General features: G+C 41.4%; 47 protein-coding genes and 2 pseudogenes (2 of these 49 cut by a window edge). 29 read left to right on the forward strand and 20 right to left on the reverse strand.

Going from position 1 to position 57671, the window contains the following annotated elements:
- The 13 genes from NBH14_RS17735 to NBH14_RS17795 all read left to right on the forward strand — a co-directional run.
- Positions 1-438, forward strand: the 3' portion of a protein-coding gene (locus tag NBH14_RS17735; protein ID WP_128134377.1) for an amidophosphoribosyltransferase. The gene continues 966 nt to the left of window position 1, outside the view; 438 of the gene's 1404 nt are visible here — the last part of the coding sequence; the start codon falls outside the window, past its left edge; the stop codon is at positions 436-438.
- Positions 439-596: 158 nt separating this feature from the next.
- Positions 597-1817 (forward strand): peptidase T, encoded by a 1221-nt coding sequence (gene pepT / locus NBH14_RS17740; RefSeq protein ID WP_186960583.1) that lies wholly within the window; start codon positions 597-599, stop codon positions 1815-1817.
- Between the two features lie 13 nt (positions 1818-1830).
- On the forward strand, positions 1831-2916 hold the full coding sequence (gene gcvT / locus NBH14_RS17745) for a glycine cleavage system aminomethyltransferase GcvT (RefSeq protein ID WP_186960582.1): 1086 nt from the start codon (positions 1831-1833) through the stop codon (positions 2914-2916).
- A 299-nt stretch (positions 2917-3215) separates the two neighbouring features.
- Positions 3216-6281 carry an ATP-binding protein gene (locus tag NBH14_RS17750; protein WP_250817690.1) on the forward strand — a complete coding sequence of 1022 codons (3066 nt, stop codon included), beginning with the start codon at positions 3216-3218 and terminating at the stop codon, positions 6279-6281.
- Positions 6282-6323: 42 nt separating this feature from the next.
- Complete coding sequence (locus NBH14_RS17755; protein WP_186960580.1) at positions 6324-7277, forward strand: bile acid:sodium symporter family protein; 954 nt, start codon at positions 6324-6326, stop codon at positions 7275-7277.
- A 178-nt stretch (positions 7278-7455) separates the two neighbouring features.
- A complete protein-coding gene (locus tag NBH14_RS17760) occupies positions 7456-8649 on the forward strand; it encodes a site-specific integrase (protein WP_049129820.1) in 1194 nt (397 codons plus the stop codon).
- 111 nt (positions 8650-8760) lie between these two features.
- Positions 8761-9684, forward strand: a complete 924-nt coding sequence (locus NBH14_RS17765; protein ID WP_004315366.1) for a hypothetical protein — start codon at positions 8761-8763, stop codon at positions 9682-9684.
- 131 nt (positions 9685-9815) lie between these two features.
- Positions 9816-10103 (forward strand): helix-turn-helix domain-containing protein, encoded by a 288-nt coding sequence (locus tag NBH14_RS17770; RefSeq protein ID WP_005802192.1) that lies wholly within the window; start codon positions 9816-9818, stop codon positions 10101-10103.
- 5 nt (positions 10104-10108) lie between these two features.
- Complete coding sequence (locus NBH14_RS17775; RefSeq protein WP_004315364.1) at positions 10109-11182, forward strand: AAA family ATPase; 1074 nt, start codon at positions 10109-10111, stop codon at positions 11180-11182.
- A 162-nt stretch (positions 11183-11344) separates the two neighbouring features.
- Positions 11345-12310 carry a DUF8464 domain-containing protein gene (locus NBH14_RS17780; RefSeq protein WP_004315363.1) on the forward strand — a complete coding sequence of 322 codons (966 nt, stop codon included), beginning with the start codon at positions 11345-11347 and terminating at the stop codon, positions 12308-12310.
- Positions 12311-12455: 145 nt separating this feature from the next.
- Positions 12456-12839, forward strand: coding sequence for a MobC family plasmid mobilization relaxosome protein (locus NBH14_RS17785; RefSeq protein ID WP_004315361.1), 384 nt, complete (start codon positions 12456-12458; stop codon positions 12837-12839).
- Complete coding sequence (locus NBH14_RS17790; RefSeq protein WP_004315360.1) at positions 12805-13725, forward strand: relaxase/mobilization nuclease domain-containing protein; 921 nt, start codon at positions 12805-12807, stop codon at positions 13723-13725. The genes NBH14_RS17785 and NBH14_RS17790 overlap by 35 nt, the downstream gene beginning before the upstream one ends.
- Positions 13726-13729: 4 nt before the next feature.
- Positions 13730-14449, forward strand: coding sequence for a hypothetical protein (locus NBH14_RS17795; protein ID WP_103877822.1), 720 nt, complete (start codon positions 13730-13732; stop codon positions 14447-14449).
- Between the two features lie 52 nt (positions 14450-14501).
- Here the strand turns inward: NBH14_RS17795 and NBH14_RS17800 are convergent, their stop codons facing one another.
- The 6 genes from NBH14_RS17800 to NBH14_RS28835 all read right to left on the reverse strand — a co-directional run bounded on the left by NBH14_RS17800 (position 14502) and on the right by NBH14_RS28835 (position 17484).
- Positions 14502-14834, reverse strand: a complete 333-nt coding sequence (locus NBH14_RS17800) for a helix-turn-helix domain-containing protein (protein ID WP_008997282.1) — start codon at positions 14832-14834, stop codon at positions 14502-14504.
- Between the two features lie 130 nt (positions 14835-14964).
- Entirely contained in the window at positions 14965-15384 is a 420-nt protein-coding gene (locus NBH14_RS17805) for an RteC domain-containing protein (protein WP_008770715.1), read from the reverse strand.
- The gene (locus NBH14_RS17810) at positions 15338-15577 is read right to left on the reverse strand and encodes a hypothetical protein (protein WP_004315356.1); all 240 of its coding nucleotides are present in this window, start codon (positions 15575-15577) and stop codon (positions 15338-15340) included. The genes NBH14_RS17805 and NBH14_RS17810 overlap by 47 nt, the downstream gene beginning before the upstream one ends.
- Positions 15578-15608: 31 nt before the next feature.
- Positions 15609-16541, reverse strand: coding sequence for a helix-turn-helix transcriptional regulator (locus NBH14_RS17815; protein ID WP_004315355.1), 933 nt, complete (start codon positions 16539-16541; stop codon positions 15609-15611).
- Entirely contained in the window at positions 16538-17164 is a 627-nt protein-coding gene (locus NBH14_RS17820) for a Type 1 glutamine amidotransferase-like domain-containing protein (protein ID WP_004315354.1), read from the reverse strand. The genes NBH14_RS17815 and NBH14_RS17820 overlap by 4 nt, the downstream gene beginning before the upstream one ends.
- Positions 17165-17289: 125 nt before the next feature.
- Entirely contained in the window at positions 17290-17484 is a 195-nt protein-coding gene (locus NBH14_RS28835) for a DUF6597 domain-containing transcriptional factor (RefSeq protein ID WP_049129949.1), read from the reverse strand.
- Between the two features lie 564 nt (positions 17485-18048).
- Between NBH14_RS28835 and NBH14_RS17825 the strand changes: the two genes are divergently transcribed.
- Positions 18049-19152: a PDDEXK nuclease domain-containing protein gene (locus NBH14_RS17825; RefSeq protein WP_186960579.1), complete on the forward strand. Its 1104-nt coding sequence runs from the start codon at positions 18049-18051 to the stop codon at positions 19150-19152.
- A 71-nt stretch (positions 19153-19223) separates the two neighbouring features.
- Here NBH14_RS17825 and NBH14_RS17830 read toward each other — a convergent pair whose 3' ends face one another.
- On the reverse strand, positions 19224-20393 hold the full coding sequence (locus NBH14_RS17830; RefSeq protein ID WP_186960578.1) for an acyltransferase: 1170 nt from the start codon (positions 20391-20393) through the stop codon (positions 19224-19226).
- Between the two features lie 157 nt (positions 20394-20550).
- Between NBH14_RS17830 and NBH14_RS17835 the strand changes: the two genes are divergently transcribed.
- Complete coding sequence (locus tag NBH14_RS17835) at positions 20551-20988, forward strand: DUF695 domain-containing protein (RefSeq protein WP_186960577.1); 438 nt, start codon at positions 20551-20553, stop codon at positions 20986-20988.
- Positions 20989-20991: 3 nt separating this feature from the next.
- On the opposite strand, the gene NBH14_RS17840 is transcribed toward NBH14_RS17835, so the two are convergent.
- A complete protein-coding gene (locus tag NBH14_RS17840; protein WP_186960576.1) occupies positions 20992-22302 on the reverse strand; it encodes a DUF4934 domain-containing protein in 1311 nt (436 codons plus the stop codon).
- A 416-nt stretch (positions 22303-22718) separates the two neighbouring features.
- Here NBH14_RS17840 and NBH14_RS17845 point away from each other — a divergent pair, with 416 nt between their 5' ends.
- The 11 genes and pseudogenes from NBH14_RS17845 to NBH14_RS17890 all read left to right on the forward strand — a co-directional run bounded on the left by NBH14_RS17845 (position 22719) and on the right by NBH14_RS17890 (position 40228).
- Positions 22719-24494: an L-fucose isomerase gene (locus NBH14_RS17845; protein ID WP_186960575.1), complete on the forward strand. Its 1776-nt coding sequence runs from the start codon at positions 22719-22721 to the stop codon at positions 24492-24494.
- Positions 24495-24500: 6 nt separating this feature from the next.
- On the forward strand, positions 24501-25412 hold the full coding sequence (locus NBH14_RS17850; protein WP_186960574.1) for a dihydrodipicolinate synthase family protein: 912 nt from the start codon (positions 24501-24503) through the stop codon (positions 25410-25412).
- A 22-nt stretch (positions 25413-25434) separates the two neighbouring features.
- A complete protein-coding gene (locus NBH14_RS17855) occupies positions 25435-28497 on the forward strand; it encodes a SusC/RagA family TonB-linked outer membrane protein (RefSeq protein ID WP_186960573.1) in 3063 nt (1020 codons plus the stop codon).
- Between the two features lie 11 nt (positions 28498-28508).
- Positions 28509-30083, forward strand: a complete 1575-nt coding sequence (locus tag NBH14_RS17860; protein ID WP_186960572.1) for a RagB/SusD family nutrient uptake outer membrane protein — start codon at positions 28509-28511, stop codon at positions 30081-30083.
- A gap of 71 nt (positions 30084-30154) precedes the next feature.
- A pseudogene (locus tag NBH14_RS17865) lies at positions 30155-32143 on the forward strand (SUMF1/EgtB/PvdO family nonheme iron enzyme); the annotation flags it as partial.
- Positions 32144-32188: 45 nt separating this feature from the next.
- Positions 32189-33739: pseudogene (locus NBH14_RS17870) on the forward strand (glycoside hydrolase family 127 protein); the annotation flags it as partial.
- 9 nt (positions 33740-33748) lie between these two features.
- Positions 33749-34027: a hypothetical protein gene (locus tag NBH14_RS28840; RefSeq protein WP_350464048.1), complete on the forward strand. Its 279-nt coding sequence runs from the start codon at positions 33749-33751 to the stop codon at positions 34025-34027.
- Positions 34028-34057: 30 nt separating this feature from the next.
- Positions 34058-35725 carry a ribulokinase gene (locus NBH14_RS17875; RefSeq protein ID WP_186960570.1) on the forward strand — a complete coding sequence of 556 codons (1668 nt, stop codon included), beginning with the start codon at positions 34058-34060 and terminating at the stop codon, positions 35723-35725.
- 36 nt (positions 35726-35761) lie between these two features.
- A complete protein-coding gene (locus NBH14_RS17880; protein WP_250817691.1) occupies positions 35762-37711 on the forward strand; it encodes a glycoside hydrolase family 127 protein in 1950 nt (649 codons plus the stop codon).
- A gap of 30 nt (positions 37712-37741) precedes the next feature.
- Positions 37742-39184 (forward strand): sodium:solute symporter family protein, encoded by a 1443-nt coding sequence (locus tag NBH14_RS17885; RefSeq protein WP_186960568.1) that lies wholly within the window; start codon positions 37742-37744, stop codon positions 39182-39184.
- Between the two features lie 42 nt (positions 39185-39226).
- A complete protein-coding gene (locus NBH14_RS17890; RefSeq protein ID WP_186960567.1) occupies positions 39227-40228 on the forward strand; it encodes a LacI family DNA-binding transcriptional regulator in 1002 nt (333 codons plus the stop codon).
- Between the two features lie 30 nt (positions 40229-40258).
- On the opposite strand, the gene NBH14_RS17895 is transcribed toward NBH14_RS17890, so the two are convergent.
- Together NBH14_RS17895 and NBH14_RS17900 are read right to left on the reverse strand one after the other, a co-directional pair.
- Positions 40259-41584 (reverse strand): MutS-related protein, encoded by a 1326-nt coding sequence (locus NBH14_RS17895; protein ID WP_186960566.1) that lies wholly within the window; start codon positions 41582-41584, stop codon positions 40259-40261.
- Positions 41585-41719: 135 nt separating this feature from the next.
- Entirely contained in the window at positions 41720-42133 is a 414-nt protein-coding gene (locus NBH14_RS17900; RefSeq protein ID WP_186960565.1) for a DUF5856 family protein, read from the reverse strand.
- A 143-nt stretch (positions 42134-42276) separates the two neighbouring features.
- On the opposite strand from NBH14_RS17900, the gene NBH14_RS17905 reads away from it, so the two are divergent.
- Positions 42277-42645 carry a DUF488 domain-containing protein gene (locus NBH14_RS17905; RefSeq protein WP_186960564.1) on the forward strand — a complete coding sequence of 123 codons (369 nt, stop codon included), beginning with the start codon at positions 42277-42279 and terminating at the stop codon, positions 42643-42645.
- Positions 42646-42857: 212 nt separating this feature from the next.
- On the opposite strand, the gene thrC is transcribed toward NBH14_RS17905, so the two are convergent.
- The 10 genes from thrC to NBH14_RS17955 form a co-directional block, all read right to left on the reverse strand.
- Entirely contained in the window at positions 42858-44171 is a 1314-nt protein-coding gene (gene thrC, locus NBH14_RS17910) for a threonine synthase (RefSeq protein ID WP_186960563.1), read from the reverse strand.
- Positions 44168-45370 carry a cofactor-independent phosphoglycerate mutase gene (locus NBH14_RS17915; protein WP_186960562.1) on the reverse strand — a complete coding sequence of 401 codons (1203 nt, stop codon included), beginning with the start codon at positions 45368-45370 and terminating at the stop codon, positions 44168-44170. The genes thrC and NBH14_RS17915 overlap by 4 nt, the downstream gene beginning before the upstream one ends.
- A 28-nt stretch (positions 45371-45398) precedes the next feature.
- Positions 45399-47840: a bifunctional aspartate kinase/homoserine dehydrogenase I gene (gene thrA / locus NBH14_RS17920; protein WP_128135622.1), complete on the reverse strand. Its 2442-nt coding sequence runs from the start codon at positions 47838-47840 to the stop codon at positions 45399-45401.
- A gap of 373 nt (positions 47841-48213) precedes the next feature.
- On the reverse strand, positions 48214-48615 hold the full coding sequence (locus NBH14_RS17925; RefSeq protein ID WP_250817692.1) for a HepT-like ribonuclease domain-containing protein: 402 nt from the start codon (positions 48613-48615) through the stop codon (positions 48214-48216).
- A complete protein-coding gene (locus NBH14_RS17930) occupies positions 48608-48901 on the reverse strand; it encodes a nucleotidyltransferase family protein (protein ID WP_186960559.1) in 294 nt (97 codons plus the stop codon). The genes NBH14_RS17925 and NBH14_RS17930 overlap by 8 nt, the downstream gene beginning before the upstream one ends.
- A gap of 65 nt (positions 48902-48966) precedes the next feature.
- Positions 48967-50517: a DHA2 family efflux MFS transporter permease subunit gene (locus NBH14_RS17935; RefSeq protein ID WP_186960558.1), complete on the reverse strand. Its 1551-nt coding sequence runs from the start codon at positions 50515-50517 to the stop codon at positions 48967-48969.
- Positions 50517-51494: an HlyD family secretion protein gene (locus NBH14_RS17940; RefSeq protein ID WP_250817693.1), complete on the reverse strand. Its 978-nt coding sequence runs from the start codon at positions 51492-51494 to the stop codon at positions 50517-50519. The genes NBH14_RS17935 and NBH14_RS17940 overlap by 1 nt, the downstream gene beginning before the upstream one ends.
- A 133-nt stretch (positions 51495-51627) precedes the next feature.
- Positions 51628-52551 (reverse strand): DMT family transporter, encoded by a 924-nt coding sequence (locus NBH14_RS17945; RefSeq protein WP_186960622.1) that lies wholly within the window; start codon positions 52549-52551, stop codon positions 51628-51630.
- A 105-nt stretch (positions 52552-52656) separates the two neighbouring features.
- Positions 52657-53538, reverse strand: a complete 882-nt coding sequence (locus NBH14_RS17950) for a HEPN domain-containing protein (protein WP_186960556.1) — start codon at positions 53536-53538, stop codon at positions 52657-52659.
- A 50-nt stretch (positions 53539-53588) separates the two neighbouring features.
- Complete coding sequence (locus NBH14_RS17955) at positions 53589-54470, reverse strand: HEPN domain-containing protein (protein WP_186960555.1); 882 nt, start codon at positions 54468-54470, stop codon at positions 53589-53591.
- A gap of 198 nt (positions 54471-54668) precedes the next feature.
- On the opposite strand from NBH14_RS17955, the gene NBH14_RS17960 reads away from it, so the two are divergent.
- The gene (locus NBH14_RS17960; protein ID WP_186960621.1) at positions 54669-55406 is read left to right on the forward strand and encodes a copper homeostasis protein CutC; all 738 of its coding nucleotides are present in this window, start codon (positions 54669-54671) and stop codon (positions 55404-55406) included.
- A gap of 8 nt (positions 55407-55414) precedes the next feature.
- Positions 55415-57671 carry the 5' portion of a DUF5916 domain-containing protein gene (locus NBH14_RS17965; protein WP_186960554.1) on the forward strand. The gene runs 401 nt beyond the window's last position, so only the first 2257 of its 2658 coding nucleotides appear in the window; the start codon lies at positions 55415-55417; the stop codon falls past the right edge of the window.

Genomic DNA, 57671 nt, shown 5'->3' on the forward strand with positions numbered 1-57671 from the left:
AAAATGAAACTGATCCCGAACCGTGCCCTTCTGAAAGGGAAACGGGTGATTTTCTGTGACGACTCGATTGTTCGCGGAACGCAGCTTCGCGATAATGTAAATATATTATATGGATATGGAGCGAAAGAGGTGCATATGAGAATCGGATGTCCTCCCATCCTGCATGCTTGTCCGTTTGTCGGTTTCTCTGCTTCCAAGTCCCACCTGGAACTGATTGCCCGCCGGATTGTCAAGGAACTGGAAGGGGATGATGCGAAAGATCTGGATAAATATGCTACAACAGGTACCGAGCAATATAATATGTTGGTGGAACGTATTCGTGAACAGCTGAATATCACTACACTTAAATTCAATACAGTAGAAGACCTGATCGCTTCGATCGGCCTGCCGAAGGAATGTGTTTGTACACATTGCTATAATGGCAATGGCTGTTTTTAAGAGGGGAGCCAGGTACAACCGGTCAATAATCGGATAGTTCAATTTTGATAAAAAGAGAAATAATTACAAAACAATCGTTGGGTAATTATTTCTCTTTATTATTTTGTTATTCGTCGCTCTTTACCTACTTTTATGCTTTAAATATAAAAGTATACCTTATGACAGTATTAGATAGATTTTTAAAGTATGTAACGTTTGAAACACAATCGAGTGAAGAGACCGGGACGACACCAAGTACTCCGGGACAGCGGGTGTTTGCAGAAGAATTGGTAAAGGAACTGGAAGAAATTGGTCTGGAAGACATCACGCTGGATGAAAACAGCTATCTGATGGCAACACTTCCGGCAAATACCGGAAAGAAGATTCCGGCTATCGGCTTTATCGCCCATCTGGATACCAGTCCGGATATGTCGGGAAAAGATGTGACTCCACGGATTGTAAATTATAAAGGCGGAGATATCGTCTTGTGCGCCGAAGAGAATGTAGTTCTTTCTCCCCAGATGTTTCCGGAACTGAATGACTATAAAGACCAGGATATTATCGTAACCAACGGCAAGACCTTGCTGGGAGCCGACGATAAAGGCGGTGTGGCAGCCATCATGGCTGCTATGAAATATCTGAAGGATCACCCGGAAATCGAACATGGCAAGATACGTATCGGTTTTACTCCGGACGAGGAGATCGGGGAAGGGGCCAACCATTTTGACGTGGAGAAATTCGGTTGTGAATGGGCTTATACGATCGACGGCGGACAGATCGGCGAACTGGAATATGAAAACTTCAATGCGGCAGTAGCCAAAATAACTTTTAAAGGCCTGAACGTTCATCCGGGTTATGCGAAGAACAAGATGCTGAATGCTTCGTTGCTGGCTATCGAGTTCGCTTCGTGGCTGCCGGCTTCACAACGTCCGGAACATACGCAGGGGTACGAAGGTTTCTATCATCTGACCAATATGTCGGGTACGGTAGAGGAAGCCTCTTTGTCCTATATCATCCGCGACCATGTGCGCACTTTGTTCGAAGAAAAGAAAGCACAGTTGAAGATGTGGGTAAAACGTATGAACGAAATCCATCCGGGCAGTACGACGCTGGAACTTCGTGACCAATATTATAATATGCGTGAAGTGGTTGAACCGAAAAAGTATATCGTAGACCTGGCCTTTGAAGCCATGGAAGCTGCCGGTGTTAAACCGCTGGTTAAACCGATTCGCGGCGGAACGGACGGCGCCCGTTTGTCATTTATGGGATTGCCCTGCCCGAATATATTTGCCGGCGGGTTGAACTTCCACGGACGTTATGAGTTCCTTCCGGTCCACTCATTGGAAAAGAGTATGCAAACAATTATAAAAATAACCGAGCTTCTGGCTCAAAAATCTTAAACGTAATAATAACATGAAAACGACTCCGTTTACCGATGTACATATCGCATTGGGAGCAAAAATGCATGAATTTGCAGGTTATAATATGCCGATCGAATATACCGGCATAATCGATGAACACATGACCGTTGTGAATGGTGTAGGTGTATTCGATGTATCTCACATGGGAGAGTTTTGGGTAAAAGGCCCGAATGCGCTGGCTTTTATCCAGGGTATCACTTCCAATGATGCATCTGTTTTGCCTTTGGGTAAGGCGCAATATACTTGCTTCCCGAATGATAAAGGTGGTATTGTGGATGACCTGCTGGTTTATCACTATGAACCGGAAAAATATCTGTTGGTAGTAAATGCAGGAAATATTGCAAAAGACTGGGATTGGTGTGTCAGCCACAACACAGTGGGAGCAGAGCTTGAAAACTCTTCCGACCGTACTGCCCAGCTGGCTATCCAGGGACCGAAAGCAACTGAAGTGCTGCAACGCCTGACTCCGGTCGATCTTTCGTCTATTCCTTATTATTCTTTTGTGACCGGAGAGTTTGCCGGTTGTAAGAATGTAATCATTTCCAATACGGGTTATACCGGTGCGGGTGGTTTTGAATTGTATTTCTATCTGGATGATGCGATGACTATCTGGAATGCAATCTTTGAAGCCGGCAAGCCGGAAGGCATCAAACCGGTTGGTTTAGGTGCCCGCGATACACTTCGCCTGGAAATGGGATTCTGCCTGTATGGCAATGATCTGGATGATACGACTTCTCCGATCGAAGCCGGATTGGGTTGGATCACTAAGTTCGCGGACGGGAAAGAATTTACAAACCGTGCAGAACTGGAACGCCAGAAGAAAGAAGGCGTTACCCGTAAGTTGTGTGCGTTTGAATTGATAGACAAAGGTATTCCCCGTCATGGTTATGAAATTGTGGATGCAGAGGATCAGGTTATCGGGGTTGTAACATCCGGAACGATGTCGCCGGTGTTGAAGAAAGGTATCGGTATGGGATATGTGAAGCCCGAATATGCAAAAGCCGGGTCAGAATTCTTTGTGAAAGTACGTAACCGTAATCTGAAAGCACAGGTGGTAAAAGCGCCATTTAGAAAATAAGATTTCCTATCATAAGGATTAATAAAAGAGAGCTTCGTTCGTAATAGGATGAGGCTCTTTTTTATGTTGAATAGTATAAAATCAGAGACCTTGATATTTATGGATTGTGCAAATAGAGATATTCGAAGGACATAATTCTTAAAAAAATACACTTGGTATATTATTTTTCTTACCTTTGAGGAAATTTTGAGAAATACCTGTTGATTCTCAATGTGTTTTTGAAGTAGGGGCTAAATAATACAAGCATGAAATACAGATATTACCCGAAAAATTATTTCTTGATAATAATTTTTCTAATAATGACATCTTTTCATTCTATCACATCCCAGAATGAAAAGGAAAACGAGTATGTACTCATTATTAATTCTTACACTGAGTCTACTCCCTGGAGCCGTCTTTTTACAGCGCCGGTATATGAACAAATGGCTACTGATAATGAAAAGTGGACAGCCTATACCGAAAACATGGATGTAATGTTGATGAAGACGGAGGCTGATGTCGAAAATTTTATAACTTATTTATCTCAGAAATATACAGAAGCTCCTCCATCTCTGGTTATTTTATTAGGTAATAGTTCTTATGTGTTACTGCGGGATGAGTTAAAGCATCGCTGGGGCAATGATATTCCGTTCCTGGTTTGTGTAGAGAAAGATTTTATAGCTCCCCGCGAATATTATTTGTCTAAAGAAGCTTGTCCGGAAGATTTGCAGGTTAAATTTTCGGAGATGGTAAAGACATTCCATAATCTGACCATTCTGCATGTTCCTGGATATATTTCTGAAACCATTGCGCTGATGAAGAAACTGAAGCCCGATATGAACCGGCTCATATTCCTGGCCGATAAACGTTATGTCAGTGCGCAGAATAAGAGTTTCGTCCAACAGGTCATGGAAAGTGATTTCCCGGATGTCAAACTGGAACTGATTACTGCCGGAGAAACCAGTACGGATAAACTTATAACGATATTGGGAAATGCGGATAAGCAGACGTGTGTTTTATATTATTCATGGATTCTTTTGAACCAGCAGGGAAATCGTACGATTATCAGCTCCGATACTTACCGGATGCTTAGTTCTTACACGGATGTTCCGATCTTTACCTTGAATGACATGGATATTGTAGAAAATGGAATGGTTGGAGGTTTTTTCTATCCGGCAGCTAATATCTCCGGCATGTTGGTTACGGCAGTCACTAATATACTGAAAGGGGAAAGAATGCATGCCATTATTACTCCCGGGCGGCCATGCCCTGTGTTGAATTATCCCATTCTGGAACAAAAGCATATTCCGGATTCTGATTTATCTTCCGGTACCCTTCTTTATATGAAGCCTCCGACATTCTGGGAGCAATATCATACTCATGTTTTTGCAGGCAGTGGGGGCCTTTTTGTCTTTATTGCGTTTCTATGTTTCCGGATTAAATCCTTGAACAGGCAACGGACATTCCAGGCAAAAGAAATCGCTTTTATGAAAAATTATAGCCGGTTGATTAACAGTATGCCTATTTCTTATATGAAACAGCGTATATTATATAAAGAGGGTAAAGCTGCCGATTATATGATTATCGAAGTTAATCCTGAATTTGAACATCTATTCGATAAGAAAGAAGTTTTCATCAACAAGAAAGGCTCGGAATTGTCTCATTCCCGTCTGACACAGTATATGCAGACCTGCTCTTTTGTTTTAATGCAGAACAAGAAGATTAGTGTTCAATATTACCATGAACCGTCCGACCGTTATTTGAATGTCCTGATAATTTCATCCTGCACGTCGGATTGTATCGATATCTTTATGTCAGACGTAACGGAGGTGGTTAAGACACAGCAGGTATTGCGCACTGTAAATAAAAAGTTATCCATGTCCCTGAATGTGGCAAATGTTATTCCCTGGAAATGGGATTTGGTCCGGCAGACTATCCTTTGCGATGTGAATACGGCAGTGAGTGCGAGTTTCTCCGGGTTGTTCGATGAAAATCAGCTGACAGTTCCGGCTGACCAATATTTTGCGAAGATATACAAGGAGGACCGGGGAAAAGTGGAAAAGGCCTATGAAGCACTTATACAGGGACACGTCGATAAAGTAAAAGAAGAATATCGCATTTATCATCCGGAAAAGGGAGTGCATGAACTGGAATGGGTTGAGACTTATGCCACAATAGAAAAAAGAGATGACGATGGAAAGCCGATAGCTCTGATAGGTTCCCTGATGACTATTACCGATCGTAAGAAAGCAGAATCAGAATTGATGGAAGCCAAGAATAAAGCGGAAGAATCCAACAGGCTGAAATCTGCATTCTTAGCCAATATGAGTCATGAAATACGTACTCCGTTGAATGCAATTGTCGGCTTTTCCAATATCCTTGCTATGGCGGATGATGTGGACGAGAAGGAAGAATATGTTCAGATTATTGAAAACAATAATACCTTGTTGTTGCAACTTATTAATGATATTCTGGATTTATCGAAGATAGAGGCCGGTACGTTGGATTTTGTTTATTCGGATGCCAACATAAATGCCATACTTCGCGAATTGGAAATGTCGATGCAGAGCCGTATAACGAATAATGTAAAATTGATTTTCGAACAAAAACAAGGGGACTGTTTCGTTTCTATAGTGAAGAACCGGTTTATGCAAGTTATTATAAACCTAATAACTAACGCCATCAAGTTTACGGAAGAAGGTAGCATCCGTTTCGGATACTTCATTCAAAGTAACAATATGTTGAGCATTTATGTGGCTGATACGGGATGTGGTATCCCGCCGGAGAAACAAAAAAGCATATTCGAACGTTTTGTCAAATTGAATGCTTTTGCCCAGGGAACAGGGCTGGGACTTTCTATTTGTCGGATGATTGTTGAACATTTGGGGGGTGAAATGTGGCTTGAATCGGAGGAAGGAAAGGGAACAACGTTTTGGTTTACTTTTCCTTATGAACCTGCCGTTATGCAAGAACGGGAAGAAGGTAACTTCGAGAAGAAACGGATAGAAAAAGAAAACCTGAAGGTACTTATAGCCGAAGACAATGCCGGGAATTTCAAACTGTTCGAATCTATCCTGAAACAGGATTATACGATTGTTCATGCCTGGAACGGTAAAGAGGCCATTGAACTGTTCAGAAAACATCGGCCTCATATTATTCTTATGGACATCAATATGCCGGAAATGAACGGGTACGAAGCCACTGAAGAAATTCGTAAAATCTCTCCTGAAGTTCCAATTATTGCCGTGACGGCTTATGCTTTTGCTTCAGATGAAGACCGGATCATGAACAGTGGTTTCGATGCTTATGCTTCCAAGCCATTAAATGCACAGGTGTTAAAACGTCAGATGGGGGATTTGTTGAAAAAAAGAGTACTTCTGATATGATATAATGTATATCTTTGCACCGAAAATATAAAGATAGGTCTCATGTTGAACTTTCTGAAGAACTGGACATTGCCTGTTGCAATGCTGACCGGTGTATTAGGTTATTTGATGTTTGCCAACTTCACCTTTCTGGAGCCGACAAAACCGTTTATGAATACGCTTGTTGCGTATCTTACTCCTTTCTTGATTTTTGGTCAGTTATTACTTACTTTTTGTAAAGTGGATTGGCGGGAGTTGATGCCGTCTCCGTGGCACGGATGGTTGTTGCTGTTTCAGATTGTTTCTTCATGTGCCCTGGCTGCCCTGTTGATTTTTGTTCCTATGGGAGGTTCCTACCGGGAGGTTTTTGAGGCAGCGATGGTTTGCCTGATCTGTCCGACGGCGACAGCGGCGGCAGTTATTACGGGTAAGTTGGGCGGGAGTGCCTCCAGTCTGACTACTTATACCCTGTTATCGAATATTCTGGCGGCGGTAGCTGTGCCATTGATCTTTCCTTTGGTCGAGCCTCATACGGACGTTACTTTCTTCACCGCTTTTCTGAAGATTTTGAGTAAAGTGTTTCCGTTGTTGCTTTTCCCGTTTTTTCTGGCATTGTTTTTCCGGTATTGCCTTCCGAAGATACATCATTTTTTGTTAGGTTTCCATGACCTGGCTTTTTATATGTGGGGGATGGCGCTGGCCATCGTAACGGCTCAGACCCTGAAATCGCTTGCCCACAGTACGATTCCGGTAGAGGTCGAGATATTGATCGCATTGGCTGGTTTTATTACTTGCGCTCTGCAATTCTTTCTCGGAAAACGGATCGGAACTATTTATAAAGACCGTATCAGTGCCGGTCAGGCTCTGGGACAAAAGAACACGGTGCTCGCCATCTGGATGTCTTATACTTATCTCGACCCGGTTTCTTCGGTCGGTCCGGGTTCTTATGTGTTGTGGCAGAACATCATCAACAGCTGTCAGTTGTGGAAAAAGAGAAAAAATGAGATAAAATATTGAACATAAGATATTGATATTTAGTATTTTATATTTGTTGAATGTAATTTCCTTTATTTTCCTTATTTTCTTGTTTAGTCTAATAAATGCCTTTATTTTGTTACTATTTTGTTACCTGTATTCATTGAAGTAACAAAACAAATCGCTATATTTGTATCGGTAACAAAATAAGAACATAATTATGGCGAAGAAAAAACAAGAAGTTAAATTGAAAGAACCTGTAAGGATTAGATTCAAGCAGCTTGCCAATGGCAACCAGTCTATTTATTTGGACTACTATACAGGTGATGTTATTAGAAAAGAAAATTATGTTGGCGGTAAACGGCAATATGAATTTTTGAAATTATACCTTATACCCGAAAAGACAAGAGAGGATAAGGCAAAGAACGAAGCTACGTTGGCTCTTGCAAAAGCTATTCAAAGCAAGCGGATAGTAGAGTTGCAAAATGATGCACACGGCTTTCAGAACACCAACAAGTCAAAAGCGAATGTGATTGATTATTTAATGAACATGAGAAGCCAATCTAAAGAACGTGGCAGCTTGAACTATGAAAAGACCGTTGGTAATACCATTCGTGAACTAAAATTGTTCAGAGGGGATTATATCGCTTTTCGTGATATAGATAAGGACTTCTTGAATAGCTTTGTGGATTTCTTGAAACAAGCGAAGAAAGCAAGCAAGTTTGGTTTGTTAAAGGCTGGGGGTGTATTAAGTAATAATTCCGTTATTGCTTACTATGGGGTGCTGCGTACCGCTATAAATAGAGCCTATAAAGAGGGGATTATTACGGTCAATCCAACGAAAGAGTTTGATTTTGCCAGTAAGGTAAAAGCGGAAGTCAGCCGCAGGGAGTATTTGACAATAGAGGAATTGAAGCGGCTTATCGGGACAGAGTGCAAGTATGGGATAATGAAACAAGCCTTTCTTTTCAGTTGTTTGTGTGGGCTGCGTGTAAGCGATATAAGAAAATTGAAGTGGAACGATTTGCAGAAAAGCGGTGAAAGAATAAGAATTGAAATAAAGATGCAGAAAACAAAAGAACCGCTTTATCTGCCTATATCCGATGAAGCGTTAAAGTGGTTGCCGCAACAAAATGAAGCAAAAGGCGATGATTTGATTTTTCCTTTGACGCATGAGGGAACTATAAATAAAATACTTCAAAAATGGGCGAAAGACGCAGGGATTATTAAGCATATCTCGTTTCATGTTGCCCGGCATACCCATGCTACCATGATGCTTACATTGGGGGCTGACTTGTACACAGTTAGCAAATTGTTAGGACATAAAAATATTGCCACAACTCAAATTTATGCGAAGATTGTCGATAAGAAAAAAGAAGAAGCTATAAGTTTGATACCGAATTTGACGGACTGATTTAAAAAGAAAGTATGGTTATATCACAGTTACCGTACTTTCTTTCTTTTTTTGTCTTTGTTTAGCCGGAAAAATATATCTTTGTTTCTACTAACTGAAACATAGATTATTATGACAGAAGAAGAACTGAAAATAAAATTCGACCATATACAAGGTATATTCAATCGCTGTATCAATCATGCCAGCCAAGTTATGATAGATAATATTGCCTCTAAGTCCTTATATTTCGACGAAGAACAGGCAGATAAACTGGAACAGCAAGAATATGTTCGTACCGCTGATGAGTTGGTGCAGTTATATATTCGTTATTCTGTGTTGAATGATATTCAATATTTTTATTCTGTATCTGATTTCTTTTGGGAAAGCGGTTTTTATGAATCCTTGAAATCCGATGAGAAAAGAAAATACATGTCGTTTAATCCTCTTTCATTTGATTATTCCCGGTATGAGCAAGATAATACGGTTTATGATGAAGAACTGCCTTATTTTTCCGTAATAGTTAAAACTGTTGTATTGGAAAAATATTCTGCGTACTTGCGAAAAAAGAAAGAAAGTAAGGTGCAAGCGGAAATGCAGCCACAACAGAAAGAGCCGCAACCAATTCAAGATAAATGCCAAGAGCCTAAAATTATCTCCCATATTGCTGAAACAGAAAATCCGTTTAAGTCTATTTTAAACGACAGACAAATAGCATTGTTGGTGGATTGTATCAATGAAGTGGAAATTTTCAATGCTCCTATGACTTTTGAAGATTTGAAAGCAATACTTTCCTGTAAGCCAAAAGTTATATTTAGGTCTAATAACAACAGGCAGGTAGCTTTTCTTTTTTCGGAATTAAGCAATCGTGGTTTGATAACACCTAACTGGCAATCTGTTATAGCAAAGAATAAGTTGTTTGTTACGAAGAATATAAAGAAAGATAAATATCTGAATCAAGGTGATTTAGCCACAGCCGCCAATTATGTAAAAGGGGTGGAACATGAAAAAGATTATGTAACCATCAGCAATTATATCAAACAACTGAAAAAACTTTAAGAATAGGTTAATACCTCAAACATAGCTTAATCCACTATCAAGCTATTCCTCAATACTTTTGCCCCCGTAATCGATTACAAGAAACTGGAGGGCATGCACTCCATATTGTCTAACGCAAATACTTTTGTTATATGGAAACAAGTATTGAGAAGCGAGTTGCAGAACTCGAAAATTTAGTGTTCCTTTCAAAGAATGTGCTTAGTTTTGATGAAGCGAGCAAGTTCTTGAACCTTTCAAAAAGTTACCTGTACAAGCTGACTTCGGGTAACTTGATACCCCATTACAAGCCGCAGGGCAAAATGCTTTATTTTGAGAAAGCGGAATTAGAAGCGTGGTTGCGTCAGAACCCGGTGAAGACGCAGGCGCAGATAGAGCAGGAAGCGCAGAAATATATCCTTAACCGTCCCTTAAAGAAATAGCGGCTATGGAAAATAGAAAAGCGACAGAAGCCGGGCAGGATGTCACCATGCAGAAAGAGGATTTTGCAGCCCTTTGGAAAACCATCCATCTAAAGGTGACGGACACTTACGAAGTGCCGCCCGAAATACTCTGGGTGAACGGCTCTACCATTGGCACGCTGGGTAATTTCAGCGCATCCACAGGAAAAGCCAAGAGCAAAAAGACATTCAACATTTCCGCCATCGTTGCGGCGGCGTTGAAGAATGACGAGGTACTGAAGTATTCGGCATATCTGCCACCGAACAAGCGGAAAATCCTCTATGTAGATACCGAGCAGAGCAAATACCATTGCCATAAGGTCATGGAGCGTATTTTGCGACTTGCCGGACTGCCTACCGACAAGGACAGGGACGATTTTGTTTTCATCGTGCTAAGGGAGCAGACCCCCGACAAGCGGAAACAGATTATCGGCTATATGCTTGAAAATATGCCCGATGTGGGGTTGCTCATCATTGACGGAATCCGTGACTTGATGTATGACATCAACAGCCCCAGCGAATCAACCGACCTAATCAACCTCTTGATGCGCTGGTCAAGCGGATATAACCTGCATATCCACACTGTTCTGCATTTGAATAAGGGGGATGACAACACAAGGGGGCATATCGGTACGGAACTGAACAACAAGGCTGAAACCGTCCTGCAAATCACGAAAAGCCAGCAGGACGGCAACATAAGCGAGGTAAAGGCGATGCACATACGTGACCGGGAATTTGACCCGTTCGCATTCCGTATCAATGACAACGCTTTACCCGAAATCGTGGATGATTATGTATTCCAACAACCTAAGCAGGACAGGAACTTTTCGCTTACGGAACTGACTGAACAGCAACACCGGGAAGCGTTGGAGAACGGTTTCGGCAAGCAGGTGGTACAAGGCTATTCCAATGTCATAGCGGCATTGAAACAGGGTTATGCGAGTATCGGTTACGAGCGTGGACGCAATGTTCTTGTGTCGCTTAACAAGTTTCTTGTGAACAAGCGCATGATTGTGAAAGAGGGCAAGGGCTACCGCTATAATCCCGATTTCCATTATTAAAAGTCAGTTTGGTTTAGTCCGGGTGTATATACAAGAGGAACGGACTTACTATTTCCCAGTATCGGAACAGGCAGGTTTAGTATGGTACGGGTGTATATATAACGGACTAAACAGGACTGGTGCACTTTTCAACTATTTTTTAATCCCCAAAAAGAAAATGTTATGAACATCGAAGATGTGAAACAAATACCCATCGCAGACTATCTGCACAGTTTAGGTTACTCTCCTGTCAAGCAGCAGGGTAACGGTTTATGGTACAAATCACCGTTAAGGGAGGAACACGAACCGTCTTTCAAGGTGAACACTGACCGCAACCTTTGGTATGACTTTGGCGCAGGCAAGGGCGGCAACATCATCGCACTGGCAAAGGAACTCTATTGTTCAGACAGCTTGCCATACCTTTTAAACCGGATAGCGGAACAGACACCGCACGTCCGTCCGGTCAGTTTTTCTTTTCCCCAGCGTAGGACAGAACCGAGCTTCCAGCATTTGGAAGTCCGTGACCTTATCCATCCGGCATTGCTCCGTTATTTGCAGGGACGGGGTATCAATGTCGAACTGGCAAAAAGAGAATGTAAGGAACTCCATTTTACCAATAACGGCAGACCGTTCTTTGCTATCGGTTTCCCGAACATGGCAGGAGGTTACGAGGTTCGCAATTCCTTTTTCAAAGGCTGCATTGCCCCGAAAGACATCACCCATATACGGCAGCAGGGAGAGCCGAGAGAGAAGTGTTTGGTATTCGAGGGGTTTATGGACTATCTTTCTTTCCTCACGCTCCGGATGAAGAACTGCCCGACCATGCCCGACCTTGACAGACAGGACTATGTCATTCTTAATTCGACTGTCAACGTGCCGAAAGCCATTGACGTGCTGTACCCGTATGAACGCATCCACTGTATGCTTGACAATGACAAGGCTGGATATGAAGCGACACGGGCTATCGAATTGGAATACTCCTACCGTGTGCGTGACTTCTCGCACAATTATAGGGGATATTCGGACTTGAACGATTATCTGTGCGGCAGGAAGCAGGAACAGAAAAACGAAGCCAGCCAAGTGCAGGAAACGAAGCAGGAAACCGGACAACGTGCCGCCTCAAGACAAAAGAGAGGCAGGGGCATTTAATCCGGCAGGACTATCAACGGCTGGCGGTTTATTTGGAGAGCAAGGTTATGTTTCGGTAAACCGAAACTACCTTGCTTTGCTCACCGCAAAGAAAATTTCTCCCGTTGGTCGCAATTTTTAAGACACCATTCAAACGTAAAAAACCATGACGAGTATAAAGGACAAGCCGGGGGGACGTCCGGCAAAGAAACGGATAGAGAAGCAGCAACGGGTTGTCAGTACGAAACTGACCGAGTTGCAGTATTACGCCATCAGGAAGCGAGCCGGGGAAGCCGGGTTGCGTGTCAGTGAGTATGTAAGGCAGGCGGTTGTTTCGGCAGAGGTCATACCCCGGCTGAACAGGCAGGATGCGGACACCATCCGCAAACTGGCAGGGGAAGCCAACAACATCAACCAGTTGGCGCACCGGGCGAATGCCGGAGGTTTCGCACTGGTGGCGGTGGAACTGGTGAAGCTCAAAAACAGGATTATTGGAATCATAAACCATTTGTCGGATGATTGGAAAAATAAAAAAGGGAAGCGGTTTTAAGGGCTGTGTGAACTATGTGCTTGGCAAGGAGCAGGCGGTTTTGCTTCATGCGGACGGGGTTCTGACTGAAAGCCGGGGTGATATAATCCGCAGCTTCTGTATGCAGACCGGGATGAATCCCGATTTGAAGAAGCCTGTCGGACATATTGCGTTAAGTTATTCGACAGTGGATGCGCCCAAATTGACAGACGGGAAGATGGTACAACTTGCGCAGGAGTATATGCGTGAAATGAAAATCACCGATACGCAGTATATCATCGTGCGTCATCAAGACCGGGAACATCCGCACGTGCATATCGTGTTCAACCGCATAGACAATAACGGCAAGACCATTTCGGACAGGAACGATATGTACCGTAACGAACAGGTATGCAAGAAGCTGAAAGCCAAACACGGGCTTTATTTCGCTGGTGGAAAAGAACAGGTAAAGCAGCACCGACTGAAAGAGCCGGACAAGTCGAAATACGAGATTTACACGGCTGTGAAGAACGAAATCGGCAAATCCCGTAACTGGCAGCAGTTACAGGAGCGGTTAGCAGAAAAGGGTATTACCGTCCGGTTCAAACGAAAGGGACAGACCGACGAGATACAGGGCATATCCTTTTCCAAAGGTGAATACACGTTCAAGGGTTCGGAGATAGACCGGAGTTTCAGTTTTTCCAAACTGGACAAATGTTTCGGGTATGCAGGAATGAATGTTGCCGGAAGCCAACGGCAAACAACTTTCGCGCCCGTTCGGGAGCAAGCACTTGCACCGGGCAAGGCTGACAGTCCGTTGATAACTGGTTCGCTCGGTCTGTTTTCCGCTTCTTCTCCCCCAGTGGATGAAGAACCTAATTTTAATTTGAGAAAGAAGAAGAAAAAGAAAAAACAACTTAAACTGTAAAGACATGGAAGATAATTTGATTTTAGAGGGGCTTCTCTCTATGGTTACGGAACTGAAAGAGAAGCAGGAAGCACAGGCAACGCCAGCCAGTCGGGAGGAAACTCTCGAACGGCTGGGAGCAATCGAACAAGCGTTGTCGGAACTGCACAGTAATTCGGCTGTTCCCGAAGAAAAGTTGCGGGTTATTCAAAGCCAACTTGACGACATAAGGAGCAGGATGCAAGGTCAGCAGAAGAACATAGAGGACACCAAGAAAATAACATTGGAAACTTACCGTTGTTTCAAGGTAATGATTGATACTTTGGGCTCTTGCAAGACGGATAAAGAGGAAGCTACGCCCTTACCGTTCTATCAACGGATTTACAACAAGGTCACTTCTTGGATTCGTCCGGGATTGTTTGTTTTTTCGGCAGTGCTGGTCGTCTGTTCCGTTTCCATATTCTTGAATGTCCGTTTGGCTGAACGTATGCAGCAGTTGCAGGACAACGATATGAAATACCGCTATTTGCTGATGCAAGGACAGGCAGACGGGGAAACTTTTGATATGCTGGAAAACAAGTTCAAGTGGCAACGGGATAACGGTTTTATCCGAAGTTTGACCGATTCAGTGATGGATTTTGAATATCGCATCCAAAAGCAGGCAGAAGCACTGGAACGTGCAAGGCTGTTGAATGAGCAAGCCGAACAGCTAAAGAAAGAAGCCGATAAGTTGGGTAAGCCATAAGCAGGGAAAGTCGGAACAGATGAAGTACATTCACCGTTCCGGCTTTTCAGATTCACTTCTTTTTCTTCGTACAGTGTTCTTTCTCGAACTGGCGTAGCGTGGTGACGCTGAACCGTTCTTTAATAAACTCCCGGACATCGGAAGCCTTGTAATACACTTTTCCGCTGATAGTGAAGTAAGGCAGCGCACCGATAGCCCGGTAGCGTTGCAGAGTTTTGATACTTACTTTGAATAATAAACACAAGTCTTGATTATCCAATAGGTTGTCATCTTCGGGTAGTACCTTGTCCGCATTGCGTAGTACCCGTACATCCTTGCAGAGTTCTTCCAGCTTGGCGTACAGCTTCTGCATCCATACGCTGAAATCGTCATTGTCTATATACATGATTGCTTCATTTTTCTGATTATACATTCTTGTCTGTCAATCAATTGATGAAGCAAAGTTCAGAAAATAGGCGCAAAGAAATTACGGGGGAACTAATGGAATCCCCTATAAATAAATCATAAGTCACTGATTATCTATATCCTTTCTTGTCATGTTCCTTTTTGATAAGTTCTACCAATCCATTAAGAAACCCGGTCAGTTTGCCCGGCTTTCGTTTTATCACGTCCTCATGTTTTTGGTAACAGTCGCCTATCTTGATGTTGAACAGCCATTCAAAGGCTTTCGCCAAGTCCACCAAGTAGGCGGGCTTGCCGTTCTGATACACGATGTTTTTGGAGAGGAACAGACCGCTTACCATTTCCATGATGTTGATAAGGGTTGTCTTGTCTGCGAGATAGAGAGGGGAAAGGGGCTGTTTGTTGATACGTTGCTGTAGCTGTTCCGGGTATTTGATGCGCCACTCGATAAGGCGTATTTCAGTGTTCAAAAGTCCTATCGCTTCATCAATTAGATGCAGATGGGGCATTTTTTTCTTGCTCAAACCGTACACGATACGATTTAAGACGGTGCAAACCAAAGGAAAAATAACGTAGTAAAACGTTGTAATCCTGCTCATTGATACTAAAATTGGCTACATGGGTCGCCAATTCTTCGATAGCTTCTGCAAATTCAGATGCAGACACTTTACGTTGTGAGCATTCCGACAATAAGCGGAAAAATCTTTGGTCGAATATTTTTTTCATTGAGTCGATTAAAAATACTATTTGGCAGCAATCAAATAGAAATGTTATTGATAATATTTTTAACTTCATATTTTAAAGAATCTGGTCTTATTATAGTTGCACTATCTGCAAAAGACAGATACCAATGTGCAAACTTACTGATTGAAAATGTTAGAAAATGAAGTTCAAACATATCCCCTATCTCTTTCTCAGATGTTAATCCGTAATAATATTTATCATCATTCATTATGGAGGTTTTATTCTTTTCTATTCTTATAACGATTTCATGTAATTTTTCTTTATCGTAAAACTCGCGTATGAATTTTTCCAAAGGAGGATGCTCCCGTGATTGTAATTCATTAAGAATGTGCATTTTTTGAATTCTATCTATCCGAAATGTAAGATAGATTTCTTTGGGAAGATAAAAGCCTATTAGATACCAGTTAGTTCTCGAAAAGAAAATTCCAACAGCTTCAATCTTTCGTTCTGAAACACTTAACGCATTACTTCCCAAATAAGATATTTCAATAATTCTTTTTTGGTATATACTTTGTAAAATAAGTAAAAGAATATCAGGTTTATAGGTCGATGATTTATAAGTATCCAATACAGACATGCACTTTTCCATTGTTTCTAACATATTTTTGTCTGCAAAACGCATGACAGACCTAATCTTTTCTATTCCAGACTTATAATGTTCGTTGCTATTTGAATCAGTTAGTTCATGTACTAATTTCTCTGCAATCAAAAAGGACAAAGCCTCTTTTTGAGTAAACATTAGAGGAGATAATTTGAATCCTTCTGCAAGTGAATAACCAATACCGGGATTTCCTATGATAGGAATGCCTGCCTCTTCCAATGTTCTTATATCTCGATATACAGTGCGAATGCTTATATTAAAACGTTCTGAAATTTGCTGTGCTTTCACTAACGAGTGCGATTGTAACTGAATCAATATAGCAGAAATACGGTCTATTCTATTCATTTTGCATCTTTAATTTGAATATTTGAATCTTCAATAATAACAGCTTGTTTATTACTTATAGGAATAAGCTGCAACTTCTCATTATATAGTTGAACTATCTTTTCACCTTTTTTCTTGAATGGAAAATTTCCATAATGGGGAATCGTATAAAAATCGACCAAATCTAAAGAAGTACAGTCTTTCAATTCAGGAGCCTTTTCTATTGGATCAAAATTCACACTTCTCATATATTCTGCATCGGGAGAGGCTATTATTGCTCCGGCAGATTCCCCAATATACAGTTTACCCAATTTCACTTGTTTAGATATAATTTTATCAACACCTTTTCTTTTTAACTCTTGCAAAAGGAAAAATGTATTTCCACCTGTTATGTAGATATAATCGCATTTATGTAATATAGAAGATATTTCCTCTTTGGGCAGTTGGGTAATCTCGACTTCTTCAACAATCATTCCTGCTTCTTCTAAAGCCTTTTTCCCCTTTTTTACATAGAATCGTATTGGTTCTGTAAGGCTTGCAGTTGGTATAAAAGCTATAATTTTCCCTTGCAAATCTTCTTTGGCACAATCGACAAATAGATTAGCAACATCAGCAAATGATGAGCATAAAAATAATCTTTTCATATTCTATAATATTAAGTTGAATACTTTTTGATACAAAGATAGCGTCTTCTATGACAGCCCTATGTCAGTAAGTCTAAATATTGAAGAGTTTTTTTCATCAAAACAATCCATTATTGAAATTTACCCTATTTGTAATGTGGCTGCGTTCCCTTATGAAAAGAAGAAATAATTTTGTTCCCTTTATGAAAAACAAGTGCTACACAACCTGCCGGGATAGAACGTTGAAAGCCTTGCTTTACATCATCTATCCTTAAAAGCCAATATTGCTTTATATAAGGAGCGAGCAATTTGGTAGGTTGTATTACTTGAATTTTCTCCATTCTGTTTTAATTATCAAACAAAAGTAAGATTTCTTAGATAGATATTAGGTGTAAAAAAGGGACATTCTAATTAAAACATCCAAATATCTGTTACCTAAATCATTCAAAGTTCTCTGCATTGGAAGATATGTCATAGATAAGTTGAAAAAGTTATTATAAACACAAGTTTAGTTTGTGTTTTTGTCTATATATCCAAAACGGACTAAACTAATTTCTATTGACAGCAAATTATATATGCTGGCGAAAAGAAAAACAGTATTCTTCTTTTCGCCAGTTTTGCTTTTATGGTTAGAGAGCTTTTGTTACCTTTGCACATGAAGCCCACCGCAAAGCGATTTCTTCGTTTTTTTTGTTACTATTTTGTTACCCACTATTAGTAATAGGTGGGCTTTTACTTTGATAATCAGAGCTATATTATGCTGTATGTATAATGTGTGGCAGAATATATTTAATAGCTGGCAGCTGTGGAAGAAACGGAAAAAAGAGTTGAATGAAAACAAATGATGTGTTATTGTCGTAGAAATAGTATTATTGTGTATTTTTGTCAATAATAACAAAATGCAAATGGATATAAATCAGAATTATAGAGAAGCTGTACAAGTTATAAAAGAAGCTATACTCCGTAGTCAGTATCGTGCAGTTGCATCAGTGAACAAGGAGCAACTGTCTCTTTATTATGGTATCGGACGTTATGTGTCGGTAAATTCCCGTAAAGACTTTTGGGGGAAAGGAGCTATAGAACAGATTTCTTCCATATTGCAGAAAGAACTGCCGGGACTAAGGGGATTTTCAGCAACAAGCATAAGAAATATGCGTATTTTTTATGAGGAATGGGATAAAGTGTTAAATCATCCGCCAACGGCTGATGATTTGGTGTTGAATGAAAAATTGCTTCTTATAGAAATTCATCAGCCAACGGCTGATGAATTTAATTGGGGTGACTTCCTTTCAATAGGCTTTAGTCATCATACCGAAATTATATCCAAAGCTAAGACTTTGGAAGCAAGGCTGTTTTATATACATGAGTGCGCCACTCACTATTGGAGTAAATATGCTTTAAGGGATTACTTAAAGGCAGATCTTTATAATCATCGTGGAACTTTACCTAACAATTTTGCACAAACTTTGCCCGATACCAAGCAGAGGCTAAAAGCTGTTTGTTCATTTAAAGATGAATATTTGCTTGATTTCATCAACGTAGAGGAATTAGATGAACGAGAAGAGGATTTAGACGAAAAAATAGTAGAAAAGGCGATTGTTGCCAACGTGAAGAAGTTTATAATGACCCTCGGACAAGATTTTAGCTTTATAGGCAATCAATATCGCATGGAGGTTGCAGGAGAAGAAATGTTCATTGATTTGCTCTTTTTCAACCGGGAACTTAATTCGTTGGTTGCGATCGAACTGAAATCCGGTAAATTCCGTACATCCTATTTGGGGCAACTAAATACTTATTTATCTGCCTTAGATACATATATCAGAAAGCCGCATGAAAATCCTTCTATCGGAATAATCCTTTGCAGAGAAATGAATCAAACTTTTGTGGAATTTGCAGTTCGTGATTATAACAAGCCGATGGGAGTTGCTACTTACCGTGCGTCCAAAGATATGCCGGAGCGACTTCGCAACGCTTTGCCGGATATAGAAGAGCTGAAAAAGCTATTGTAGATTTTCCCATTTTTCGGGTTAAAGTGGAATGTGCCCCAAAAGTTAGAAATAAAACTTATGGGGCCTTTTTGTTACCCCATAATAATATGTGCCTTTTTAGGAGCGATCTTGTATACCAGAGCTGTGAATGCCCAACTGCAAAGGAAGATAAGCACAGCCATAAGAGGTACCTGCAAAGGAATCGGTAATGAAGACGGCCCGATCAACAGGAAAAATGGCCCTACCAGAAAATAGTGTACCATATAAATCCCGAATCCGCATTTTGTCATATTAGCCAAAGCCTTGATGACTATCGGGTTATTGATTACCGCTTTCTGTAATAGTAAAAACATAGATAAAGTCAGCAGTAAGACATTCGGACTACAGAATGTAAAATATAACTCCATCTCCGTTTCCGTTGCATTCGGATTTTCGGCAGTAGTGCTGAATCCGGTATATGTTATATAGTAGCCGGCAATAAACATAACGGCGCAGATCAGGAGTGTTTTCGGAAGACTCCAGTTGTTCCCTTCTTTCACATAATGGCCCAGCAGAAGAAAACCGATGAACCCTGCGAAGTAATAAAACATGCCGAATTCATTCCAGGTATCTGTACCGAACAAATATCCGTCTCTGTCGAAAAGCCAGTTGGATACATACTCTCTCAGGTAGGGAATGAATAAAGAGATGACCCAGATAAGCAGAAATGCTTGTTGTGTCTTCCGGTTGTTTTTCCCGATCCAGCCGGAGAAGAAAGGCATGTAAAGATAAAGTCCAATCAACAGGTAAATATACCACATATGATTTTCCTTATGGCTAAAGTTGAAAGGAATCATGGCGACATCCTTTAATGAATCCATCAGGTTTTGTGATTCATGGCCCTGTGTATAGCAGAAGAAATCACCGATGATCTCTTTAGGTAAGCCAAGTACTCCCGTAAACCAGGGGAACATACTGTATAGTACCGACCAGATGAGAAATGGGAATAATACGCGAAATATCCTTTTCTTATAGAAGGTTCCTAGTGGTTGCTCTTTTACCGGTAACAATAATAATCCGGTCATCATAACGAATAAAGGTACGGAAGGCCGGAAAAGCGAGCCGTAAACAGCGGCCCAGTGTGTGTACTCCGGGATCGCCCTCATGGTTGGTGAAATGTAAAAAGGGTCGATGCAGTGTACACCGATCACCATTAACATGGCTACACAACGAATAACGTCAAGCCAGACAAGCCGATTATCGGCAGCAGGATTTTTGATCATGTGATGTTCTTTTTTTATGTGCAACAAAAGTAGGATTAAAAGGTTTATGCCCTATCTGAATTTAAGTCATTTTATTGTAATAATCAGTCAGACCAGTATGAAATACTTTATCTATCTTTGTAATCGTATAAAATATGAATAACAAAGAATAAAATATATGAGATTAAGTAATGAATGGTTCACAGCCTTGTCGGAAGATGAAGACGGGCATTTGGTAACAGTAAGCGGACGCGATGAACTGACGGAATTTATCCAGTCCGGTAAATTCAAGGAGCGTGTTGAAATAACCTGGAAATATGAAGGGGATGAGAAAGGAATGCCCATAGACGCACTTGCCGAACAGATGGAGAGCGTACAGGAAACTTTACGCAAAGCCATGGAAAAAGATAAACTCTCCATCCTTACCGCTGTTTATACCGGGGCAGGAGAGAAGATATGGGTTTTCTACACCCGTACAGTCCGCGTTTTCGGCGAACGTCTGAACGAGGCACTCGCTCCGTTCGACCTGTTACCTATTTCTATTTATACGGAAGTCGATCCCGAATGGGAAGAGTATCTGGATATGTATGAGATGAAGCAGTGGGCTCTCGATTAAGGCCTACTTCAGTGTCACGATCATCACTATCGGATTATCATCTTCTTTTAAAGTTTGTAAAATCTGTACAAGTTGGTCACGTTTCTTAGGAAGTAAGACATCGGAATTTTTTAGATTGTCTGTATCTATTTGTTCTAATAGGTCAGCAGCCTCATATAAAGCGATCCATTGGTTATTAGTCTGACTACGGGGATAAAAGGGTAAGCCTCCACAAAGGTCGTTGGTAAATTGAGGATTGGAAACTTTACGATGTCTTACATTCATAAATTTACTTTCTTTTATTTCCCCCTTATTTTCAATAGCTTGGATCGAACTGCTTTTTCTGTCGACTTGCAGCAGGTAAGATGAACGGTCTTTTTCCGCAACCAGATAAAGGAAATCTTTAGTTTCTAAAACATCTACTACAAATATGTATTTAAAATAGTCCCAGGGTTTATTCAACTGATGCATATCCTGAAAGCTGGGGCGCTCGCCGCAACGCAGGATGTACCGGGGAGACAATGCGTTTTCTTTCTCACTGTAACGGTAAATCGTATCATTTGAGTCGAACAGGCAATTCACATGATTATAATAACGATTCAGGACAGGGCTGTTAGCTCCCCACATATAACCGACTTGTTCCGGTTCAAAGCCTTTTCCTCCCGAATTATATTTGTTTAGTTCATTTTGGTACATAACACAGCTTGGTTCACTGTATTTAGCAAAATAATGCCCGGTCGTGTCTGTCATGGCTAACTGCCAGATATCTTTGGTACCGTCAAATACAGGAAGCATTCTCCGTAAAATATGTCTGTTGTTGAAATAAAGATAAGTTCGGGTATCACGTCCCGGATTTGCCTCGGCACTCATAGATGCACCGGGAAAGGCTACTTTTACTGATTTTACAAAATCTCCGGTGAAGTCGTATGTTTTTATTTCCGGTGAAGTGAACAGATGAATATATTGCTTGCTTTCATCCAGGCCGACTCCTTCGCAATAATAAAAATCAGTAGGTCCTGTCCCCAATTTGCCTATGGTATTTATAAATTTTCCATCAGTTCTGCTAAAACGGCTGACACGATTCATTTCATTAAATATCAGGCTTTCATTTCCGGTAGCCATATTGAAAATGTATCCGATTACGCTTTCGTTATTGGTTTCCAACGGAATAATCTCGATATCTGCTGCAACATCACTTAACTTCAGTTCTTCGACTTTATTTTTCAAACCATTTTCTACCTGTATTTCAACAAGTAGTTTTTCATTATTGAGCGTTTCTGTCTTATGCTGGCAAGAAAGGCAGATTATGGAAAAGATGAAAATGTATTTTCTCATGATACATTATTATTTAAAGGGTACACAGATTTAATTCTTGGCAAGTTATGAATAAATTCCCAATAGTTAACAGGTGATTTACGAAAACATCGTAATAATTTATGGAATTTAGTAAAGGTGGATCTGTTTATGAAATATGGATTTTGAGGAGAATGAAAGGAGCTGTCCGTAAAGGTAGTTCTTTACGTCTTTCTATGTAGTTGTAGAATTTTATCAAAAAAGTAAGAAATCTGTTCTATAACATGTAATGAAGTTATTAATTAATCGTTTAACTTAAATATATTTGCAAACAAAACATACGGGGATATATTTTTTACCTATTAAAGTTAATCGTTTAATTAAATAGAATTTTGATAAGAAAGAAATAGTGTGCCTTGTGGAGTTAATCGTTTAATTAATTACTGGTTTATAAAATCATGAAAAACTGCTATCCTAAAATTGGTATTCGTCCTATAATTGATGGGCGGCGTCGTGGTATTCGCGAATCCTTAGAAAAGATGACAATGGGATTAGCTATCCGGGTTGCAAAATTGTATAGTGAAACACTATATTATCCGGATGGCTCTCCTATAGAATGTGTTATAGCCGATACTTGTATTGGTGGTGTAAAAGAAGCTGCGGACTGTGCCGAAAAATTTGAGAGAGAAGGGGTTGGACTTTCTTTGTCTGTTACTCCTTGTTGGTGTTACGGCTCAGAAACGATTGATATGAATCCTTCAATACCAAAGGCGATTTGGGGATTCAATGCAACAGAACGTCCGGGAGCTGTGTATCTGGCGGCTGCTTTAGCGGCTCATAATCAAAAGGGATTGCCCGCTTTTGGTATTTATGGTAAAGATGTTCAGGATGTAACGGATACTGAAATTCCGTCTGATGTAAAAGATAAGTTATTGCGTTTTGCTAAAGCGGGCCTGGCTGTTGCCATGATGCGAGGTAAATCTTATTTGGCTATTGGTTCTGTTTCTATGGGGATTGCCGGATCTATTGTTAATCCGGATTTTTTGCAGGAATACTTAGGTATGCGTACAGAATATGTGGATTGCTCGGAACTACTTCGGCGTATTCAACTGAATATTTATGATGATGATGAATATAAAAAAGCGTTAGAGTGGACAAAGAAGAACTGCATGATCCGGGAAGGAGAGGATTATAATCCGGAATCTATCCGTAAAACACGTGAACAGAAAGATGCAGACTGGGAGTTTGTTGTTAAAATGACGATCATTATGCGTGATCTGATGTTTGGTAATTCCAAACTTTGGGATATGGGATATGAAGAAGAAGCAATGGGGCATAATGCGATTGTTGGTGGATTTCAGGGGCAACGACAATGGACGGACTTTTTACCAAATGGTGATTTTTCCGAAGCTATTCTGAATTCTTCATTCGATTGGAATGGAAAACGTGCCCCGATACCATTTGCTACAGAAGATGATCATCTCAATGGTATATCTATGTTATTCGGTTATTTATTGACAAATCGTGCGCAGATATTTTCTGATGTCAGAACATATTGGAGTCCTGAAGCTATAGAACGTGTTAGTGGATGGAAGCCGGACGGACTTTTGTCGGATGGAGCTATCCATTTAATAAACTCGGGTTCAACGACGTTAGATGGAACAGGACAACAAACTGATGAGAATGGTTTACCTGTTATGAAACCCTATTGGGAAATTACAGATGAAGAAGTGGATAAAATGTTACAAGCTACGACCTGGTATCCGGCTTCTTTGGAATATTTTCGTGGAAATGGATATTCTTCTAATTTTCTCACTCGTTCAGGAATGCCCGTTACCATGTGTCGTCTGAATTTAGTAAAAGGGGTAGGTCCTGTATTGCAAATTGCAGAAGGCTGGACTGCTACGTTTCCGGATCATGTATTTGATATAATCAATAAGCGGACGGATAAAACCTGGCCGTCGACATTCTTTGTCCCTAGAGTGACAGGAAAAGGACATTTTAAAAATGTATATTCTGTGATGAATTATTGGGGGGCTAACCATGGTGCTATTAGTTACGGACATATAGGGGCTGACCTGATTTCTTTGGCTTCTATGTTATCAATTCCTGTTTGTATGCATAATGTGGAGGAGGAAAATATTTTCCGTCCTTCAGCCTGGAATGCGTTTGGCTCTGATCCGGAGGGTGCTGATTACCGTGCATGTAAGAATTTTGGACCTTTATATAAATAATCATCTATGTTTACTAAACCATTACGAGGTATTATACCTCCAGTTATTACTCCCATGATAGATAATGATACGTTAGATGTCATTGGATTGGAAAATCTTTTGAATCGTATGATCAAAGGAGGTGTTTCCGGTGTTTTTATTTTGGGTACCAGCGGAGAAGCCCAGAATATCAGTTATAATGTCAGAAAAGAACTGATAAAGGAAACGTGTCGGATTGTAGAGAAACGTATTCCGGTATTGGTCGGAATTACGGATACGAGTTTTTCCGAATCTTTATTACTAGCTGCGAATGCGGCCTTGTATGGCGCCGATGCTTTGGTTGCTGCTCCCCCTTACTATTTTGCTCCTGGTCAGGCAGAATTGATCCAGTATTATAACGATCTGGCGAATCAATTGCCTTTGCCTTTATTCCTTTACAATATGCCCTCTCATGTGAAAGTTATGATTGAGCCGGAGACTGTTTTGGCTTTGTCTGAGAATCCCAATATTATCGGGTTGAAGGATAGTTCGGCCAATGGCGTTTATTTTCAGAAACTAATCTATTTACTTAGAAATAAGCCTGAGTTTACTTTATTATGTGGTCCGGAAGAGATGACTGCGGAGGTTATTTTGATGGGCGGTCATGGAGGAGTGAACGGAGGAGCCAATCTTTTTCCAGAGTTGTATGTTGCCCTTTATGATGCAGCAGCGAGTAAAGATTTTGAAAAATTGGCGGAGCTGCAATCACAAGTTTTACGGGTTAGTCTTTCTCTCTATAATATTGGAAAATATGCATCCAGTTATATCAAAGGCGTAAAGACAGCTTTGAATCTACTGGGCGTTTGCAGTGATTATATGGCGGAGCCGTTTCACAAATTCAAAGATGCTGAACGTGCGGTTGTAAAGAAAAAATTAATAGAGTTAGGTTTGGACATTTAGTATTTATTAAATCTATAAGTTTATGAAAAACAAGCAATTTGTTTACAGATTGAGAAAAGGATGCTTTTATTTTCTTTTCTTATCAATGGGCGGGTATCCGCTAAGTATGTTAGCTAGTCCCTCGTATGTGGTTGAACAGCAGGTGGGGAAAACCGTAACCGGAAGTGTTACAGATAATATGGGACCTTTGGCTGGGGTTAGTATTGTAGTAAAAGGTACGACAAATGGAACTGTAACGGATGTTGATGGTAATTATTCAATAGAAGTTCCTACAGGTTCGGTATTACAGTTCTCATATATCGGTTACAACATGAAAGAAATCGTTGTTGGTAACCAGACACATATTGATGTCAAAATGTCTGAGGATAACCAATTGCTGGATGAAGTAGTCGTTATTGGTTACGGTACACAGAAAAAAGTGAATCTGACTGGTGCCGTAAGTAGTGTAAAAGGTGAGGTACTTAATGAACGAACTTTTAATAATTCGACTACTGCACTTCAGGGGATGGCTCCGGGGCTAACTATTATAGATAAGGGAGGAGAACCGGGAAATGAAAGTTCCAGCATCAATATTCGCGGAATAGGAACTTTGGGAAAATCAAATCCTTTGATTCTGGTAGACAATGTACCTGTTTCCAGTATGAACGATGTACTGCCGCAAGATATAGAATCAGTATCTATATTAAAGGATGCTGCATCGGCATCAATTTATGGTTCACGTGCAGCTAACGGCGTTATTTTGGTAACGACCAAACGTGGTTCGGATAAAAAACTGACAATTAATTATAATTTTAATTATTCTGTTCAGAAACCAACACGTTTCCCTAAAAGTGTCGATGCGGCTACATATATGGATATAATTAATGAAGCGTATACAAATATGGGAAACTCTCCCCGCTTTAATGATGAATATATCCAAAAAACATTATCCGGGGAAGATCCATTTAAATACCCATGGACAAACTGGATTGATTTCATTTTCCAGGATGCACCTCAACAGCAACATGCGTTGAGTATAACTGGAGGAAGTGAAAAAAATAAATTCCGGTTGTCTTTGAATTATCTGAATCAGGATGGGGTTATAGATAATGTGAATAATAAGCGTTATTCTATTCGTTTGAATAATGACTATAAATTGCATGATAAATTAACAGTCTCTGCTGATTTAAGTTTTATCCGGAAAGATAATACAAAACCGTACAAGGCGAACGATGTATATTGGATGTATTATAGTGATTTGATGTGGACAACAACCCCTTATTATCCGGATGGATCATATACATACGCTTCTTCAAAAGGAAATCCGGCTGCTAATATTTATGAATCGGGTTATTGCGATACCAAAAAGAATAATTTTATGGCAAGTCTTTCTGCTGATTGGGAAATTATAGAAGCATTGCATTTAAAAGGACGTTTTAGTGCTTATATCGACAATGCGGAAGGTAAAAATTATGCCAATGAACATGTATTTAAAGATTATTATACCGGCTCACAAATAGGTAAATGGGAAAACTCGTTGGAAGAAGTGAGAAACGGACATACTAATATCGATAAAAATATAACATTGGATTATAAACGGAAATTCGGTATTCACGAATTGAGCGGATTGATTGGTTATCAGGAAACTGTAGATAATTCGAATGAGATTAAAGCATCTCGTAAATATTTTGCATATAACGACTTGCAGGAATTGGACTTGGGTGATTTAACGACACGGACCAATAATGGAAAATCTTCTAAATGGGTTTTGAAATCTTTATTTGGACGTGTGAACTATAATATCAATGACCGTTATCTGTTAGAAGCAAATTTCCGTTATGACGGTTCTTCGCGTTTTGCTGATGGACATAGATGGGGATTCTTTCCTTCATTTTCTGCCGGTTGGCGAATTTCAGAAGAGTCGTTTATGAAAAATATAAAAGCGATTGATAATCTGAAATTACGTGGCTCATGGGGACAGTTGGGTAATCAGGATATTGACTTATATCAATATTATCAAACAGTGGGTGTCACACAACCTTATACGTTTGGAGGACAGTTGGTAAATGGTGCGGCAATGACTTCATTGGCAAACCAATATATAACTTGGGAAACTTCTACTGTAACGAATGTAGGTGTGGATTTGGATATGCTGAATGGTCTGTTTAGTTTTTCAGGTGAATACTTCTATAAGAAGACAGATGACATTCTTTTAAAAGTAGATATTCCTTATTTGATCGGCTTGGATGCTCCCACACAGAATGTAGGTTCGGTAGAAAATAAGGGATGGGAGATTGCCGTTTCACATCGTAATAAAATAGGAAATGTGAACTATGCTGTTTCTGCGAATTTGTCTGATGTAAGGAATAAAATAGTGAGTTTAGGAGGCATTCAACCTCAGATAGTAAATGAAAAATATATTCGAGGAGAGGGATATGCTATGAATACACTTTGGGGATACGAATATATGGGATTAATGACGCAGGAAGATTTTGATAACGGCTATCCGGTAGTCAATACAGCAGCAAAAGTCGGATCTCCCAAATTCAGAGACAGAAACAAGGATGGTATACTGAATGATAAAGATAAGGTTGACTTAGGGGGAACCATACCTCGGTATACTTATGGTTTGAATTTGAATGTCGAATATAAAGGATTTTATATTGATGCGTTCTTTCAGGGTGTACTGAAGAATAAATCTATTTGTTCCGGTGGTGTAACAGACGGACCTTTTTGGGGTGGTTTTATCTGGGAAGAATGGGCAGATCGTTATCATCCCGAAAATAATCCAAATGGTAAATATCCGCTTGTTATGTGGCAAAAGTCAGGTCCGAGTAATGCTCCTTCTGATTTTTGGGTACGTAATTCATCTTATCTCCGTTTGAAAAATTTACAGATAGGTTATAATATACCTACTCAGATAATTAAAAAGATAGGAGCCAGCCAATGTCGTGTTTATCTGTCGGGAACAAATCTGTTTACTTTGACTGATTGTGTGTATGATCCGGAAATAGGTTCTGCAGACCCGGATAATTCAAGTATAAGCAGAGGTAATTATTACCCTCAAATAAAAACATTGTCTGCAGGAATTGATATAACCTTTTAATGCATCAAATTATGAAAAGAATAAATTATTTGTTGGGCACAATTTTACTGCCATTTCTGTTCAGTGCTTGTGAATCGTTAGATACTGAGCCTACAGACCGTATTATCGATAGTTATTTTTGGAAAACAGAAACAGATGCTATCATGGCTGTTAATGGTATATACCGTACTATTCCCGGTACAGATTATATGTATCTTGATTGTGCAACCGATCTTGCCTGGAATGAATTATCCTGGGGAAAGGCTCATTTGTTGGGAAATGGCTCACAAGATGCAGAATTATGGACATGGACTTCTGATAAATGGAAGACTGCTTACGAATCGATCCAGCGGGTGAATTATTTTATGGAGAATATCGACAGGATAGAATCAATTTCTCCCGAACTTAAAAATCGTTTGTGTGCGGAGGCTCGTTTTATTCGTGCCATGACTTATTCGGATATCATGTTTTTATGGGGGGATGTTCCGTTGGTAACAACGACATTGGATTTAAAGACAGGAGAAATGGAACGTACTCCAAAAGATCAGGTTTTTAATTATGTCATTACAGAATTAAAGGATATTATCCAATATCTGCCGGAAAAATACGATGCGGCTAATATCGGACGGGTCACAAAAGGTGCGGCCAGAGCTATGTTGATGCGTGCTTATTTAAGAGAAAATAAATATGCGGAAGTAAAGGCTGTTGCTAAAGAAATTATGGATATGGGACTCTATTCATTATATCCTAGTTATGAAAAACTGTTTAAATACGCCGGGGAAAATTGTAGTGAAATTATTTTTGACAAACAGTATATTGCAACAACTTATAGTAACGATTTAAGTAAAATGTTCAGTCCCCGTTCCTGTTTTGGAGATGGAAGTGTTGTTCCTTTGAAAAGTTTGGTCGACTCTTATGAAATGTCGAACGGGAAAGCTATTACAGATCCTTCATCTGGTTATGATCCCTATAATCCATACGAGGGGAGAGACCCACGTCTGAAAGCAACCATATTGACTCCGGGTGCGATTATGCCTAACGGTAGTATATTTAATCCGCTACCTAATCAAGAACCGATAGGAACGGATGCCGTAGATAATGGGAATACGAGTACTTCCCGTACTGGATTTAATTTTCTGAAATATGTAAATCCTGAAGATCTGGCGGAAAGTAACAGCAATTGCCATAATAATATTATTTTGATTCGCTATGCAGAGGTCTTGCTTTCGTATGCAGAAGCTAAAATAGAGACAAATGATATTGATCAGTCTGTTTATGATGCAATCAATGCAATTCGTAAAAGAGCGGGAATGCCGGAATATACAGCCGGTAAGAGTCAGTCGGAATTGAGGGAGATTGTACGTCAGGAAAGGAAAGTTGAATTTCCTCTGGAAGGAATAAGATATTTTGATATACGGAGATGGAAAATTGCAGAAGATGTTCTTCCCGGGCAGACTTACGGAATAACATATGTTGATGACAAAGGAAATTTGGCAACAATTAAGACGGAAGTTCGTAAATTTAATCCGGATAGAGATTATTTATGGCCGGTACCGTTACGTGAATTGAATGTCAATAAAAAATTGACTCAAAATCCTTTATATTAATTTTATTATCCGGAAGCTCATAATTGAAGGATGAGTTTCCGGATATAATTGGAATTCTAAAATCAGATGTTATGAAATCTCCTTTGTTTTATTTGGCTTTATCGTTTGTGAGTCTACTATCGTATGCACAACAGAAAAATAGTATTGGTATGGAATTTGTAAAAATTCCAAGCGGAACTTTTTATATGGGAGATCATGGATTGGGGGAGAACCGGGATGAAGCGCCTGTTCATCCTGTTACAATCTCTAAAACATTTTTGATGGGGGCAACTGAAGTAACCAATGTCCAATATGAACAGTTTGATCCTCAACATAAATTACTACGTGGAAAATACGGATTATCTAAAGAAGATGATGAAGCTGTTATTTTTGTAAATTACAAAGAAGCTAAAGCTTTTTGTGAGTGGTTATCGGCAAAAGAAGGTAAGAGTTACAGATTACCAACGGAAGCGGAGTGGGAATATGCTTGTAAGGCAGGAACTTACTTGCCTTATTCGATGGATGACGGACTTCCGGCTATTTATCAGAAGAAGCAATTTAATGTATGGGGAGTGGATACAACTATTAACCTTAAAGTGAAAACAACGCCGGCAAATCCGTTTGGTTTATATGATATGCATGGAAATGTAGAAGAATGGTGCAATGATTGGTATGGACCTTATGATGCGGAGCTGCAAATAGATCCGGTTGGTCCGTCGGATGGCTTGTATAGAGTTACAAGAGGCGGAAGCCACAGTACACCAGTCTCTTTTTTACGTTCAACAAATCGTATGGCTATGATACCGGAAGATAAACATTGGTTGACCGGTTTTCGTGTTGTACTGGCAGAAATGCCTGCAACAGAACCTTTGCCCGCTATTAACGATATTTGTGTGAAAAATATTTCTCAACAAAAATATAATTGGAAGGAACCTTGTAATGAGGCATTTTTTGAAGAGCCTGTTGCTTTTGTGAAATATCCTGTGTGTCCTTCCGACGTCCCTTTTTATAATCATAACCATTGTCCGGCTATTACTTGGTGTGATAATGGAGATTTACTTGCTATCTGGTTTTCAACGAATGATGAGGCTGGGAGAGAAATGACTATCTTAAGTAGCCGGCTACGGGCTGGTACTACAGAATGGGATAGTCCTTGTGAATTTTTTAAAGTACCCGATCGAAATATGACGGGTTCTTCCCTCTTTAATGATGGAAACGGCACGCTTATCCATATAAACGGAGTAGAAGCGGCAGGAACATGGAAAAGTCTTATTATGATAATGCGTACCAGTACGGATAATGGCTTGACGTGGAGCATTCCCCGCATTATAACACCGGAACATACTTCTCGTCATCAGGTAATCGCAGGAATGTTCAGAACCAAAGAGGGATGGTTAGTACAGGCCGCAGATGCTACATCTGGTGGAGACGGTGGTACTGCTTTACATATTAGCAAAGATAATGGTAAAAGTTGGCAAGATCCGGGGAAAGATATTCCTAATGATTTTGTTGAAGAAGGAACAGGTGGTTCCATCGCTGGAATTCATGCGGGAGTTGTTCAATTATCCAATGGCGATTTTATGGCATTTGGTCGGGGAAATAACATTATAAATAAAGAGGGGATAGAACGCATGCCAATGAGTCTGTCGAAGGACGGGGGAAAAACATGGACATATACCGCATCAGAGTTCCCTCCGATTGATGGTGGACAGCGTCTTGTTTTGACAAGGCTTATTGAAGGTCCTATACTGCTGGTTTCATTTACAAATCATCCGTACCGTTTGAAAAATGATTTGAAAGGCATGACTTTTACGGATCATAAAGGAAATGAATATACTGGTTATGGAATGTATGCGGCTCTTTCTTTTGATGAAGGTAAAACCTGGCCTGTAAAAAGACTATTGACCGATGGAAAAAAACGTTTTATGGACGGGGGAGCTTGGACCGGTTTTTTTATTATGGACCAGTGTCATGCCGAACCACGCGGTTATTTAGCAGCTACACAAACACCGGATCATACGATTCATTTGGTAAGTAGCCGGAATCATTATAGGTTTAATTTACAATGGTTACTGGAAAATACAGGATACCGATATGATGATATGGACTTTGGAAAAGTAACGCTAACAGATACATTCTGGAAAAAACGATTGGATATTAATTCGAAAATAACAGTTCCGGATGTCTTAAAAAAGTGTGAAGAATATGGACGTATACAGAATTTTGCGGTAGCCGGAGGTGTACAACCCGGTAAATTTATTGGAGGTGCATCTTGGGATGACTCTGATTTATTCAAAGCTTTGGAGGCTGCCTCTTATCAATATGCCTTACATAAGGAGGAACATTTGCGGTTTTATATGGACTCTGTTATTTCTCTTTTGCAAAAAGCCCAGGAAGAAGATGGGTATCTGGTCACTGCGATGCGGATTAATCGAGAGAAAAATTTACCCTGGAACATTCGTTCTCCTCGTTTTTCATATTTAATATGGAGCCATGAACTCTATAATTTCGGACATTTGTATGAAGCAGCCGTAGCTCATTATCAGGCTACAAGACAAACAAATCTACTTGATATAGCAACTAAAAATGCGGATTTGCTGGTCCATACTTTTTTACGGGGAGACTCTTTAAATAATTATGTTGACGGATGTCCGGAGGTTGAAATCGGTTTGTTTAAATTGTGGAAAATCACAGGTAAATCCGATTATCTTTTATTAATGAAGAAATTGTTGGATTTACGGGGAGATGACAATCTTCATGAACTTTATCTGGGATATGATGAAGGGCGTAATCCCTATTTCTTTCAGGACTATAAACCTGTAAAAGAATTTGATGAGGCTTTGGGGCATGGAGTCAGGGCTCTTTATCTTTATTCATCTATGGCTGATATGGGAGCTTTTATAAATGATACTACTTATTTTTCGACATTGAATAAGTTATGGAATAACATGACGAAATATAAAATGTATATAACAGGGGGGATCGGTTCGCGTCATAAAGGAGAAGCTTTCGGTGATAAATATGAATTACCCAATATGGAAGCATATAATGAGACATGCTCTTCTATCGCCAATATACTATGGAATTACAGAATGTTTAAATGGTCTGGCGAAGGCAAATATATAGATGTTTGTGAACGTATTTTATACAATGCTTTTTTGGCCGGTTGGGCGTTGAACGGATGTGAATATAACTATGTGAATCCTTTGGAATCGGATGGGAAATACATATATAATAAAGGAGCGAATAAACGTCAAGCTTGGTTTGAAACTTCTTGTTGTCCAACTAATATATCTCGTTTTGTTCCACAAATATCCAAAATGATTTATGCAACGCATGGTGAGGATGTTTATGTAAATCTTTTTATTGCTGCTGAAACTACCTTGTCGTTAGGCGATAATACAGTGGATATAAGGATGAACGGAAATTATCCCTGGGATGGTAAAGTTACTCTCGATTTGGAACCAGCCAAGGAAAGTATTTGGAAACTTCATATTCGTGTTCCTTCCTGGACAGGCCATACCCCATTGCCTGAAAGTGACTTATATCAGTATATCGTTCCTGCCAATAAGCCTGTTTCAATAAAAGTAAACGACCGTGTTTTGAATGATATTAGAATAGAGAAGGGGTATGCTATTATTCAGCGTGAATGGAAGAAAGGAGATCGGGTTACCATTGAAATGCCAATGCCTGTTCGTTGCGTTAAAACAAAAACAATGGTAGTAGGGAACAACGGTAAAATAGCGTTGGAACGTGGGCCTGTCGTATATTGTATTGAAGAGAAAGATAATGGAGTTCTGGATAATGTGAAAGTAAGTAATTCCGCTAAAGTCGGACTACAATATGATCCGGATTTTCTGAATGGAGTTACGACGGTATATTATGATAATCTGAAATTCATACCCTATTATTCTTGGGGGAACCGGGGAGCTAATCAGATGAAAGTATGGCTTCCTGAAAAATGACAATATTGTAAACTGTTTAATGATATTTATATGATGAATAAATATGTAATAGGGATAGATTTTGGAACGGATTCGTGTCGGACCTTACTGGTAAATACCGGTACAGGAGAAGAACTGGCATCTGTTATTGAATACTATCCTCGCTGGATACGGGGATTATATTCTGATCCGGTTATGAATCAATATCGGCAACATCCTTTGGATTATATAGAGAGTATGGAACAGGCTGTGAGGAAAACATTGGCGGCATGTCCATCGGTTCCGGTTACTGATATTATTGGAATTTCTGTTGATACTACCGGTTCGACTCCGGTTTTGATTGATGAAAAAGGAACGCCTTTATCTTTATTGCCGGAATATTCGGATAATCCTGATGCTATGTTTATTTTGTGGAAAGATCATACTGCAACACAAGAAGCTATAGAAATTAATAGGCTGGCCAAAGAATGGTCTATTGATTATACAATGGATAGTGGAGGTTCTTATTCTTCGGAATGGGTTTGGGCGAAAGTCTTGCATGTGTTGAGAAGAGATTCTTCTCTTTCTGAAAAAGCATATAGTTGGACTGAGCATTGCGATTGGATCCCTGCTTTATTAACAGGAAACACATCTCCGGAGAAAATGTATAGGAGTCGTTGTGCTGCAGGACATAAGGCTTTATGGAGTAATAAATGGGGAGGATTACCTTCTGCCCGGTTTCTTAAGACTCTCGATCCGTTGTTGACTCTATTTGACGGGCATCTTTATCAGAAAACATTTACGAGTGATATTTGTGCAGGAAATCTTACGCCGGAGTGGGCGGAAAGATTAGGATTGGGGACATGGACAGCTGTTGGAGTGGGCGCAATAGATTGCCATGTCGGAGCTGTCGGAGCTCAAATTACTGCCAGAACTTTTGTTAGGGTTATGGGGACGTCTACATGTGATATTATGGTCTCTCCATATAAAGAAATCGAGGATCGACATATTGCTGGTATTTGTGGTCAGGTAGATGGGTCGGTTATCCCGGGTATGATTGGCCTGGAAGCCGGTCAATCAGCTTTTGGTGATATTTATGCTTGGTTTAAGCATTTGATGTTGTGGCCGTCCGTAAATATGTTGTCTTCATTTTTGAATGAAAATAATAAGGATGAAATCGTGCAAAAAATGGAAGAACATATTTTAGGCTGTCTAACCCAAGAGGCAGAAAAAGTACCTTTAAGCGAGAGTAATCCTGTTTCCGTCGATTGGATGAATGGACGGCGAACCCCTTTTGCTAATCAACAGGTTAAAGGACTTATTTCCGGTCTTACGCTCGGGACTTCAGCTCCAATGCTTTTTCGTTCTCTTGTGGAAGCTACTGCCTTTGGTTCTAAATCCATAGTGGACTGTTTTCTAAAGCAAGGTATTGCCATAGACAGGATTATTGCCATAGGCGGAATCTCTAAAAAGTCATCATTCGTCATGCAGATTTTGTCTGATGTATTAAATATGCCGATACAGATTGCGCGTTCCGAACAGACTTGTGCATTGGGAGCTGCAATGTTTGCTTCTGTCGTGTCTGGGGTTTATTCTAAAATAGAAGATGCCCAAGCTGCAATGGGTAAAGGTTTTGAGGTTGAAATTGTCCCGAATCCGGAAAGGCATTTAATATATAAATCTCTTTATAATAGATATGTAGAACTGGGGGCTTTTCTGGATGGAGAGTTTAGAGGCTAGAGTAAACCATATATGTTATTCTTAAATATAATATCAATGAAGAATTATTTAATATCGCTTGTTTTTTGTACATTAATATCCTGCATGCAACAAGAAATGACAGGATACACTTATAATGGTGTTCCTTTTGAAAAGGTAACTGTCACAGACTCTTTCTGGAAAAAAAGGTTGGATTTGAATTCTACTGTAACAGTTCCTGATGTTTTGAAGAAATGTGAAGATTACGGGCGTATTCAGAACTTTGCTGTTGCAGCCGGCCTCAAACAAGGACGGTTTGTTGGAGGGGCCTCTTGGGATGATTCAGATCTGTTCAAAGCACTGGAGGCTGCTTCTTTTCAATATGCTATAAATAAAGACGAACATCTCCGCTTGTATATGGATTCAGTAATAACCTTACTGGACAAAGCACAAGAGGATGACGGATACCTAGTGTCGGTAATGCGTATCAATAAAGAAAAGAATTTACCTTGGAATATTCGTTCTCCTCGTTTTTCTTATTTGATATGGAGTCATGAATTGTATAATTTCGGTCATCTGTATGAAAGTGCTGTTGCTCATTATCAGGCTACACACCAAACGAACTTGTTAAACATAGCAACTAAAAATGCGGATTTATTGGTACGGACTTTTTTGAAAGGAGACTCGTTGAATTATTGGGTCGATGGTCATCCGGAAGTAGAGACTGGGTTAATAAAACTATGGAAAGTAACCCATAATGCCGATTATTTGCAGTTGGCTGGAAAATTGTTGGATTTGAGAGGAGAAGCCCAGCTGCATGAACTCTATTTAGGATATGATGAAGGTCGAAATCCTTATTTTTTTCAGGACTATAAACCTGTAAAACAGTTTGATGAAGCCTATGGTCATGGTGTCCGTGCTCTTTATCTGTACGCTTCAATGGCTGATATGGGAACTTATACAGGTGATTCTACTTATTTTAAAACGCTGGAGAAGCTTTGGAATAATATCACTAAATATAAAATGTATTTGACCGGAGGTATCGGCTCTCGTCATAAGGGGGAAGCATTTGGTGAGAAATATGAGTTACCGAATGTAGAAGCATATAATGAAACATGTTCTTCTATTGCTGATATTTTATGGAATTATAAAATGTTCCGTATTTCGGGAGAAGCTAAATATATAGACATTTGCGAACGTATTTTGTATAATGCTTTTTTAGCCGGATGGGCCCAGAATGGGTGTGAATATAATTATGTAAATCCTTTAGAGTCGGATGGAGAATATCTTTATAACAAAGGTGCGAATAAACGTCAGCCTTGGTTTGAAACATCTTGTTGTCCGACTAATATATCTCGTTTTATACCACAGATCCCGGAGATGATTTATGCAGTCCATGATCAATCAGCTTACATAAATCTTTTTATCGCAGGATCAGCAGTGTTACCGATAAGGGATAATCAGGTAAAAATCAGCATGGAAGGAAATTATCCATGGGAAGGTAAAGTCACACTAAGTATAGACCCGGAACAAAAGACGTCATTTAAACTATTTATTCGCATTCCTTCCTGGATTACTGACAACCCTCTTCCGGAAAGTGATCTTTATACCTATGGCAAATCAGTGGATGGCCATATTGATTTTCTGGTGAATGGCGAACCGGTTTCAAATATAAGAAAAGAAAAGGGGTATGTAGTTATAGAAAGAGATTGGAAAGTAGGAGATAAGGTAACCATCAATATGCCTATGCCGGTCCGTTATGTTTGTTCAAATCAGCATATTATTGATAATATAGGTAAGATTGCGATAGAACGCGGACCGATTGTCTATTGTGCCGAGGAAGTGGACAATGGTAAATTGGAAGGGAAGAGTATTTCTTTGTCTTCAGCATTTACCAGTCAATATGAAAGAAGTGAATTAGGGAAAATTATGACTATATATCAGGATGATTTTAAGTTTATTCCTTACTATTCCTGGGGGAATCGTGGCGCAAATGAAATGAAAGTGTGGTTTCAAAGTCGTAAATAAACCAGATATAAACATTAAAGAATGAATGTTATGGAACTATCTATACTTGATTTTATCGTTTTCTTTGTTTTTATGGCTGGAACATTGTTATTCGGATGTTCGTTTTTTTTCAAAAATAAAAACTCCAGCGAATACACTTCGGCCGGAGGAAGACTACCGGCTTGGGTTGTCGGTATGTCGATATTTGCCACTTATGTCAGTAGTATAAGTTTTTTAGCTTTACCGGGAAATGCCTATATGGGGAATTGGAATCCGTTTGTTTTTAGTTTGTCCATACCTCTTGCTTCTTGGATTGCGGCAAAATATTTTGTCCCTTTTTATAGAAATATCAGTAGTATTTCCGCTTATAGTTATTTAGAGGAACGATTCGGGTATTGGGCAAGAATTTATGCTTCCTGCTGTTATCTTTTAACACAGGTCGCCCGAATAGGTTCTGTATTGTATTTAATGGCTTTACCATTGCATACGATGTTGGGTTGGAGTGTTCCTGTCATCATTATGATCTCCGGACTTTGTGTGGTTATCTATTCTATGTTGGGGGGAATAACAGCTGTTATTTGGACAGATGCCATTCAGGGTATTGTCTTGATAGCCGGTGCAGTGGCATGTGTCTTAGTTTTATTATTTTCCATGCCGGAAGGTCCCTCACAGTTATTCTCGATAGCGATGGAGAACAATAAATTTTCGTTAGGAAGTTTTGGTCCGGAACTTAATACTGCAACTTTCTGGGTGACATTGATATACGGACTTTTTATTAATCTTCAGAATTATGGCATCGATCAGAATTACGTACAACGCTATAAGACGGCAAAGGATGATAAAGGTGCCCGTTCCGCCGCTTTATTCGGTGGATTGCTTTACGTGCCGGTCAGTATGTTTTTCTTCTTTATCGGAACGGCTTTGTTTGCCTATTATACCGCTTCTCCGGATTTACTTCCTGAGAATATCCCTAATGATGCTGTTTTTCCCTTTTTTATTGTTCATGGTCTTCCTTCAGGTGTCACAGGCCTTTTGATTGCAGCGATTTGTGCAGCTGGGATGAGTACCGTTTCTACAAGTATAAACAGTTCTGCCACGATTATCCTGACAGACTTTTTTCAGCATAAGAGGAAGATGACAGACAAACAAAATATGTATGTTCTTTATACAACTTCATTTATTCTGGGGGTATTGGGTATTGGTTTGGGCTTGGCTATGATGTCCGTTCAAAGCGCCCTGGAGGCTTGGTGGAGTTTAGCGGCCATATTTAGTGGGGGAATGCTGGGACTCTTCCTTTTGGGATATATGGTAAAACGGGTAAGAAACATTCATGCTATGATAGGGGTGGTTTGCGGAGTTATCCTGATAGCTTGGATGAGTTTTGGTAATAATATTCTGTTCCATAATTACCTGACTATTGTTTTTGGAACAATTCTGATATTTTTTGTGGGGTTTTTATTATCCCTATTCGCTGGAAAGCAACGCAATAAATAGAGTTATTTTTTGTTACTTTGCATAGAATTTATGATGGAAAATATGAAGAAAGTATCTATAAAAGATATCGCTCAGGTTGTTGGAGTTTCTACAGCTACTGTATCTCTTGTCTTGACTGGGAAAAATAAAAATGGTCGGGTCAGTAAAGAAATGTCTGAAAAGATAAAAAATGTGGCCCATGAAATGAATTATCAACCGAATCGGTTAGCAATGAGTTTACAGAGTGGTCGTTCGCAGACAATAGGCCTATTGGTCGCTGATATATCCAACCCTTTTTTCGGTACATTGGCATTCTATATCCAGGATGAAATGGAAAAAGCCGGGTATGCTGTTATAATAATGAATACGGATGAAAGCGATGTGCAGATGGATAGGATGATTAGTCTGCTCAAAAGTCGTCAGGTCGATGGGTTTATTATTGTTCCGACAGAGTTTGGGGAGAGCAGCATTGTACAATTGGTAAATCATCATGTACCTTTAGTTCTGATAGACCGTTATTATCCGTCGTTACAGGTAGACAGTGTATTGATAGACAATTATCAGGCAGCCTATGAAGCGACTCGTTATCTGATAGATATCCATTGTAAAAAGATAGCACTGCTCATTTACGATAACAGGCAGCCTCATATGTTTGAGCGTGAGAGAGGATATGCAAATGCTTTGAAGGAAGCCGGTTTATATGATGAAGGATTGGTAAAAAAGGTACGTTATAAATTTATGAATGAAGATATAATGGGAGCTATAACCTGGTTATCGCAGAAGAGAAAAGATATGGACGGTATTCTTTTCGCAACGAATACGATCGCTATGACAGGAATCAAACAAATGCTACATTTAAATTTCCGAATAGGAGAAGATGTCTCTGTTGTTTGTTTTGATAAAAGCGATGCATTTGACTTTATGCCGTTTTTTATTCCATATATTCATCAGCCAATAGCAGATATGGGACGGCTGGCATCTCAATTATTAATCAAACAAATAGAAAATATAAAAGTAGATGAAGAGCCCGTACATAAATTAATTGCAGGATTAGTCAAAGGATAGGGGATGATATTAGGGTATCCCGCAGTCTTTTCAGACAGTCGATATGTTGGTGTTTAGCTCTTTTCTGACTAACCAGCTGCCGATGCGCGATTCGGAAATTCCTTCTTTCAACCGATAGCTACAAATGAAGCGGTCGTCTTTTATTTCAGATTCCATGTAGTTGAACTGACATGTTTTTTCTGTATAAAAGGCTTCCGCAAGTTCTATGATATGGGTGGAAAGAAGGAATTTGCTTTGCGGATATTTTTTCAGCAGATTGAGAACGATGACCGAAGCCTCATAGGCATCGCGGGCATTTGTTCCCCGGAAGAGTTCGTCGAACACGATGAAATAAGCATCTCCTTCCTTTACTTTTTCCAGTATGCTTTTGATACGTAATACTTCCGCATAGAAATGGCTTTCTCCTCTTTTTAAAGAATCCGGTAAATTGATGGAAGTAAAAATGCCCTTGTATACCGGGCAACGCATATAAGTTGCCGGTACCGGTAATCCGGCGTGAGCCAACCAAATAACCGACGATAACGCTTTCAGAGTTGTCGATTTGCCAGCCATATTGGAACCTGTGAAAATATTGATATGTTTTTCCTCCAAATGCCAGTCATTACGTACGGCTTGCGGCAAAGCCGGATGGAAAAAGTTGTGTATGACCAACTCTGTGTCGCCGGAATGTAATTCTGGGTAACAAAATCCTTTCTCTTTAGCTATTTGATGCGCGGAACGAAAGGCGTCCAATTCGTATACAATATCAAGTATCCCCCGTACAGCGATTTTTCCCCTATTGCGGAAAATGTAGTCGAACTGGTCGATTTCGTAACAAGTTAATCTGGTTTCCCTGTTCGGGATTGAAGCGAAAACATTGCTGTCCACATAGGAGCGTATCATCCGGAGCGTTTGCTTGATAATGTCCGGTTGTGCGGACTCTTCTATGGGAGATGAGATCTGGCGTAATTCCCGGATCAATTCGCATAAATATAGGCATCCACGGCTTTTAATATAGTTCCACGGATTTTTCTGCAATTTGTTTTTTAACCATTGGTAGTAGGAGAGGACGCCTAATACGGTTGTGGGGGACGGTTCATTATAATTCAGGTAATATTCGATGAAGTCCAGGGTGTTCCCGTCTATTTCGAAGCTGGGTATTCCACCGGCGCGAATGGATTCGATGCGGTAATGGAGTGTTTGGATATTGTTAACGGGATGGGTAACCCAGTTTTGGAGTACGTTACGGCCGCCTTTAGACTGAGTCTCGGTATAAATACCGGTCAGATCAAATTCTCCGTAGGGATTTTGCGTAACACATAAGTCATTACGGGTCTGTATATCTGTTTCGAGTTTCTTTGTTCCTGTCTGTCCCATTGGACAAAGATAGTTTTGTTTATGAAACTAAAGATACTCCGGGGTAAAAAAATATAAAAGGAGTTGTCTTTGAAAACAACTCCTCCGTGTAAATATATAAACCCTAAAAAATAACTGGCAGATCACCAGGTAATGCTATTGCAATCTGACTAATCTGTAAAGCAATTGCTGGATTGCTTCCTGATAGTCGTCGATAATGGATTGTGAGAATGCTTCAGGGAACAGGTCTCTGTGTTTTTCTACGTAGTTGTAGAAATCTGATGCATGCTTAACGATGTCTTTCGGAGTTTTTGTTTCCGGGATAGAAATTTGAAGGTCACCTACCATGGCGTATGTTGTTTCGGTGATTCTGTCGATCACGTCCAGCAAGGAGGCGATGGCTTCATCGAGTGCCATATGTTTGGCATAACTGCCGGTTCCGGTTACGCTCCAGTGAAAAAGTTTGAGACTGCTGTTGAATGAGAAAAGTTCTCCGATAAATGCTGCGATCTCTTTGTTTGAAGTATGGGCCGCTTTTTCTTTTTGTTCTGATTTTACTGTTGTACTCATAATTTTGTTTTTTATGTTTCGTACTGAATAAACACCATGAACAACAGGAAAGTTTACAGGAATATAAGAAAAAATGTGGAGAAGATTTATGGTAACAATGTGGTCATAAATGTTGTTTATATAAGGAATATAGATAGAAAATTATGACACAGATAAAATTGAAACGGATATATGAAGATCCGGAACCAACGGATGGCTACAGGATATTTGTAGATCGCTTATGGCCCAGAGGAATGAAAAAGGAAGCTGTACATTTCGATTTGTGGGAAAAAGATATAACTCCTTCTCCAGAGTTACGCGGATGGTTTCATCAGGCACCCGATGAAAGATGGAATGAGTTTGCTGCATTGTATCGAAAGGAACTGAACGGTTCGGAGGCAGCAATGGCATTTGTGGAGAAGATTGGACAATATCCGGTCATCACGTTACTCTATGCTTCTAAGAGTCCGGACCATAATCATGCGCTTATTCTGAAGACTTTTTTAGATGAGAAAATAAACTCACAAAGCTGAGCTCAAGAACTCGGCTTTGTGAGATGAAGAAGTCGCTGCCGCGAGATGAAGAACTCAGCTTCGTGAGATGAAGAAGTCGCCGTCGTGACTTCAAGAGGTTTTCTCCGAGACTTCAGGAAGTGTCCGTCGAAACATCAAGAAGTTTCTGTTGAGACATCAAGAAACGTCCGTCGAAGCTTCAAAGAGCTTCCGCTGGGACTTCAAGAAGTGGGTTATTGTTCCATTAAATAAGATTTGAAAGCATCGAAATCTTTGCAGAGTTCGACACTTTGTTTCGTCCCTTTCATAAAGGCTTGCAACTTGGCCGGAATTTCAATGTCTGCATTGAGGATACGGTCTACTGTTCCTTTGAACTTCGCTGGGTGGGCGGTTTCAAGGAAGAGGCCGGTTTCGTCAGATTCGAGTGCATATTGTATCAAAGCCTGATAGCCGCAGGCACCGTGCGGGTCAAGTAGATAGCCGTCGTTTTCATATACATATCTGATGGTGTATTCGATTTCTTCGTCGGTAAAACGGTAGCCGGTGATGTGCTGGCATATTTCATGGTGTTTGTCGCCGTAGATATCGAATAAATCCATGATGCGGGCAAAGTTGCTCGGGTCGCCGACATCCATCGCATTAGCTATCGTGGCTACGGAAGGACGCGGGCTGTAAATGCCTGTTCTTAGATATTCAAGGAAAACGTCGTTGCGGTTGTTGGCAGCGATGAAGCGTTTAACGGGCAGTCCCATCCACTTGGCAAAAAGACCCGCGGTGATATTTCCGAAGTTCCCGCTGGGGACGGAGATGACCAGGTTATCGGCTTTGCCGAGCTTATCCAGCTGTGCGTAGGCATTGAAATAATAGAATGATTGCGGGAGGAAGCGGGCCACGTTGATGGAGTTGGCTGATGTCAGTTTCATGTGGCGGTTCAGTTCGTCATCCATGAAGGCTGATTTTACCAGAGCCTGGCAATCGTCGAAAGTCCCGTCTATCTCAAGGGCGGTGATATTCTGCCCCAGTGTTGTGAACTGGCATTCTTGGATGGGACTGACTTTTCCTTTGGGATAAAGGACATACACGTGGATACCCGGTACACCTAGAAAACCGTTGGCAACGGCACTTCCCGTATCTCCCGAAGTGGCAACCAATACGTTAACCTGTTTCAGTCCTTCTTTTTGGATGAAATATCCCAGCAGGCGAGCCATAAAGCGTCCGCCGACATCCTTAAAGGCCAGTGTCGGACCGTGGAAAAGCTCAAGGCTGTAAATATTTTCAGAGACGTTTACCACAGGGGTATCGAACGATAAAGTATCTTTTACGATTTCATTCAACGTTTCCGTTTCAATGTCTTCACCGAAGAAAGCCTGTGCAACCGTACAGGCTATTTCGTGGAAAGACTGATTTTTCATATTGTTGATTGTGCCCTCATCCAGACGGACGATACGTTCGGGCATATACAATCCCTTGTCACCGGCAAGGCCTTTTACTACGGCTTCTTCCAGGGTGGCGAGGGGAGCTTGCTTGTTTGTGCTGTAATATTTCATAATAATTCTTTTATAAATTCATCTTTTTCCAATACTCCATATTTACCGTTCAGGACACTGAATTCGTCGAAGCAGGTCACTGCATCCGGCTCCTGTCCGGGTTTGTAGATCAGAAAGGGGACGGGGGTATTGGTGTGTGTACGAATCGAACAGGGAGTCGGGTGGTCGGGAAGTACGGCAATGGCAACCGGTTCGTCCCATGTCTGCAACTCTTCATAGATAATGCGGATGGCCCGTTTATCCAGGTATTCGATTGTTTTTATTTTGAGGTCTACGTCTCCTTCGTGCCCGGCCTCATCGCTGGCTTCGACGTGGAGGTAGACGAAATCATTTGTTTTCAGTGCTTCGAGGGCGGCATGCGCTTTGCCTTCGTAGTTGGTATCATATAACCCGGTGGCGCCTTCCACGCTGATTACTTCTAGACCGGCATAAACGCCGATGCCGCGAATCAGGTCGACGGCCGAAATAACGGTACCTTTATTGAAACCGTACATCTCCTGCATGGTCTGCATGGCAGGACGATAACCGGGCGACCAGGGCCAGATACTGTTTGCCGGGTCTTTTCCGGCTGCCATACGTTTGCGGTTGACGGGATGGTCTTTCAATATTTCCTGGGATTTCAGAATCAGGTCGTTCAACAGGTCGGCAGTCTCTTGTGCTTCCGGCACTTCCGGTTTGACCATCAGCGGGCGGAAGGGGTGGAGGGGGACGTCGTGAGGTGGCGTGCAATCCAGCCGTTTATCGCCTCCTTTGATAACCAAAAGGTGACGGTAGGAGACGCCGGTGTAGAATTTTACTTTGTCGGAGCCTAATTTCTCGTTGAGGAATTGTATTAACTCGTCGGCCTCTTCGGTAGAGATATGGCCGGCCGAATGGTTTTTCAGGATATCTCCTTCGACACAAATGAGGTTGCAGCGCATCGCCATTTCACCCGGTTGGAGGGTGACACCGATGCTTGCAGCTTCCAGTACGCCACGTCCTTCGTAAACTTTCGGCAGGTCGTATCCTAATACGGCCATGTTGGCAACTTCGCTGCCCGGATGGAACCCGTCGGCAACAGTTTTCATTTGTCCGGTAACACCCAATGCAGCCAGCTTATCCATATAAGGGGTATCTGCATATTGCATGGGAGTCTTACCTCCAAGTGCCTCAATGGGTTCATCGGCCATGCCGTCGCCCAGGATTATTATACTTTTCATTTCGTATTAACTTAATTCATTCCTTTTCTTACCGAATATTGGCTATAGAGATTATATCGGCGAATACGCCTGCGGCCGTTACATCGGCTCCGGCTCCGTAGCCTTTTATTATCATGGGATACTCGTGGTATCTTTCGGTGGAAATCATGATGATGTTGTTGCTGCCTTCCAGTTCGTAGAACGGGTGGTGGCTGTCGACTGTTTGCAGGCCGATTTCGCAAACACCTTTATCCATTTTGGCAACGAAGCGGAAACGTTTGCCTTCGGCTTCCAGTTGCTGGCGTTTGTTTTCGAATTCGGCATCCAGTTCTTTCACCTTGCACCAGAAATCGTCGAGCGAACCTTCGAAATATTTATCCGGCACGAACAGGTTGCGTTTTACATCTTCCTGCTCTACCTTGTAACCTGCTTCACGCGCCAGGATGACGAGTTTACGCAATACGTCTTTTCCACTCAGGTCGATGCGGGGGTCGGGTTCCGAGTAACCTTCCTCTTTTGCCATCAGGATTGCCTTGCTGAAAGGTATATCGGCACTGAGCGTATTGAATATATAATTTAATGTACCGGAAAGAACAGCTTCCAGTTTCAGGATATGGTCGCCACTGTTTCTCAGGTCGTTCATCGTATTGATGATAGGCAGTCCGGCTCCAACGTTCGTTTCGAACAGGAACTTGACGCCACGGTGGCGGGCCGTTTCTTTTAGTTTGATATAATTGCTGTAAGAGGATGAGGCGGCTACTTTATTGGCGGCTACCACTGAAACGTTGTTGTTGAGCAGCGTTTCATACAGGTCGGAGACAGCCGGGGTTGCCGTACAGTCCACAAATACGGAGTTGAAGATATTCATTTTCAGAATTTCTTCTTTCAGATGTTCGGGAGAACTCTCTTCGCCGTTCTTTTTCAGTTCGTCGATACAGTTTTCCAGGTTTAGTCCTTCACGCAGGAAAAGAGCACGTTTGCTGTTGGCGATACCGACAACATTTAGTTTCAGGCCGTTTTGTTCCATCAGTTTAGGTTGCTGGATGCGAATTTGTTCCAGTAAGTTACCGCCTACCGTTCCGACACCTGCAATGAACAGGTTCAACACCTTATATTGTGACAGAAAAAATGAATCATGGATAGAGTTCAGAGCCTTGCGCAGATATTTGAGCTTGATAACAAATGATATGTTTGTTTCGGAAGCACCTTGTGCACAGGCAATCACACTGATACCGGCACTGCCCAGCGTACCGAACAACCTGCCGGCAATACCCGGCGTACGTTTCATATTTTCACCGACGATGGCGACTGTTGCCAGGTCTTTTTCGGCAACCGTATCGTTCATATCACCCTGGGCGCGTTCCAATGCGAACTCTTCATCCAGCACCTGCACAGCCAGGTCGGCGTCAGCGTTGCGGACAGCGAAAGTCGTATTGTTTTCGGAACTGGCCTGTGATACCATAAATACGCTGATACCGCTTTTTGCCAATGTCTTAAAGATACGGTAGTTTACACCGATCACACCAACCATGCCCAGTCCCTGAACGGTAATCAGGCAGGTGTCGTTGATAGAGGAAATACCTTTGATGATGGCTTTTCCTTCTTCTTTTACCTTTTCCTTGGAGATATAAGTTCCCGGCGCTTCCGGATTGAATGTGTTCAGGATACGGATAGGAATATTCTTATGATATACCGGATAAATTGTCGGCGGATAGATGACCTTGGCTCCGAAGTTACACAACTCCATCGCTTCGGTAAACGTCAGCCGGTCGATTACATAGGCTGAACTGATGACACGCGGGTCGGCAGTCATGAAACCGTCTACGTCCGTCCATATTTCCAGCACGTTGGCATCTAGCGCAGTAGCCAGGATAGAGGCTGTATAGTCGGAACCGCCACGTCCCAGATTCGTTACTTCTCCATTTTCCGTACTGGAAGAGATAAAGCCGGGAACCAGCGATACTTTAGGTAGCGGGTTGAAAGTCTCTTTGATGAGTTGGTTTGTCTGTTCGAAATCAACGATATGTTTGTTGAACTGCTTGAGTGTTTTGATAAACTTACGGGAATCGAACAGCTTGGCATCTTCGATGACATTCGACACGATGAGTGAAGAAATGCGTTCGCCGTAACTGACGATTGTGTCGGAAGTCTTGGCAGACAGGTCGTTGATAAGGTACACACCTTTGAAGATATTACCCAGTTCGTCCAGCAGGCTCATGACCTTTTTCTGCACTTCGATGCGCTGCATCTTGTCGGGGATAACACCCTGAATCACATCCAGGTGACGTGTTATGATTTCGGAGAACTCCCTTTCGTATCCGACATCCCCTTTGGCAGCCATGGATGAAGTTGCCAGCAACTTATCCGTGATGCCGCCCAATGCAGATACGACAACGATTACAGGCTCTTCAATAGCCTCTACTATCTTCTTAACACTCAAAATACTATTCACGGAACCTACGGATGTTCCGCCGAATTTCAATACTTTCATCGGTATGTATTATTTTAATTGACAGCTGACGGTTGACAACTGACAATATATTTGTAACTAAATTAATTGATAAAAAGAACCGGAAAGAACCGGCATAAAGGATGCAATACAAATGATTGCAACAATGCAGGACGTGGCCGCTGCTCTTGTTTATTTGTAAATTCTAACCCCCCAAGGGGTCATCAATGCCCATGTATAATATGCTATACCTGCAATCATTCTTTTACTTTTCTAGTTTTCATATCTTATTGCAGGGGCAATATTACACATTATTTTTCAAATGCAAGCATTTTTTCAGTAGAAAGTGATAAAATAGTGGAAAGTTGATAGGGAAAGGAGCTATTAAGATTACTAAAATATATGGAATATTGATTTATCGTATAAATTGTTGGTCATAACGACCAGCACGAAAATCAGCGATTATATCATGAAGGACTGATAATAGTTTAGGGAGGTCAGTCTTTAATATTCTGAAGAATTCTTCCGGATCAACCATTGCATATTCATGTGAAATGACATTTCGTAATCCAAAAACGGCTCTCCATGGTATCTGTGGATAATGGGGAGTAAGAAGTTGACCTTGAGTAAGATCTTCTATTTGTTTGAGCATTTCTCCTGTAACTTGAATTCGTAATACTGTTGCATCAAAAATGTCCAAACCTTCTGGTGAACTTAAAAATTCATGATAGCTTGTAATGTGACTTGTACGGTCAACAGCTTGCCGGGCCTTTTCTGTAAGAAATTCCAAGCGTTGCAATATGCTCATTTCAGACATAGATCGCATCTTGTTCTACGTTTTTGCGAAAAGCAGGGAACTGATTTTCGTGTAAGGTTATTAAATCGACTTTGCGGCGGAAAAGATTTTCAAGTTCTTCCCTGATATTGAAACGAGTGAAGTAACTTGGCTGTCTCATTTTAATAATGACATCAATGTCACTTCGCTCGTCTTGTTCTCCACGGGCACAACTACCAAACAGGCCGAGACGTTCGATCCCGTATTTCTCAGCGAAGGCGACTTTGTATTCGCGTAGTTTATTGAGGATTTCCTGAGTTGTTTCCATTTGGATAATCTATTTGCTTTTATGGAAACAAAGATATGATTTAGTTTGGATAAAAGCAAGATAAGTCATTTGGTTTTTCTAATCCTGCGAAGCCAGAACACTGGAAGGATGCAAAGTAAGGTAACTATGAACGCGATGTAGAAATCATCGTTGATGCCGCCTATGTACGCTTCCAGTTCGAGCCGTTTGATGATTAACTGTTCGGCCAGCGATTTTGCCATATGACCGGTTGCCCCGGCGGTCTGTTGAGCGAAGGAGCTCAAGTGGTCGATGGTTTGTTGGTAGACTTCACCGGTATAATTTAATGCTTCGCTGTAGCGTTGGGTGTGGTAGCTGGTGCGTTGGGTAAGCATATGGCTGAAGATGGCGACACCGAAACTGCCACCCATCTGGCGGACGATATTGGTGATACTCGATGCTTGTGCCATCTGTACGACACTGATACGGGCTAATGATAAAGTTAATAATGGGGTGAAAAGTATTCCCATGCCGATGCCGCGAAGATAGAGGCTCATCATGATATACCATTTTTCGGTCAGGAAGGAGAGGAAGATGTTGAGATAGAAACTGAGTGCCATCAGGATCAGTCCGCTTGCAATCAGTATTTTAGGATTTATCTTTTGCCCAAGTGCCCCGGCGGTGGGGGAGCAGAATCCCTGGATGATTCCTACAGGAATAAAGAACATGCCGGCCTGGAGGGCTGAATATCCCAGATTGTTCTGCAAATAAAGGGGGATAAGGAAAGTGCTTCCGAACATGCCGACCCCGAAGATGAACATCATAACGTTTGCCAGGGTGAAATTGCGGTCTTTGAATATACGCAGGTTGATTAACGGATGCTTCACCGTCAGTTCGATATAAATAAAGAGTATGAACATAAGTGCGGAAATCCACATCGAGCCTAATACGACAGGACTGTTCCAGCCTTGTGTGTTGGTAGATGAATTGACTTCCGACAACCCGTACATGAACAGAGGCAGGAAGATGCCGGAAGTGATGAATCCCGGAATATCGAAAGGCTGTACTGTCTCCGCCTTATATTCTTTTTGCAGGATGGCTGTTACAAAGAGAGCGATAGCCCCGACCGGTACATTTACATAAAATATATAGTTCCAGTTCAGATTGTCGACCAGATAACCGCCGATGGAAGGACCGAACGAGACGGATGCTGCCGAAGCGATGGCCCAGAAACCGAGTGCCGTTCCCCGCTGCTCCGGAGAAAAAACATTGCTGACAATCGCCATTCCGACAGGCATGATTGCTCCGCATCCAAGGCCTTCGATTACACGCCAGAAAATAAGTTCTTCGATCGAGGTGGAGTTTCCGCACATGAACGAACCGAAAGTAAATACCAATAAAGAAAGGAAATAAATCCGTTTGTATCCGAATCGGTCGGACAGCCAGGCGGCTGCGGGAAGGATGCTCGCAATAGCCAGCATATATCCTGTTAGAACCCATTCGGCAGTGTTGATACTGGCACCGAGCGTCCCCATAATGGCCGGAAGTCCGGTGTTCACGACGGTGGAGTCGAGCACGGCCATAAATGTCCCGATCATGATGTTGCCCAACACCAGCCATTTGTAGGCATTATCATTTGTATTTCCGTTCTTACCCATTATTGCTCCTTGATAATTTTAACGGTTGCAGACATGCCTGATACCAGTTTCGGCATCCGGGTATTTTCTTTTCCTTTTTTTACCTGGTCGACGGAGACTTTTATCGGGATGCGCTGGGCAACTTTGGTATAATTGCCGGAAGCATTATTAGGAGGGATCAATGAAAACTCCGAGGCTGTGTTTGTACCTATATAGAATATCTTTCCGGAAAAGGTGAGTCCGGGGTAGGCGTCCAGCGTGAAATCGGCTTTCTGTCCGTGGCGGAGCGTCCGGAACTTGGTTTCTTCCAGATAAACGGCTACCCAAAGGTCTTTTCCTTCATTGATTGTAAAGAGTGTCTGCCCGGGTTGAACCATGTCACCCGGAAGCGACCACCGTTTGGCAATCACGCCGTCGACCGGAGCTGTGATGCGATAATATCCCAATGAAACACGGGTGGATTCTATCGCTGCATCTGCTGAGGTGATTGCCGCTTCACCGGATGCGATCTGTGCCCGTGAGACCTTGATCTGATCTTTGGCTACTTCTACTTTTATGCCTGTACTTTTCCAGGAGTCTTCCGCATTCTGGAATGTTTCCTGCGAAACGGCACTGGTGCTGTATAGTTTTTTGTCGCGTTGGTAGTTCACTTCTGCCTGATGGTAAGCGATTTCTGCCAGTTGGAGGTTCTTGATGGCTGTGTTGAGATTCTCTTTTTCCAGTTTCAGGTTGGCTATCGTCTGTTCACGGCGGGCAATGGTTTCCTGTAACTCTGCAACGATACTGCTGCTGTCAAGTTCGGCAAGGAGCATGCCGGCTTTGACCGTATCGCCTTCCCAGGCATATTGCCTGACCATCGGTCCCATGACCTGTGATGCGACGCTTACCCGGTAACTGTCGAGGTTGGCGTCATCGGTCGAAATATATTTGCGATAGTTCCACCACCATAGAAAGGCAATAATGACGGCGATAACCAATATGGCAATAAGCCATATCATACTTTTGTTGGGTGTTTTGTTAGAGGTACTTACACTATCCATAGTTGTGACGTATATTTTTCTGCTTAAAACAAATAAAATATATAAAGGTTCTGGCTATAAAGGTGATTAACAAGTTTGTACAATAGCTTTTTCAACGGCTTTCCTTTTCCAAATCTGCCCGGCTTTTACTTTGTGTAACCAGATAAACACCGGCAAAAACAAGGGCTGCCGATAATACTTTTTGTAAAGAGAATGTGTCTTGCCCTATCATGACCGCAATCAGTGAAGCGATAATCGGTTGTATATAATTATACATGCTCACCGTTGTCGGGCGGATGCGTTTCAGCGACATAGGTATTAATAAATAAGGAATGAATGTCGCACCGATCAGTACGAAACTGATGGCTCCAAGCTCTTGCATATTGAGTGTCTCCCGCTGGAAAGCGGGTGTGTCAAGGACATGTCGGTAGGTAAAAGGCAATAATACCAACGTGGAAAAAAGAAACATCCATTTCATCATCGTTACCGCTGAATAACGTAAACTCAATGGCTTGGATAAAACGAGGTAGATGGAATATACGAAAGCACTGACGATGATCATCAGATTACCTTCCAGACTACTGGCTTGCCCCGTAGCATGGGTGGATGCCAGGATCAAAGAAATCCCTCCGGTGCATCCCATCAATACGCCGAAGGCTTTCATCTTGGTGATCGGCTCTTTCAGGATAACGGCTGCCAGTAGCATGACGAAGATAGGGACGCCTGTTGCGATGATGGAAGCATCCACCGGCGAGGTCCGGTTTAGCCCTACAATAAATAGTCCCTGATTGATGCCTACCCCGCACATGGCGCAGATAAAAAGCAGTCCCAGGTCTTTTATCGTCACCTTTTCCCGTTTGATAAATAACGAAGTTAACCAAAACAACAGGCAGGCAGACCCCATCCGCATGATGGTAAGTGCCTCGGGTTGCACATGGGAAGGTAACAGATATTTGGATATGGGCATATTGATAGCAAACAATATATTTGTTATCAGAATGAGTATATGCCCTTTCAGCTTCTCTCCGTTAAGCATTCTTTTATTTTCAATTTGTTTCTGGTAGCAAAGATAGGACTTATTCGGTAGTTTTCTGTTCACGAGGGCCTCATTAATATTTATGAGGACGCCAAAAACAAAATACTAACTGTTCATCTGCCGATACGCTTCGATTTGAGACTGGCAGATTTGTTTGGTTATGTCGCGTAGCCTCTCTACTTTGGGAAACAAAGCATCTATATCTTCTTTAGTCACAACAAATTTAGAATTATATCTAGCTTCTACGTAGGCAAGCCGGAGTAGTTCAAATAACCGCTTTTCTTCTTTTGTGTTTCGAGGAAAGGTCTTTTGCAGTTCCGGTGAATATTTGTGAGTAGAGCCCAATAATTTAGATAAATTGTGTTGTTTGCTATTTTTCAGGGTGTGAACTAAGCGTAACGCATAGAAGTAATTCTCACAGGCTTGGTGCAGCATGAAAGATGCTTTTTTATACCACTCCTTTGAGTAGTTGAATTTTGCGTTTTCGAAGAACTCATTCGCACTATTGAAACTTTCGTTAAAATATTCTTGTGCCTGCTGTCTAATCTCCTCAAAGTTTAGTTTTCGGGGTTGTTCCAGTTTGTAATTTCCACTATCGTATAGCATAATTCCTTGTTTTTGGATGCTTGTATAGAAATATCTTCCTTCCGACAGGTCTGAGTTCAGCTTCTCTATATCATCGTTGATAAATTGAATAGGGACTTGGTTGTCAGGACGTTTGTAATATTTGTCGTCCACAGTATCCAGTATATGTCCCACCTCTCGTACATCTTCATTGCTGGTAACTACCAACAGATCGTAGTCACTCATAAATGAAGTAAGGATACCGAATTCATCCCGTTCATCATATTCCACAAATGTACCCCTGGCATAACTCCCGTATAGGATAATCATTTCGCAATGAGGTACTTTTTCCAGTACTAAGTTGACGATCTGTTTCAAATCGTTCTTTGCATATTCCGGTAAGTGGGAGTAAGACGTTTTCATGAAGCACTTCAAATTTTATGTTATACACAGGTAAAGATAGTTGTTTTACTCTATTTATCCATCTGCCGATATGCTTCGATTTGAGACTGACAGATTTGTTCGGTTATGTCGCGTAGTCTCTCTACTTTAGGAAATAAAGCATCTATATCTTCTTTGGTCACAACGAATTTAGAATTATATCTAGCTTCTACATAGGCAAGCCGGAGTAGCTCAAATAACCGCTTTTCTTCCTTTGTGTTTCGAGGAAAGATTTTTTGCAGTTCCGGTGAATATTTGTGAGTAGAGCCCAATAATTTAGATAAATTGTGCTGTTTGCTATTTTTCAGGGTGTGAACTAAGCGCAACGCATAGAAGTAATTCTCACAGGCTTGGTGCAGCATGAAAGATGCTTTTTTATACCACTCCTTTGAGTAGTTGAATTTTGCGTTTTCGAAGAACTCATTTGCACTATTGAAACTTTCATTAAAATACTCCTGTGCTTGCTCCCTAATCTCCTCAAAGTTTAGTTTCCGAGCACGTTCCAGTTTATAGTTTCCGCTATCGTATAACATAATTCCTTGTTTTTTAATTTCGGTATAGAAATATCTCCTTTTCGACAGGTCGGAGTTCAATTTTTCTATATCGTCGTTGATGAACTGAATAGGAACTTGGTAGTCAGGACGTTTGTAATATTTGTCGTCCACAGTATCTAATATATATCCCATCTCTCGTACATCTTCATTGCTGGTAACTACCAACAGATCGTAGTCACTCATAAATGAAGTAAGTATACCAAATTCATTCCGTTCATCATATTCCACAAATGTCCCCCTGGCATAACTCCCGTACAGGATAATCATTTCGCAATGAGGTACTTTTTCCAGTACTAAGTTGACGATCTGTTTCAAATCGTTCTTAGCGTATTCGGGTAAATGGGAACAAGATGTTTTCATTAGACACTCCAAGTTTTATGTTATACATCGGTAAAGATACGCGATTTTTTCTTTTCTTATTCCCGTTGCTGGTATTTATGGTGGGGAGTTGTTTCAGGATAAATAATGACACCTACAAAACCAATCGTCTTATGAATTTATTGTACCTTTGTATCATTATATTAATGTATGGAAGAAAACAAACATAAAGACAAACCTATGAAACCAACCCGTATAATCGAGATATGTGCCAACTCGGCACAAAGCTGTGTGGAAGCAGAGGCAGGGGGAGCTAAGCGTGTAGAACTTTGTGCCGGCATCCCGGAAGGGGGAACGACTCCCAGTTATGGTGAGATTAAAACAGCGCAGGCATTGACTTCTACTATTGATATAAATGTCATTATCCGTCCTCGCGGCGGCGATTTTCTGTATACTCCGGCGGAGATAGATGCTATGTTGCTGGATATTGAACTATGTAAACAACTGAAAGTACACGGTGTCGTTTTCGGATGCCTCACTAAAGAGGGAGATATAGATGTTCCGTTGATGCGCAGACTGATAGAGGCTGCCAAACCGTTGTCGGTAACCTGCCACCGGGCATTTGATGTCTGCCGTGACCCGTTTGCGGCACTGGAACAACTGATTGAACTCGGATGCGACCGTATCCTGACTTCCGGCCAGCAATCGGATGCCGTTAAAGGTATTCCTCTGATTGCGGAATTGGTGAGGCGTGCTGACGGACGTATCATTATTATGCCGGGATGCGGTGTCCGTGAAAACAATATCGCGAAACTCGAAGCGGAAACAGGAGCGAAGGAGTTTCATACTTCCGCCCGTAGCATCGTTTACAGTAAAATGGAGTACCGGAATGAAAATGTGCCGATGGGAAGCAGTATTGTCTCTTCGGAGTTTGAAACGGTAGAAACCGACCGGAATAAAGTGGCTGCTTATTTGTAACTGATGAGATGAAATACCGATTGTCCTTTGTTGCCTTGTTGTTGTCTTGTGCCCTGGGTAAGGCGCAACAAGATTCTATTGTCCCTTTTGAAGCGGCATACAAACGTGTTTATAATATAACGAAAGTGACAGGGGCGAAGCCGGTTATGGATGGGCGCCTGGATGAAGATTTCTGGACGAAGCAGGGCGAATGGTCCGACCGTTTTGTCCAGATTATTCCTTATGAACGGCAAATGCCGGATGCGCCTACCCGTGTGAAACTATTCTATGACAATAAGTATATCTATGTCGGTGTCTATTGTAAGGAAAGCCATCCGGAAAAGATGAACCGCTTTATCGGTAACCGGGATGATAACAGCATGGGCGACCTTATCAGTGTAGCCTTTGATACGTATCATGATTACCGGGCCGCTCCGGAGTTTAATATCAATCTGGGGGGAAACAAGACTGACCTGGTCGTGACCGATAAGCTGAATGTCAATTTAAGCTGGAATGCCGTATGGGAAGGGAAGACTTATATCGACATGGCCGATTCCTGTTGGACGGCGGAATTGCGTATCCCGTTCAGCCAATTACGATATAACCAGCATTCCGATGATGGCATCTGGGGACTTCATGTCCGCCGTATCAGACGTCAGAATAATGAGGTTCAGAACTGGAGCATGATTCCTCTGAAGAATAACGGACATGTCTTTTCTTTCGGAGAGATGCACGGGATGGACGATTTGCCGAAGCCTCGTGGCATCGAATTTCTCCCGTATGTGATGGGAAAATACCGGAATGAACCGAAGGTTGCCGGAAGTCCTTACCAGAAAGGACATAGCTGGGGTGGAAATGTCGGCCTGGATGCGAAGTTCGCCCTTTCGGATTTTACGCTGGACCTGACGGTCAATCCGGACTACGGCCAGGTGGAGCTGGACCCTTCGGTGATGAACCTGACGGCTTACGAAACATTTTATGACGAGAAACGTCCTTTCTTTCTGGAGGGAAAACATATCCTTGATTTTGCCAATGGCAGTGACATGATGTTTTATACCCGTCGTATCGGTGCCGCTCCGTCATATACTCCGCAGGGAATCGACAATATCAATAGTTTTGCAGATAGCAAAGACAATGTTCCTATCATCGGTGCCCTGAAGCTGACAGGGACGAACAGACGCGGAGTGACAGTAGGAGTTGTGCAGAGCGTAACGGCCCGTTCTTCCGCCAACGTGACCCGTAACGGGGTTGAAGATGTTGAAGTAGTGGAGCCGCTGACAAACTATACAGTAGCCCGCGTACAGAAAAACTGGAAAGGAAATAGCCTGCTCGGAGGAATGGTCACATCCGTCAACCGGGCATTGGACCAGCCTTACCTGGAAGACTTTATGGTTCGTAACGCCTTTACGGCAGGAATAGATTTTACCCAGTATTTCAAGAACCGTCTTTATTATATAGATGTAAAGGGAATGTTCAGTTCCCTGAATGGAAGCAAAGAGGCGATAGCTGTCCGGCAAACCAGTCCGGTTCATTATTATCAGCGTGCATCGGCATCCGGTTATCTGGGAGTGGACCCTGACCGCCGTTCTCTGAACGGAACCGGCGGTTATGTGAAAGTCGGACGGAAGGGGAATGCCAAGTGGGCTTTCTCGGAAACCTTTAGCTGGTCGTCTCCCGGTTTCGACCTGAATGACATGGGGTATATGAAAGAAGCGGATAACCGGACGAATGAAACGGAAGTGGTGTACCGCCAAACGGATATCTGGAAGTTATTCCGTTATAATGCCTTTACGCTTACCCAGAAAAACCAGTGGAATTATGGGGGAACTCCTTTCAGCAACGATGTCGCCCTTCGCTGGCAGAGTATGACAATGAGCCGTTATGAAATGGATATGAAGGAAACTTTTGTCTGGAACCGGTTGGATAGCCGTTTGCTTCGCGGAGGCTGGGATATGCGGTTGAATCCTTATTTCCAGACTTCGGTTAAAGTGAATACGGATAAGGCAAAGCGGATGATGTTCATGTTGAAATATGAAGGAAATCATAATCTGGACGGGTATAACCGTTTTAATACTTTGTCGCCCAGCCTGACTTTCCGTTTGGGAAACCATGTGTATTTGTCGGGACAGGTGGATTATGCCTGGAATACGGACAATATGCAGTATGTCGGAACATTAACGGCAGCGGCATCTCCCGCTCAGACAGACCCTTCGCTTATCTATCTGATGGGGCACATGGACCAGAAAACATATGGCCTGACAATGCGTTTGCAGGTCAATCTCACTC

Origin of the sequence: Parabacteroides caecihominis, assembly GCF_023656785.1 — a bacterium.
In the GTDB taxonomy this organism is placed as follows: Bacteria; Bacteroidota; Bacteroidia; order Bacteroidales; family Tannerellaceae; genus Parabacteroides; species Parabacteroides segnis.

Bases quoted from the DNA above. Each gene is read 5' to 3' on its own strand.
- pepT (WP_186960583.1), top strand. From the start codon at position 597: ATGACAGTATTAGATAGATTTTTAAAGTATGTAACGTTTGAAACACAA.
- gcvT (WP_186960582.1), top strand. From the start codon at position 1,831: ATGAAAACGACTCCGTTTACCGATGTACATATCGCATTGGGAGCAAAA.
- NBH14_RS17750 (WP_250817690.1), top strand. From the start codon at position 3,216: ATGACATCTTTTCATTCTATCACATCCCAGAATGAAAAGGAAAACGAG.
- NBH14_RS17755 (WP_186960580.1), top strand. From the start codon at position 6,324: ATGTTGAACTTTCTGAAGAACTGGACATTGCCTGTTGCAATGCTGACC.
- NBH14_RS17760 (WP_049129820.1), top strand. From the start codon at position 7,456: ATGGCGAAGAAAAAACAAGAAGTTAAATTGAAAGAACCTGTAAGGATT.
- NBH14_RS17765 (WP_004315366.1), top strand. From the start codon at position 8,761: ATGACAGAAGAAGAACTGAAAATAAAATTCGACCATATACAAGGTATA.
- NBH14_RS17770 (WP_005802192.1), top strand. From the start codon at position 9,816: ATGGAAACAAGTATTGAGAAGCGAGTTGCAGAACTCGAAAATTTAGTG.
- NBH14_RS17775 (WP_004315364.1), top strand. From the start codon at position 10,109: ATGGAAAATAGAAAAGCGACAGAAGCCGGGCAGGATGTCACCATGCAG.
- NBH14_RS17780 (WP_004315363.1), top strand. From the start codon at position 11,345: ATGAACATCGAAGATGTGAAACAAATACCCATCGCAGACTATCTGCAC.
- NBH14_RS17785 (WP_004315361.1), top strand. From the start codon at position 12,456: ATGACGAGTATAAAGGACAAGCCGGGGGGACGTCCGGCAAAGAAACGG.
- NBH14_RS17790 (WP_004315360.1), top strand. From the start codon at position 12,805: ATGATTGGAAAAATAAAAAAGGGAAGCGGTTTTAAGGGCTGTGTGAAC.
- NBH14_RS17795 (WP_103877822.1), top strand. From the start codon at position 13,730: ATGGAAGATAATTTGATTTTAGAGGGGCTTCTCTCTATGGTTACGGAA.
- NBH14_RS17800 (WP_008997282.1), bottom strand. From the start codon at position 14,834: ATGTATATAGACAATGACGATTTCAGCGTATGGATGCAGAAGCTGTAC.
- NBH14_RS17810 (WP_004315356.1), bottom strand. From the start codon at position 15,577: ATGAAAAAAATATTCGACCAAAGATTTTTCCGCTTATTGTCGGAATGC.
- NBH14_RS17815 (WP_004315355.1), bottom strand. From the start codon at position 16,541: ATGAATAGAATAGACCGTATTTCTGCTATATTGATTCAGTTACAATCG.
- NBH14_RS17820 (WP_004315354.1), bottom strand. From the start codon at position 17,164: ATGAAAAGATTATTTTTATGCTCATCATTTGCTGATGTTGCTAATCTA.
- NBH14_RS28835 (WP_049129949.1), bottom strand. From the start codon at position 17,484: ATGGAGAAAATTCAAGTAATACAACCTACCAAATTGCTCGCTCCTTAT.
- NBH14_RS17825 (WP_186960579.1), top strand. From the start codon at position 18,049: ATGGATATAAATCAGAATTATAGAGAAGCTGTACAAGTTATAAAAGAA.
- NBH14_RS17830 (WP_186960578.1), bottom strand. From the start codon at position 20,393: ATGATCAAAAATCCTGCTGCCGATAATCGGCTTGTCTGGCTTGACGTT.
- NBH14_RS17835 (WP_186960577.1), top strand. From the start codon at position 20,551: ATGAGATTAAGTAATGAATGGTTCACAGCCTTGTCGGAAGATGAAGAC.
- NBH14_RS17840 (WP_186960576.1), bottom strand. From the start codon at position 22,302: ATGAGAAAATACATTTTCATCTTTTCCATAATCTGCCTTTCTTGCCAG.
- NBH14_RS17845 (WP_186960575.1), top strand. From the start codon at position 22,719: ATGAAAAACTGCTATCCTAAAATTGGTATTCGTCCTATAATTGATGGG.
- NBH14_RS17850 (WP_186960574.1), top strand. From the start codon at position 24,501: ATGTTTACTAAACCATTACGAGGTATTATACCTCCAGTTATTACTCCC.
- NBH14_RS17855 (WP_186960573.1), top strand. From the start codon at position 25,435: ATGAAAAACAAGCAATTTGTTTACAGATTGAGAAAAGGATGCTTTTAT.
- NBH14_RS17860 (WP_186960572.1), top strand. From the start codon at position 28,509: ATGAAAAGAATAAATTATTTGTTGGGCACAATTTTACTGCCATTTCTG.
- NBH14_RS28840 (WP_350464048.1), top strand. From the start codon at position 33,749: ATGCCTGTTCGTTGCGTTAAAACAAAAACAATGGTAGTAGGGAACAAC.
- NBH14_RS17875 (WP_186960570.1), top strand. From the start codon at position 34,058: ATGATGAATAAATATGTAATAGGGATAGATTTTGGAACGGATTCGTGT.
- NBH14_RS17880 (WP_250817691.1), top strand. From the start codon at position 35,762: ATGAAGAATTATTTAATATCGCTTGTTTTTTGTACATTAATATCCTGC.
- NBH14_RS17885 (WP_186960568.1), top strand. From the start codon at position 37,742: ATGGAACTATCTATACTTGATTTTATCGTTTTCTTTGTTTTTATGGCT.
- NBH14_RS17890 (WP_186960567.1), top strand. From the start codon at position 39,227: ATGAAGAAAGTATCTATAAAAGATATCGCTCAGGTTGTTGGAGTTTCT.
- NBH14_RS17895 (WP_186960566.1), bottom strand. From the start codon at position 41,584: ATGGGACAGACAGGAACAAAGAAACTCGAAACAGATATACAGACCCGT.
- NBH14_RS17900 (WP_186960565.1), bottom strand. From the start codon at position 42,133: ATGAGTACAACAGTAAAATCAGAACAAAAAGAAAAAGCGGCCCATACT.
- NBH14_RS17905 (WP_186960564.1), top strand. From the start codon at position 42,277: ATGACACAGATAAAATTGAAACGGATATATGAAGATCCGGAACCAACG.
- thrC (WP_186960563.1), bottom strand. From the start codon at position 44,171: ATGAAATATTACAGCACAAACAAGCAAGCTCCCCTCGCCACCCTGGAA.
- NBH14_RS17915 (WP_186960562.1), bottom strand. From the start codon at position 45,370: ATGAAAAGTATAATAATCCTGGGCGACGGCATGGCCGATGAACCCATT.
- thrA (WP_128135622.1), bottom strand. From the start codon at position 47,840: ATGAAAGTATTGAAATTCGGCGGAACATCCGTAGGTTCCGTGAATAGT.
- NBH14_RS17925 (WP_250817692.1), bottom strand. From the start codon at position 48,615: ATGTCTGAAATGAGCATATTGCAACGCTTGGAATTTCTTACAGAAAAG.
- NBH14_RS17930 (WP_186960559.1), bottom strand. From the start codon at position 48,901: ATGGAAACAACTCAGGAAATCCTCAATAAACTACGCGAATACAAAGTC.
- NBH14_RS17935 (WP_186960558.1), bottom strand. From the start codon at position 50,517: ATGGGTAAGAACGGAAATACAAATGATAATGCCTACAAATGGCTGGTG.
- NBH14_RS17940 (WP_250817693.1), bottom strand. From the start codon at position 51,494: ATGATATGGCTTATTGCCATATTGGTTATCGCCGTCATTATTGCCTTT.
- NBH14_RS17945 (WP_186960622.1), bottom strand. From the start codon at position 52,551: ATGCTTAACGGAGAGAAGCTGAAAGGGCATATACTCATTCTGATAACA.
- NBH14_RS17950 (WP_186960556.1), bottom strand. From the start codon at position 53,538: ATGAAAACGTCTTACTCCCACTTACCGGAATATGCAAAGAACGATTTG.
- NBH14_RS17955 (WP_186960555.1), bottom strand. From the start codon at position 54,470: ATGAAAACATCTTGTTCCCATTTACCCGAATACGCTAAGAACGATTTG.
- NBH14_RS17960 (WP_186960621.1), top strand. From the start codon at position 54,669: ATGAAACCAACCCGTATAATCGAGATATGTGCCAACTCGGCACAAAGC.